The following is a 57,671-nucleotide window of genomic DNA, read 5'->3' as shown; positions in this document are numbered from 1 at the left end:
CTGTGTACGTATCGACTACAGCGTCTAATAACCGTGGCCTTTCAAGCGGACGTGTGGTAGTCTTGGAAGCCTTCTCAGACGATCTGGGGGGTACGTATTGTTTCGTGGCGAGAAACGTGGCTCACCGAACTAATCACTCTCACTCGAATCGCCACGTATGCCAATTCGGTCAGAAACGGCCTCTGATTCCACCGGTAGCGAGTCACCGGAATTCAACGTCAGCTTTTCTTGGGCCATTGCGTTCGTCGCCTTACTGTTTGTACACAACGAGTTACACGAGATCGCGCACACTGCGGTCGGCCGGTTGATCTGCGGAGCATGGGGCCCACGGAATTTCAACAGTTGGCAGCTTGCGTGTGAGAAAACGCCTGAAATCGTCTTCGCACCGATCGCGGGCCTCGTTTTTAGTTATGGCCTGATGTGGATCGGCTACTATTTAATCCAAGTAAGAAGCGCACCCTCGAAGAAATCCGTCGGACTGTGTCTCATCTTCGCGGCGATGCCCTTCGGTCGGATCTATACCGTCTCACGGTCCGGCGGCGATGAAATGGTCATCCTTCGGGGTGCCTTCCCGGAAATGGATCCGCTGCTCCGACTCGCCGTCGGAGTAACGACCGTGTTGCTTCTCGTAATCCCACCGTTGTATCGAGCGTTCTCTGCGTTGCCACAGCAACGGCGGGTGCCCATCTTTGCGGGACTGCTGTTGATACCGTATCTCTTGTTTGACATCCTCGTTTTGCGAGTAGCTAATCCACTGCTAGAGCAGGGTGTCTTGGCTGGTGAGGGAATACTGGGTTCACCGCTGTTCGTGAATGTCTGGACTGGCTTTTGGATACTCGTGTTGGTCTTATCGTGGCGGCACCTCCCCACGGTTCTCAAATTCAACAACAAGAAGGATCTTCCCTCTGACTGACTCGCAACATCGCAAGGACAGTCGGCCTCATTCACGCGTGCTCTACGGAACTGCGACGACTGCTTCTCGGCGAGAAACACGCCGCCTGCTGCTATTACTCTCGCCGCGTACCACCTGCGTATGTCACACCAACCGGGGCTCCTCCGGAGTCCGCTATTCCGTGTAGGCATGCCCGCGATGACGTCGCTGATCATCGCCGCAATCGCCCTCCTCATCGTTGACGATCGGTTGCTCCGGATACTCATGCTCGTGATAGCGGCACTCGATCTGCTCGTAACCCCGCAGATACTGAAGCGTGCCGCCCGCAACGCGTAGCGATTGAGGCACTCGCTCTGAGAGTACAACCCCGGTACTCGCCACCTTCGTCGCCCGAGCACAGGTCACTCACGCTGCCCCGTCCAGATCAACCTGTGACCAGAGCCCCGCTCGTGAGCTGTTCGTCAGCGATCGGCGGCGGCGACCGAGCGCGGGGAGTCGACGGCTTTGCTGTCGTACGGGACACGGCAGGGGAATCGGGCGCGTCGTGGCCGTTGAAGGTCGTATCGCGAGAACCGAGCGGCGTAAGCGACACGACGGTCCTGATGTCCGGCACACGTGTCGTTTCGCGGGGCGGCAGAGTACGGACATATTAGAAAATATGACTGCCCTCCCACCGGCAATGTCGGTCACCGCCGATGCCGTTATCGCCGCCATATTAGCGTCAGTCACAGGTCGTGCCCTGCGGGGTCGGTCGCCACCGAACGCGACCACGTTCGCAGCGGTTTCGGGCAAAACGGGCGTGAGGTTATTGTTGGACAAACTTCAACTCACGACGTAATGCCACAGGTCTTCCCGCAGCGATCCCCGACGATTGGCGTGGTGGGGCCAGCGTCGGTCGAAACAACGCTCCGAGATGCGCAGGGCGCACTCGACGTCGCGGTTTCCATCGGAGAGAGCGGACGCGACGCACGTGACTCGCTCGAGGAGTTCGACTGTGTAATTGCGGTAGACACTCCTGAATCAGCGGGTGCCGGTCGGACAGACGCCGGCGCGGTAGCGCCACCGAGTGACGTGAGAGACTGGGCAGTACAGCACGCTGCGAAGAACGCGACGCCACCACTGGTATTCGTGGCGCCGACAGAGGTATCGCTCGCCGAACCGCTCGAAGCCGGCGTAACGGAGTATCTCCCGTGGGAACTGCTCGCCCAGTCGCCGGCCACTGTCCTTCGGCGGGCGGTCGACGCGATACGAGGTGAAAGCCCCGGAGATTACCGAACGATCTACGATAACGTCTCTGAACCGCTCACACTTCACGACCCTCACTCGGGGGAGTTAGTCCATGCGAACCAACAGCTCTGTGAGCTGTTGAAATACAATCGGGCAGAACTCATTTCGATGCGTGTTGGCGACTACACCGCGAATATCGAGGGATACGACCAAACTGCTGCGATGGAAGTTATCACCTCCGCGACGGGGGGTGACACCGTCGGCCCGATCGAATGGCCACTTGAAACGGCTGACGGTGAACACGTTTGGGTCGAGGCGACGTTGACCACGGTCACGATAGACGGTCAGGAGTTGGTGTTGTCGACGGCCACGGACGTGACCGATCGGCGACGGCAACGCCGTCAGTTCCGCGAGATTTCGACGCATATCGACGAGGTCGTCTATCTGGCCCGGGCGGACCTCTCAGAGGTCCTATTTATCAACGAGGCGTACGCCGACCTGTTCGATCAACCGGTCGAACGCGTGTATGACGACCCGATGGCTGTCCTCGATGCTGTACACCCTGAGGACCGTGAGGCGTATCGCTCGGACCTACTCGCCATGAGCGAACACATCCGCGATACGGAGTCGGGGCCGTACACGTTCTCCCACCGCCTCCGCGTGGACGGTGAGACGCGCTGGGTAGAGGTAAGCGGGTACCCGAGCAGCGGTCCAGGCGGCGCCGTTGACCGAATCGTCGGCGTGATCCGGGATGTTACCGATGCGCGACGCCGTGAGCGTGAGTACGAGCAGATATTCAACGGCGTTACCACCGCGATCGCAGTCCACGACCCTGACACGGGTGAAATGCTCGACGTGAACGACAGCTATGTCGAACTGTTCGGATACGACTACGACGCGATTCTCCAACAAGGAATCGACGACCTCAGTGTTCCCGAGGAGGGGTACACCAACGAGCGCGCGAGACGGCTTATTACCGATGTCGGCGAAGACGAGGAGGACGAGACAGTTGAGTGGCGAATTGAGACTGCTCGGGGTGACCATCGTCTCATCGAAGCGAACCTCACAGTCGCGACCGTAGGCGGACAGCGACGCGTCCTCTCGCTGATGCGCGATATTACCGAACAGAAACGCCGCGAGCGAGAGTACGAGCAGATTTTCAACGGTGTCAATGACGCGATCGCCATCTTCGACCCAGAGACGACTTCCTTTGTCGACGTGAACGATTCATACCACGAACTCGTCGGGTGCGATGATCTCGATCGCATTCGTGAACTTGGCATCCAGGGGCTCAGCGCAACTGAAGACGGGTACACCGCAGAACACGGTACAGAACTGATCCGGACCGTCGCACACTCCGGTGAACCGAAGACCATCGAGTGGAAGCTCGCGCCGCCGGACGGGGAGCAGTCGTGGATCGAGGTCACGTTGGCGACGGCTGAGATCGGTGGTGAACAGCGAGTCCTGTCGATCCAGCGAGATATCACCGAGCGGAAGCGTCGGGAACGCGAGTTCGAACAGATATTTCACGGCGTGACCGACGTGATCGGCATCTACGATCCCCAGACTGCGGAGCTTCTCGACGTCAACGATACCATGTGTGACCTGCTCGGATATGACCGCGAAACCATCGTGAACATGGATCCCAACGAGGTGACTGCGACTGCGCTTGGGTTCGACGCGGACGCAATCGAGGAGGTTGTCCGCGGCGTTGCCGAATCCGGTGAGCCGGCGATGGACATCGAGTGGGCACTCCGAACCGCCAGCGGCGAAGTGGTGTGGCTTGAAGTTAACGCAACGCTGGCAGAGATTGGCGGTGAACAGCGTGTGGTCACCATCGCGCGAGATATCACACGGCGGCGTGACCGCGAAGAGCGGGTTCAAGTGCTGAATCGTGTGCTGAGACACAACGTGCGGAACGACATGGACGCGGTGTTGGGATATTCAGCAGCGATCCAGGAGACTACCGAACACGAGACTGTGCGAGAATACGCTGAACGCGTCCACGACATTGCGAACAGTCTCTTAGAGCTCAGCGGTAAGGCACGCGCCGCCGGGCAGATGCTTCAAGACAGCGACCAACCGGACAATCGCCAAGCCGGCACGGTACTGGACTCTGTCGTGGCTGATATCCGCGAGTCCGACGCCGATGCTACCGTTCAATTGTACTCCACAGATGCTCCCGTTCCAGTCGATACAGCTACTTTTCGGCTGGTGGTAAGCGAACTCATCGAGAACGCTGTCGAACACGGCGGTGACTCGCCGCAAGTCGAGATTACGACCACACCAGCTACGGACAGCGGCAAAACACGGATCACGGTGCGTGACGACGGTCCCGGGATCCCCGACAGAGTACTCACTCCGTTCCAAGCCGAGGGAGAGTCCCCGTTTCAGCACAACCACGGCATCGGCCTGTGGCTTGTCAACTGGGGTGTTCGGCGACTCGGCGGCGGGATTGAGTTTGAACGTCCCGCCGACGGCGGCACCGTTGTTCACCTCTCGTTACCGAACAGACTGCGCGAACAATCATAACCGAAACAGCTGGCTGCTGAACGGACACAGTAACAGAGCAAACGCAACGTCGCTTCGACCCCCACAATGGATCCGCAACTTGAGAACGCCCCGATTGGAGTCGTCACGGTCAGGGATGGGATTGTCGACGAATACAACGAACGCGCGGCAGAAATCGCTCCGTCTGTTGCCGTACGCGGCGAGGCAATCACAGACGTGTTTCCGGAGTCGGTCGAGGGATCCCTCTCAGACGTTTTCGGCGGCTCGTCCGTGTCTGAGACATCGTTCGAGGAGTATTACCCGTCAATCGACCGGTGGTTGTCGGTCTCGGTTGAACCGGATACACCTTCTGTGACGGTCTATATCTCCGACGTAACGGACCGCGTCACCCAGCGCAAGGAGCTTTCCACGCTCAAATCAGAATACGATCGCGCCACTGTCGTCGACCAACTTATCGCGGACGTGCTTCACGGGCTTGTTGATGCCCCTTCTCGTGAGGCTATCTTAGAAACGATCCGTGAACGGCTGGGCAAGTCGGACCAATATCGGTTCGTCTGGACCGCTGAACACGTCGTCGAATCTGAGGAACTCGTCGTCGACAGCGTATCAGGCAATCAGGGACAGGTGTTTCCGGCAATTCAAGAAACGATCGAGGACGACGGTAACACCCCGGAGCGTCTGGCTATCGACGAACAGCAGCCACAGTTCATCGCGTCGCTCGCGGAGGACGACTCGGTTTCTGAACGGCTCCGTGTTGCTGCGTTTGCTGACGGTGCCCAGTCTGTGCTTGCGCTTCCGCTCGCGTATGAGTCACGGGTCTACGGCGTGATTGGAATCTACGCTGAAACGCCGGACGCATTTAGCGATCACGTTCGGTCAAGCTTCGAGACATTGGGTAACCTCGCGGGGCTCGCGATCAACGCACGGCAGAACCGCAAACTCCTCTTTGCGGATACAATCACGGAAGTTACGTTTGGACTGAGATCTCACTCGCCGCTCGCAACCCTCACCGAACGCTGTGGGGTGTCACTGACGCTTGATGGTACCGTACCGCTCGATTCGGAGTCTCTCACCTGCTACGTGACCGTGACCGGCGGCGATGTGAACACCGTCGTCGACGAGGCGACCGGGCTACAAGCCGTGACAACCGGCCGTGTTATCCGGCAGTCGGACGCAGCTGGCGGCCGTATCGAGCTGACACTCGATGAGTCGGCGCCGCTCGTTGCTGCGCTCACCGGTGGTGCGAACGTCCGATCGGCATCCTTCGAAGACGGTACCGGTCAGGTAGTCGTTGAGGTGCCCCCGGATGCTAATGTTCGCCGACTGGCCGTAGAGCTCGGAGGCGACGAGCCCGCACCGGTCCTCGCACGTCAAGACACTACCGAGTCGCCAACGACCACACGAGAGTTCAGGAACGACCTCAAGGATAGATTGACCGACCGACAAGCAACGGTCCTCCGGACCGCGTATCTCGCTGGGTATTTCGAATCGCCCCGCGGGAGTACAGCTGAAGAGGTCGCGACCTCCCTCGATATCACCGGATCAACCCTGATCCATCACCTACGTCGAAGCCAACGGAAACTCTTGGACGTATTCTACGAGGAGGAACCTACAGACTGAGCTGAATGTCTGTATAGTTAGACTCACTCCTACCGCTGGGTCTGGATAGTGAGCATATTCTACCAAGGGGACTCCATCATACCATCTTTGTATGGCAGCACGGAAGCCAGTCCACAGAGGTCCCGACCGCGAAGATACGCCTTCACCGTCAGCCGCTGAGCTGCTCGATCTACTCGGCGATGAGTACACCCGCAGGGTGTTTGAGGCGGTCGCCGATGAGCCGCGTGGCGGCCGCGCCGTCGCTGAAGCGGCAGACGTCTCTCGACCGACTGCGTACCGGCGTCTCAACGCCCTCAAAGACGCTGGCTTGGTTACCAGCGAGTGCCAAGTTGCTATCGACGGCCACCACCGAGAACAGTTTGTCGCGTCTGCTGAGGAACTCTCTGTGTCGCTCGATGATGGCGACATCGAGGCAGTCGTGGAATTTAACTGATGGAGTCCCGACTCACGCAGTTCCGAACGACCCCGAGACATTCACCAGGATGTCTCAGTCCATCCGACAACTCGGACTTCAGTGTTCGAGCGACCCGATACAGGGTTACCTCCCCACTACCATACCAACACCACGCCCTCCAACGATGACCCAGAACACGCGTTCACCGTCCACGTCCGTTACTCGACGTCGAGCGATCACAATCGGTGCCAGCGCCGCGATCGCCTCGACTGCGGGCTGTACAGCAGTCCTTGATGCGGTTGGCAATCAAATTTTTGAGGAAGTGAATCTCCTCAATCAACTGAATCACGAGGTGAGCGGGACGATCCAGATTGTGGACCCGAATGGAGACACGGTTCTGGACACCTCATTCGACGTCCCGTCCACCGAGTCGGGTGGTGACAGTAACATCGTCGCCTATGCCGACGTGTGGACCACCGCCGGCGAGTATCGAGTCGATTTAGCGCTCGCGGATACGGAGATTGCGGGTACATCGCAACTTAATCGCTCGTTCACGATTACAAATCCCGCGGAGGAACTGGTTGCCATTTCGATCGGCTCCACTGATGAGGGTGAGCCCATCGCCCTTCGAGTCGGTGAATCGTTCTCCGATCTCGGTCAGACGAACGAAACCGGCTGACTGGCCTCACGTCAGGCCACCGAGCGATCACCGAACTATTGGGTTTCCCTGCCCGGAGCGGGGTTGAGTGCCTCGGGACTCGACCTCGGGGCGGTTCAGGCCGCATCGAGGACGGTTGACGCGAACCGTCCGGCCGTACGCGACTAACAGGGCGACACAGCCGAGTCCGATAATGGCACCTCCTGCGAGGCTTGACTCTTCACCACCGATCGCTGCCAGTGATCCAAACGCCAAAAACGGGATTGCCGCCACCCTACCTGCGATCGCAATCACGGAGAGTCCCCCTTTGATATAGGACCCAGTCCGTGAAAGCCAGGTGTAGACTCGACCTGCGTCGGAATTCGCGGGTGTCGTGGAACCCGACACGGCGATCTCCGGGCTCGATTCGCCTCGCGAGGCGTCGCTGGTCATGGATGGTGGTTCCTTGCTCCCCACATACGCCTCGTTCCGTGTCTCAGGGACAGAAACGCTGAAACCCCACTGTGACCGCGTTTCATGGCGTGAAACACTGCTGTTGGATTGATGTTGTAAGGGCTATATGATTCACGTAGCCGCCGGTCGGAGGCGGCCTGTAAGCAAGTATCCGACTGTTGAGCTCGTCCCATCGCCGTGGCCCAGTTGGTGGGATTTCTCATCACCTCCCCCCTCCCCCGCTTTGGCGCTTTGTTAGCCGCCACCCCGCTGCGCATCGGCCCTCCACCGCCAGCGGCCCTATTGTACTGTGGTTAGATCAAGGAAATCCCTGCTCCGCGATCATTCGTGCCGTCCACGCAGCGCCTGCCGAGCGGTCTTTCGTCCACTACCGAGCGACAACGAACCGCTCGCCTTCACAATCTCAGCTGTCACCCGATCTGGGCGTCACGGAGACGGACATATCCGACCGTAACAGGGACCAAGATCCAGGCCAACAGGACGAGAACCGGCAGCCAGACCGACGCGAACGGGTCCGTTCCGAAGAACTGCCCCTCAACAGTGCTCCGATAGGCGGCCCTCGCGGCGCGGTTTGGCGGGAACAACCCGACCAATTTTAACCATGCCGGCTCGCCGCCATCGGCTATCAGACCCAGTTCGACGGCGCCGTACTGGATGGCACTCTGGATGAGGTTCCACAGCGCGACCAAGATCATGTAGGCTCCGACGGCGACGGCGGTAGCACGACTGTCGCTCGAACTCCCCGCGGAGATCCCCACTCCGATAGCGACGAACGCCACACCCATGAGGCCGAGAAATCCGATAAATGCCGCCAGTAAACCGAACGTCCCGCCCAGCGTCGTGAGAACGACGAGCCCCGTCACGAACCCGCTGGTAAGCGTGGCGACGAGCATCAGGGCAGTCCGTCCGAGGAGTTTCCCGACGAGAACGTCCCGACGTGACGGCGGCAAGCCCAGCAAGACTCGCAGCGACCCCGACTCCCGCTCGGCAGTGATTGCCCCTTTGGCGAGTACGAGCGCAACGATTGGAAGCATCGTCACGGCGAGTTGAAATGAGAGGGAGAACACCTCACCGGCTGCCATGTCGCTGGTTACTGCGAGGAGTGCCGTGGTCCCGGCCGTTGACAAGAGGACGATTAAGGTGACCGCCCACAGGGCCTTCGATCGACTGGCATCAGCCAGATCTTTCCGGGCGATGGTGCGAACGCTCATTACGCGACACCACCCGGGACGACGGCTTCGGCCTCACCGTCCGTCCTGTCTTCACCGGTATAGCTTGCGAACAGATCCTCAAGTGATGACTCCTCGATCCGCACGTCGGTGACCGACGTCAGCTCTCGAACCCGGTCGATGAACTGGAGTTTCGCCGCCGGTTCAAGACAGGTTCCCCGAACGGTCCCGTCGCCTACGTCGATGTCGCGTACATTCGGGAGGCCACCCAGATTTTGCTCAGGCTCGCGGTCCACGTCGAGTATCACCTGTGCTCCAGTGTCGAGTTGGCGTCTGAGACGGCTGATACTGTCAATGGCGACGAGCTCTCCCTCGTTCATGATACCGACACGGTCGGCGACGGCTTCGACCTGTTCGAGAATATGGCTCGAAAAGAACACCGTCACGCCACGGTCGTTTTCCGCACGAATGATCTCTCTGAGTTCCCGGGCGCCGTTCGGATCGAGACCGCTGGTCGGTTCGTCGAGGATGAGCAGATCAGGCGCACCGACAAGCGCCATCGCTAAGGCGAGTCGCTGGCTCATTCCCGTCGAGTAGTCGCCGGCGGGCCGGTTCGCGTCTTCTCGTGAGAGGCCGACCCGATCGAGTAGCTCGTCGGGGTCGTCGTCAGCGTCTTTCAGTTCGGCCGCGAGTTCCACGTGTCGCCGACCGCTCAGTCTGTCGTACAGCCCGTAGTTCTCGGGAACGACACCGATCCGGCGGTGGAGCGTCTCCCGGTCCTTCGAAACGTCTAGTCCGAGCATTGAGGCAGCTCCACTCGTCGGTCTCACGAAGTCCAACAGCAGGTTGATCGTCGTGGACTTTCCGGCCCCGTTCGGGCCTAAAAAGCCGAAGATCTCACCCGATTCAACGGTCAGATCGATACTATCGACAGCGGTCACGTCACCGAACTGTTTGCTCAATCCGTCCATTTCGATCGCGGGACCTGTCATTGTCACAACCCTATCGAACACGGGCGACCTGTTAAATCGAGAGTCAGTGCTTCTAAGTCTGAAACTCTGCTTGTTGCTCTACCTGACGACGGCCGAGTTGCGTCTCTCAGCCACATCACAGAGGAGACGTGGGCCTCTCCAGTGTGGGCGGGCTTTGGCCGCCCTGAGACGTCTCGCGGCCGTCTCGCTCGGTGATAAGACGCTCTCGAAGATCGTGACGCCGTCGCGGTATAGCCGGGAGTTCCGGGCAATCCACCGCAGTAAGCCCGCTGTCGACCTCGGTGCGCGCCACCAACACCTACGCACTGGTACCACTCCTGATCAACCTCGCCGTCGCAGTCGGGGCCGCGTTGCCCGCGACTCTCCGCTCGCGGTCGCGCTGTTCTCCCTGATCGCCGAACGGGGTACCCCCTCCGACGGAGACATCGCGGGTGTGACGAAGCTCAAGGCCACGAGGGACCCGGTGAGTGGCGGGGATTTAGATGCCGTCGGTTCGACGAGGGACCATGTCAATTGGCGACCTCAGCCCGGAGCAGCAAAGCCAGGCGAAGCAGTTCCTGCTGTGGACCGCGCTCACGGTTGTCGCGGGATATGTTTTGTTCGTCGTTCTCTGACTGGCGGCGGGGAGTCCCTCTCGTCCCGTCGGACCCAACCGACAGCGGCCCGACCGCCGGAACTCGCCAGACCGAGGCTTCGAGGCGTTCTCGACTCCGATTCGGGCCGAATCCGACCGAGGACTTAATCGTCCGCAGCCATCATGTCATTATACACCATGTGTCACGGACATCATCCGGGAGAGTGGTCGCGAAAGGAGATGGACGAACCGACCGACGAGCCGGCGGAAGAGCCGTCGTTGTCCGAGCCCGAGGAGGCGACGGACGTGGAGATCCTCACGGACGGCGGCGACGAGTGAGCGCGGCGCCGGCGAGCATATCTCACGCCGTTTTCGTGGACACCGTAGGCGACTTCGACGCGCGCTGTTGAAGCGAGATCGACCGGCGGTCGTAGCGGAGCCTCGTCAAGACGGCGCTCCGCAGATGACCGACGCGAGTGTCTTGGGCCTGATTTCGAGACGGTTCACTGTTCGGCTATGGAGCAGCATCAGTTGAGGTCACCGGAGGGCGCGCTCTGGAATTTCGGCGGGTCGGTGACCCGAAGAACGTCCAGACAACGCTCGCGGAGCACATGGGTAGCGAAGCGTACACAATTCCCGGGTCTCGGGAGCAGTGGGAGTCTGTTCTCAGTCTTGGCCGCGAAATCCGCACAACGGTAGCACCCACTGGAGAGAGTGATGAGCCTGTGACTCGGAGTGACACACGTGGTCCGCGCTCGCATCCCGTTAGATCCGTGCGAGCATCGCATACAGAAGGACCCCGATCAGCATGAGAAAAAACGGTGCGATCAACACCAAACCTCCGGCCGCCTCTGCCCCACTCACCTGAGACGAGCCGAGTAGGAGCAGCGGCACTCCTGCGAAAAACAGTGCTAGCATGAGCGCGGCACCCACAACTGCGGGGTCCTGATCGGGGCGTCCATCATGTCTGACAGGCAACCCGAGCGTCTCGATCGCGCTGTCCAAATCAGCGACGGGACCAAATTGGACTGTGTTCGTTGGCGTCGCCTTGACGTCCGAGATGCGTAGCGTTCCGGTGTCAAACAGTCGGTCGGGAATTGCGTTCTTGATTTCGAACTGGGCTCGCGAGTGAACCGGAACGGTCCATTGCGGGGCTTCGAGAACAGTATCGTACGCGATTAATGTATCGCCACGCCGTTGGTACTCGATCGTCCCGTACCGGAGATAGTAGCTCCCGATCCGGACAGCAAAGACACACAACACCACGGCCAGGCCGACACCGCCCCATACGAGACGTCCGGTGAGCATTGCGGCACACACTCCGAGCAGAAGCAGCGCCACCCCACGATTGATCACAGTCAACAGTATGGTACTGATGCTTCCGAGCAGCACTGACTTCGGGCTCACAGTCACCCGCGACTGAACCTCCTCGTCTGGGAGGTCCGGCTCTGGCTGTGGACGGCTCAGTTCCCGGTCGTCGCTCAGGCGATCGAACCAGGCTTGGAGGGTTCTCGCAATCGGTCCAGTAGATTCCCACGACACAGAGAGGGCCGTCTTCACGACCACAAATCCGCCAAGCACAGCGACACCCGTCAACTGACTCGCAGTGAGCGCGAGTACGCCAAGTAGCATCACCCCCACGGTTAGTTGCGTCGGCCGCTGTAAGATTTCGCGAGCGGACACGTCTTCGTACCGTTTTGTCCCAAGGTAGTCGACGCTGAACTCGGCGGCCTGGGCTATCAAGAGCGCCCCGACGCTCAGGCCAACCTCCCACGACATCGCTACCGGCGTCTCGGTCGTTGCCCACGAGAGTACGGAAATTGGCAGGACAGTAGAGCCCCAGATACCGATCATTGAAAGCGCAAATGGCACATTTCGCGGGTACAGTGGTGGGAGCGACGGGAGTGGACGCCAACCGCCTCGCTTCTGTCGTAGTTCGTGGAGAGGTTCTCGTTGCCCGACGACATCAGGTGACCCCTGCTTTGCGAACAACGACTTCAGCGCGCCGAGGAGCACCGTACTAACTGCCTCTATCCAGTAGAGAAACAAGAGCGTCCAGACGTTCCAGTCGCCGATGAAGACGCCGATTAAGGGCAGGATATTCGCGACGATGATAATGAGGTCGGCGACTGACTGGTGCGGTACTGTGGAGGGCACACCGCGCATATGTGACCACAAGCGTACCGAAGATAATATCCTCTGCGTTGGTTCAGTGAACTCCGCCTCTGACGCTGGATTAGCTCACAGTGAGATCTCAATTCGTGCCCCGCCAGTACTCGAGGCGGTAAGTTCAATTTGCCACCCGTGAGCGTCGGCAATCTGTTCGACGATAGCCAGGCCGAGCCCAGTCCCCCCGGTTTGGGTGGAATACCCCGGTTCAAACGCTACGTCCCGGTTCTGCGACGGAATTCCCGGTCCGTCGTCTGCGATATAGAACCCGTCAGGTGAGCCGCCGACGGTGATGGTAGTAGTGACATCAGTGTCGGTGGGCTCTCCTGTCGAACGTTCGGTAGGCTGTTGATCGGCGGTCTCGGCGGCAGTCGTGTCAGTGCCAGAGCCGTGTTCCACGCTATTGCGAAAGAGGTTCTCGAAGAGCCGCTGGAGCCGGTCCGGATCGGCCGACACGGTCGGCAATGGCGTAGAGAGTTGAAGTGTAACGCCGTCGGTGTCAATCGACTTCCACGCCGCCGTCGCTGCGGTCTCTATCGACACCTGCTGTGACGGGTCGATAGCTCCACTGCCTCGCGTCAGTGTCAACACGTCGCGAATGATCTGCTCCATCCGGTCGTGCGCGTCGGCAACCGACTCGAAGTGAGTCTCATCCCCGGTTTCTTGAGCGGCCTGAAGGTGCGCTTTCGCAACATCGAGCGGATTACGGAGGTCGTGACTGACGACGCTACTGACATGGTTGATACCGAGCGGTTCGTCAGCCTCCGGACAGTACTGCAAATCAGAGAAGATGAGGTAACCGGCAGCCGGTTCTGACGGGGCAACACGAACGAAGAAAGGACCAGCGCTGCTGCTGTTATCCAGGTAGATTCCGACACGCTCGTTTCGAACTAAGTGAGTTAGCGGGTCACTATCGCCGGTCGTACGCTGCGTTGGGAACCGATCAAACAACTCGGAGACAGATACGTCAGATGCGAGATCCCCGAAGCGATCGTGAAATGCCTGATTCGTATTGGTGATACGGGCGTCCTGATTTTCGATCGAATAAGCGAGGGCGGGATCCGGGAAGGCATTCAGCGGAATTGCGTCGCCTGGCTCTTCGGTCATTGGCGGACAGACGTCGCTCCGTGAGCGGTTCTCGTCGGCATGAACGTAGACCTCAAGGCTAACTGACCCCGGCTCCAAGCGGGTCGGTCACGGTTCATACGTACCACTTCGTCGGGTGAAGGTTTAGTATTGCTCCTCGATTCTGAGTCAGAAACAGTTCATTGCGAACCCCGGGAGCGATCCGATACCGGACTACCCGACAGTCGGATTCCTCCCACGGCCAAAGCCGTGGGCTTCCTCCTTGTATTCGTGTGAACTGCCCGGGATTCAAGCCCCGAGGCATTCGGCCCGCTCGGCTCGTAGACTGCGTTTCCGACGCTGAAACGCGACGGTACCGCTTTGAATTGAACGCCATACTGTGTATACGAGATGTTGGGAGGGATACAAGCGAAAGAGCTAGCGCTTTTGGTATGGTTAGTGACGGCGTTCGCCGTTGGAACGGCGGTCTATTCGCCGTTAAATGGGCTCGCGCTCTCCGTACCGACGACGTGGGGGTTGTGGGCGCTCTTGACATTCCGTGAGAGAGGGTCGTACGACCGCAGCCGATAGGAGCGTTTGACGCGAACTCTCGAAACGAAACTGCCGACTCAATTCAGCTAAAGGGCGCGGTCAGTTCGTCTCTCCCCCTTCGACCTCGACATCAAATTTCGAACGCCAGTAGTATCGGCGACCTCCCCACACGAACGAGTCACGGAAAAACGAGTACGCGGCCAACGGGACACTGACAACGAAGGCCGGAACGGTGAGCAAAGCCGACAGTCGTCGAATCCCGAATAGCACGTAGACCCCTGCGACGGAGGCTGTGAGGAGAACTCCGAGTAGCGGATTCGTGACGCAACCGACAAGGATAGCGACCAGTAGACCGGCGGACACCATCGCTGCTGTCGGGTCGTGGGTAGCAAAAATTTGGTTAAAACGAACGTGCCGTTCGACGGTCTGACGGATGGTTCCGCCGATCGGAACCCTGCGGCCACGTCGAACCGGGGTGACGGAGACGTGCTCGCCGAGGAGTCCATCATCGCTGATCGTCTGGCGGAGATCGGAGAGCAACGCACTCTCGTCGAGGTCGTCACGGCGGAACATAACGGCACCGCCCCAAGCGTGGTCACCGAGATATGTGCCGAGCGTCCCGCCGAGCGCATAGATTGGTTCGAGGAGGACAGCGAGCGGATCTTGGCCGACAAAGACCGGGAGCTCAGTTGTCGGGCCGTGTTCTTCGTAGTCAGCGCAAAGCGTATCGAGCCAATCCGGCGGATGCGTGAAGTCGTCGTCCGTCCAGACGATGTGATCGCGGGACGCTGCGTCCATTCCCGCGGCGATCGCGTTCGCCTTTCCCGAGCATGCTGTCGGTGATCCGGCGGCTATCAGTTGGACGCACGCCGGGATATCATCGCGGCCGGCCACGGGGTCCGAACCGTTGTCATGGATGATCAGCAACTCGTCTTCCGGCGTCAGTTGAGCCGCGACGTCCTCGCACGCGTCAGTCCACCTGACCGTCGGGAGAAGAATACTCACTGGAGGGCGCGTGTCCATACGGGCTGACAGTTATGACGGCCAAATCAGTTGTTCGGTTGTATACGGGTATCGGACAGTGGAATCCGGTTGAATACGATATTCCGGGCCACGGATGTGCCACCCGTTCGTTCCAGCACGTGTCTCGATGAGCAACGGGTAAAGATTGGTGCCATGCGTTTCACTGACAGAATCCGACCAGAACCGTTAGACCGGCACAATCTATATCGGTCAATTACCGCACGGAGTAGTTATCGTGTCAGATGTACATGACCCCGAGGAACTCGCGGAGCTTCTGGGTGACGAGTGTGCACGCACGATCCTCATCGAGGCGAAGAAAGAGCCGCAGTCGGCCGCAGATCTCAGCGACTGCGCCGGTGTCTCTGAACCGACAGTATACCGACGACTCGAGCGGCTCCGCAAATACGACTTGATCACCGAAGATGTCCAGCCAGTCACCGACGGCAAGAACTACAAGCTCTATCGAACGGTACTCGACGGGATCGAACTCGACCTTGATGAAGAGGGATTCGAGGTCACCGTGTCACGCCGCAAACGGATGATCGACCGGTTCACGCAGTTCGTAGAGGGCTCCTGAGATGTTTGAGACACCGCTTCAGTTGGTCGACCTCGACACGCTACGAACGGTTCGGCGAGTGAGCGAAGCGATCCCGATGATACTCGGGTTGGGGATCAGCTATCTCGCGTACGCCGCATACCGGCAAAACCAGAGTCGTCCGATGTTGTATATCGCAGTCGGGTTCGTGCTGACGTTATTCGTACAGGCTCCGTTAGCGCTGACACTGACGTATTTCGGGGACTTGCCGCTCCAAGTGATCAACAGTCTTCTCCAGCTACCCGAGTTCGTTGGGTTGGGGCTGATCCTGTACGGGCTGTGGATCCCCCGTCGAGACTGATCGCAGCTCGATTCCGAACAGCCGGAATGAGGGTCTGAAGTAGTATCACCGCTCACGAGAAAGCGGTAGCTTCAGCCTGTGAAGCCAGGAAAATTCCTCTTTTTTGATGCGGTCGTATATTCAGCCGCAGATGACCGAAGCAGACAGCGAAGTCGACCGCGGACGAACCGCGTCCCGCTCGGGTGATGCCGACCGACGAGACATCCGTGACGGGATTAGTGGACGCATCGTCTCGGCACTCTGGAACAGAACGGAAGGGCGTCCTCGTGCCGTCTGGCGCGTGCTCATTGCGTGTAGCGTCATGTTCATCGGGGTGTACGTTCTGCCAGGCGTCCTGCTCGCAGGGGCTGAGCTCCCCGTCTCGGTCACGGGGGGCATCGTCAACCTAATTTCTGCGTTGGTCGTCCTGGCGATGGCCGTCGTCTTTGCGAAGCACGTCGACCAGCGACCGCTGGGCGAGTACGGATTCGACGTCGGTGCGGCATGGCTGACAGAGTTCACAGTCGGTAGTGTCGTAGCCCTCGTGGGGCTCTCGGTGGCGCCCCTCGTAAACTTGGCCGCGGGCTGGGCGACGATCGCGGAAGTGGCCTCCGGAGGGGTCGGGGCGAACGCGTTACCGTTCGCTCTTGGGTTCGGGGTGTTCACCATTCAGTGGGCCTTGACGGCCTTCTGGGAGGAGGTGATGTTTCGCGGCATCGTTCTGACCAACGCCGTCGAGGGGCTTCGCGGACGGTGGATCTCAGACCGCGGCGCGGTGATAGCCGGTGTTGTCGCTTCCTCGCTGATATTCACTGTGTTCCACCTTCCGGGCTCGATTAGTGCGTTCGGGTTCCGCATGATATTGGGGTTGCTCCTCGGTGCGGCATACGTGTGGACCAATTCGCTCGCGCTTCCGATAGGGCTCCATTTCATGACCAATTTCGCACTGAACAACATTTACGGTCTCTCGAACGTCGCCGAGGGAGGCGCCCGAGCAGCGATGCTCCTCCGGCCGGCGTTTACCGGCCCGTCGGAGTTCGTACAGCTGTATGGCATCGTGAACGCGGGTGCCGTGCTCTGCGTGGTCGCCTTGACCGTTGGCTACGTCCTGATACGGAACGGCGACCTCAGCACGCGGATGTCGTCGACGTCCTTCCCGGAAGGAAGTTCGGACTGACATCCTTTCACGCTAAAGATATTATGTAGGTATTCAACCCCAGCCGTGCCTACGAACGTGGATAGATTCCTAGTTGTCGGCTTCATCCCACCCGTGAACGGGTGACCTTCGCCTCGCTACCGCTGTAACTCGCGGCGAATCTCCGAAGGCACCTATCGCAGATTCGCGTAAACCCGCCGCGTCTGTGCGGCGACAACGACGAGGCCGACGCCGACGGCGGCGAAGGCGATGGGGACTCCCAACGCCGTGCCCCGAGCGGTGACGCCGGCGAAGTCAGCGACGAATCCGCCGTTGAGCGGACCGACGTACCACAGTCCGAGATACAAGGCTTCGAACAGCCGAGGCGACCCGGTCCACAGTCCGGCAGCGAGCGCGAGCGACGGCGGGAAGATGACGAGACCTGCCACGCCGATGAGTGCGGCGGGGCCACCCGTGGCCACGGCGACCGCAAACGCCCCGGCCCCGACGACGACGGTGACTAAACAGCCGGCAATCCATTCTGCGACGAGCTGACCGACCGGATAATCGGACGTAAGAATCTGGGGGCAGATCCCGTGGCGGGCGGTCTGTGATCCAATCTGTGACCAAACAAAGAGCGGCCAGACCGCGACCAGCGAAAGCAGTCCCCGGGCAGCCCCCTCGGTGCCACCCCCAGTGAGGGCGATTCCAGTTGGTACGACCGCTAATAGCCCCGCACCGAGGTACCACCAACGCGGTTGTCCGCGGAGAAGCCGTCGCAGTTCCATTGTGAGAACGCGTCGGAAGCCGCCGGCATCGCGACGGGGAACCGGAGGAATCGTGACATCCGCAACAACGGTCGAAGCGGACGAAGCCGAATCAGTCGCGTCCGTCGGAGTTTGCGGATTGGACGCTGTCTGTGCCGCAGTCTCTGAGGGAGTCTCGTCGAAGGGGAGGCGCTGACGTACCTTTGTCACCACCCCGTCGGTCCCTTGGAACCAGTCAAACGGCAGTGCCGCGACCAGCGTCACGGCAAGCCCGACGACGACCGTACCCAATCGCTGGGCGAAGAACCACGCCGGCCACGGGCCTCCCTCGTACCGGAACGTCTGCGCGTTGGATCCCCCCGTCCCGAAGTTCGCAAAGCTACTCTCGAATCCCGGTACCGCGGCCTGTATTGACTCGAAGGTGAGATCGTACGCGAGGGTGAGCCCCACAATATCGAGCGCTTTCACAGTCGTCGGGACAGCGGCCGGGACTGCGGTTTCCGGACGCGCCGACTGGGCGGAGAGCAAAAAAATGGCTCCGAAAAAGTACGCTATCCGACCGAGAGTTCCAGCGAGCGGACTGATCGTGCCAAACAGCATCGCGACCGCGCCAACAAACACGGTAAGTGGTACGACCATCACAAAGACCGGCCAGCTGATGGCAATTGGGTCGGTGGCGCCGACGCCGTAGATCGAATGATTGACGACCGCCGCGCCTGCGAGTACCGCCGCGGTGAGAACGCCGACGGCAATGTTGCTCAGTAGTTTGCCGAGGAGATACACCGGTTTACTGGTCTGTGAACTGGTTACGACCGGGAAGTGCCCGTGGCGGTCATCGCGTTCGAGCGACCCGCGAAGCACGTAGAACCCGGCCAGAAGCATGACCGCTGATCCGGCCATTCCCGCGTTGAGCCCGACGAGGTGAGAGGTCAGCGCGCCGTTGACGTTCGGCCCGTTGGAAACCATATAGAAGACTCCGAACGAACCCGAGTTGATCAGGTAGCCGACGTAGATGACAACGGCAAAAAAGATGAGTAGCTTTCGCGACCGAACGCGAGCGATAAGATCGGCCCGAGCAATCTGATAGGCTCGGCGGACGTCAGTTCGCATGAGTGACTGTTCGGAGATACGCGTCTTCGAGCGATGCGGCGACCTGCTCGGCGTCGGTGGTTGGCGGGTCCTCCGCGACAAGCCGAACGTCAACGCCGTCTGCCCGTCGGACAGTGTTACAGATGGGGAACTCTTGTCGGAGCTGCTCCAGCGTTGACCGAGAGACTCGGCACTCGTAGACCTCGCCGTCGACGGACTGGATCAACGACTCGGTCGGTGCGTGAGTGAGTAGCTGTCCGTCTTCCAGGACGGTAACCGTGTCAGCCGTCGCCTCGATGTCGGCGACGACGTGCGTCGAGAATATCACGACCCGATCGTCAGCGGTGTCGGCCAGCGCGTTCCGCATGCGAACGCGCTCCTCAGGGTCGAGGCCGACGGTCGGTTCGTCGACGACCAACAGCTCGGGGTCGTTCAGCAACGCTTGGGCGATTCCAGCTCGTTGGTGCATTCCACCGGAGAAGGCGTCCAGCCGCCTATCACGCACGTCGGTGAGGTTGACGAGCTCAAGTAACGCTTCGATCCGCGCGCTCGCCGTTTCGGAGTCGAGCCCCCGCAGCGCCGCCACATACTGGAGATATTCCTCAAGCGTTAACATGGGGTAGGTATCGAAATCCTGCGGAAGATACCCGAGCACGCTTCGGACGGTGTCCGGCGATTCGCTCACCCGGGTTCCGTCCCAGTAAATCGCTCCCTCTGTTGGCGCCGTCACTGTCGTGAGCATCCGCATGAGAGTGGACTTCCCGGCACCGTTCGGCCCGACAAGCCCGTGGACGCCAGCACCGAGTTGAAGCGTGACATCTCGGACCCCCCAGATGCCCTCAGAGTACTGCTTACCGAGCGATTCTGTCTCAAGTCGCATATTCACCACAGTGTGTTGAGGTGACATATACGTGGGTCCGGTGTTTCCGGGCCAGTGACAGCGTCGACACAGATCAGCGAAGTAGGAAAATCGGTGTTTCACGTCCCGTAACGGTGACTCAACTTATTACGGACTGGACTTCCACCGTCCGCACATGCCCGCAAGAGAGGCTCATCGCGCTGAACATCGCACAACCGACCACGCAGGAAACCCAGGTACACGTCGAGTTAGCGGTGAGAGTCTGGTACTCAGGAATTACGACGATAGTACGCACGACGTTCACGTCACAATCACCGACCACGACGGCGAGACCGCCTTCACTCGGACCGTCTCCGTCGGTCCACGAGACACCATCAGCATCCAGACCCGTCTCGACCGCGCGGTCTACCGGGTAGACGTCCGACTCGATAACGGTGTGGGCGACCGCGCAGACTGCCTTCTCGGCAGCGATCCGAACGAGTGTGCCAAGATCGAAGCTGGAAACGGCGTGGTTAGCGTCGTTGAAGGGTACTTTTGAACGGCTGGCGTGTGCTGGCGGACAGCGAGTGAGATTTGAGAGTTCGTCTCGGTCTGGGGAACAGTTGACGGCCCTGTATCGTCGCCAAAGCTGTCACTAACCAATACAAACGCGTCTCGAATGCGAAGATGACAGCCCACGGCGGAGTCCCTCCTTGGCCGCCCGAGTATCCCGTCGACCGGATTGACGCGGCCGCGGACAGATTCGACAAGGTTGTACAAGGCTCTTATTGGAATCGGTTAGCCGCGACTCACCCCGTTGGTTTCTCCGGACATCACGAACGGCATCGGCGGTTAGTCCTACGGGAGCGTTCGATCAAAAATTCACGCAGCGGCTGATGAACTGATACTAAGCCGTCGCGTTCTCCGGCGGCTCAGGCGGCGTCGGGCCACCGGGCGGCACACTCCCGCCTGGCGGAGTACCGCCGCCCGGTCCGGTCGGCGGTCCGAACGACACGTCAGGCGCGTCACCGCTCACGAGGAAGTCCGCGAGGTTCCCGATGAAGACGCCGTTATCGGCGCGACGGGCGTTTTCGGGCGCGAGGAAACTCGAGTCTCCGACCACAGCGAGTGACTCGCTCCGTACTGCGACCGTGTATGAGCCGGGCTCCCGAGTGGTGGAACGCCGCGACGTCTCCGCCGTCGTGAGCGCTGCCGAGTCGTCGGCGGAGCCCACAGACGCAGCACCGCGAAGGACGACCTGCTCAACCCCGTCAGTGAGCGGTGTCGACTCGGGTGGTTCAACGAGGACGCTGAGGTAGCTCGCGTCGTTGTGCTCCATGTCGTACACGTAGCCGGCGTCACCGTAGACACCGAACGGGGAGCCGAAGTCGGTCAATGCCCCGGCGCTGCCCGGGTCGCTTGCGACGAGGGTTCGACCACCCGCATCAACGAATGAGTTGACGGCATCAGCGTCCGGTCCCGAGAGTGCGCCGGGGGCGGTCGTCACGAACGCGTCCGCGTCAGCGAGCAGCGACTGGAGCCGCTCACCACTGCCGATGCCGCCGTAGAACCGAACCTCGTGGCCGTTCTCGATGAGTGCTGTGGTAAGCGGTGTGACGCCACGCCGTTCACCACCGAGCGTCCCGATATCTGCCTCCGTAGGGACGTTACCGTCCTCAACCGGCAGCACTGGTAGCCCGCCACCGGCGCCAGTCGTGCTGCTTCCAAGGTGGACGATGACCGTGTTCGACGGCTCGTTGCTCTCCATTTCGATCTCACCGCCCTCGCTGACGGTCTCCGGTTCGACGACGTCCAGTCGCCAGTGGTCGTCTGCGACGGGCTCAGTGTCTGGCGGGGCCGCATCTAAGAGGACGCCACCGGCTGCGGCGACGCCGACAACAGCCAGGAATACGAGCGCGAATACGCCGATTGCTGTTCGGAGATTCACGCTCATGCGGCCTCACCCCCGTTCGTCGCGTCGGGATCGTCGTGTTGCGCGCCGGTGTCGTCGGCGTTCGTCTCGCTAACGGGTTGGTCCGCGGTCAGTCGTCCGGTGTAGCTTGTCATAACTATCTCCTCGCCGACGGTCTCGTCCCACGTTTGCGGCGCCACCGCGAGAATGAGGTCGTCGTTGAGACCGCTTTCAGAGTCGTCGACAACGACGACGGTGCCGTCGTCCTGTTGTAACAGCGGAATGCTCCTCGGAACGCGAGTTTCGGTGCGACGCGTGTCGACCGCGTAGTCGTCGATACCGGCTTCGGCCGCGGCGTCGGCGACTGCTCCATCAACGAACCCGAACCGGTCCGCGAATCCGTTGGCAACGGCCTCGGTTCCGAGGTATGCGTCGGCATGTGCGATCGCTTCACGGTCGAGTTCGATCTCGTCGCCGCGCTGTTCGATCACGTTCTCGATGAAGAGGTTGGCGAGTGTTTGTCGGCGCTCACGTTGTGCGTCCGGATCGCTACCTCGTTTGTCCGGGCCGGTCGTACCCGCGTTCGGTCCGTTTGGAGCCGGCGCAGCCCCCGCAACACCGACGCTGCCGACCGCCTGCGCGGACGGAGCAACGTAGATGCGATCGGCGGGCGCAATCGCGAGATACGCGCCGGACGCACCGAGCGTATCTACCGCGGCGTACACCGGCATCACCGAGGCGGTTCGGTCAACCGCAGCGTACATCCGTTCGCTCTGTGCTGGCAGGCCGCCACCGCTGTCGACCTCCAGGACGACCGCCTGGATGGAGTCGTTCATGCGGGCGTCACGGAGGTTGTCCTCGACATGTTGTGCTGTCGACGAGTCTATCGCTCCGTCGATTTCGATCACGGCGACGGTGCCGTCCGGACCGGTTACGGCGCCGAACACGCTGGGAGCGACGAACAGTCCCGCAGCAAGCGCCAGCATCACTGCGACACCGACGGCGTGCCGAGTGGTGATTCGGTCGACGATCGACCCCGAGTCGGACCGAGGCGGAGCACGGTCCGGAGTCGGCGGCGAGCGCCGCTCGGGTCGCGTGTCGGTGTCGGAAGTCGAGTCACCCGGCGGTTCCGAGGAGTCCTTCTCAGAACTCATTGTGCGGTCCCCGATCGGTACTCTCCTCGTATCTGTGGTTTTTGTCGGTCTCGCATCGTCGCCTTGATAGCGCGGTGACCGAGTTTTGGGGTGGCTGCGTCGGAGCCACACTGGAAGCGATGCCGTGTGTCGGGAGTGGGTGCGATGTTGGAACTCATGAGTCTGACAGCGACTCGACGTCGCCAACGCTCACGCCAGTTACCGCCGCATGTGGCGCGAATACGTTGCCGTCCGCGGCAGCGTCGAGTATCACGGTTCGGCCGTGTCTGGAGATGGTTGCGTCACTAAATGAGGACTCGCCGTCGCGGGCGGCACGCGCGATCGCCTCAGCCGTTTCTCTGTCCAGTCGCTTCGGATCGGCTACTGCGCCGTAGCGAAACGTCGTCCTCGGAGCGTCGACGGCGTCGCGCTGGAGTGTCGCCGGCGCGGCCGACGGAGACCCCTCATGTCCTGAGGCGGTGGGGGGCACAGTACAGGCGACCCCGACCGCGCTTGCCGCATCAACCGCTGTCCGGAGGGCTTCCGGTGCGCCCGAGAGTGTGCGTCGCAGATACTCCCGCGTCTCTGTCCCCAGGTCGACACAGATCGTTGCGTCTCCGTGGAGTCGTGACGGGAGCGATCCGTAGTCCGTGTCTGTCGGTGAGTGTCCCGTGTCGCGACCGCTGATACCAGCGTCGCGGTGGGCCACCGCACCGCTAATCGATACGGCGTGCCCGATGACAACTTCGTCCGCGCGGACACCAAGCGCCGTGGTTGCGCGTTTCGATTCGAACCGCGTAAAGCCGGCCTCGGTGGCTGGCTCCCGGATGAGATCGGCGTCACTGGCAAGTTCTCTACGGAGTGTCCCTGCGTCGATATCACCGACGACGACAACACAGCCCTCGGGGCCCTCTGTCGTGAGTGCGGTTCCGCCAGCCACCTGCCGGAGTCGGTCAAGCGATACGCTGTCGTACCGAGAGAGGAGGTCACGGATCGGGGCCGCAACCCTCTGTGGGACCCCCGTCATCGTTACCAGGCTCGGGTCAAACCGCGCAGTAACCACGGTGTCAACTCCCCGTGATGTAACTGCGGCCGGCTTGTACACCCCGTTAGCAACCGCTGAGCGGAGTTGCTGCGGAGGGCCGTGATTGGCCGAGCCACCAGTCGCCGCTCCTGTTTCACCGGCCGCGTTGACTGCGAGCGTTCCAGCGGGCGGGGGTTCTGAAGTCAGTGCTCCAATGGGCCTACTAACACCGAGCCCAGTTGCCACGAGCGCACCGAAGCGCTTCGCGAACGTCCGTTTGGAGGGCATCATTTTAGAAGACGTGCGCTCAGTAATAATGCTCCGAGACGCGTTTCAGGTTCGGAAGCACATCCGTTGGACGAGTGCCCAGACAGCCAACGCAGAGAACTGTAGAATCGAGTTACTGGAGCCGTCTACAGTTACTTTTCGACATCTTCTAAGACCGAATCTTCTTCCAGATGCGATGGCGCGTCATCTCTGTCGGACTCGAGGAGCCGTTCGACTTTGTCTTCAAATTCCGCATCGCTGAGCTCTCCGCTTGCGTATCGCTCTTGGAGTGTTGACAACGCATCATCCGCAGAGTCGGTGTCGTGACTGTCGCCCGGAACGTCTCCCGAATCCGCGGCCGCCCACAGCGGGTACTGTTCCGGATCGTACTCGTCGGTATCGGGCGGTACCTCCTTGATTGCGAATTCAAGCACGCCAGACACGATCATTCCCGCGATCAACGCCGTGTACCACACTGCCGGAGTGAGTACATACACTCCGGCGACGGTCACAAATCCGACCACAAGTGAGACCGGATGATCGTCTAGTTGATCGAAGATGGAGGGCATAACCATGCCGACAATTACCAGTCGTGGCTCAAATAAATACGGATAAATGTTCTCGACCAGAAGCGTACTACCAGCGTACAAAACGCTGATGCCCCCTGTCCCTCCGGCCCTCAAAGGAGGTTCGTCCCCGTAATCTGCGGAGGGCATCAGCAACTACACGTATGCCACTGTTTCACAAAAATCGATCGACGCTCAGGCGCTTAGTGTAGACCCTGTGTAACTGAAGTACGCTAATACCGAAGATACGCTCCGCTACCGATACAGATCGTAGCGATGAGTAACAATCCACCACTAAGAACATTCCTCAGCGTGCCTGAAACCCCAGGATTTGCGACGATGTTGAAAGCCTGCTGAAACACAATTAGTTGGAATACTAGTAGAAGACTTCCTCCAGAAACCAACAACTGACTCTTCGAGCTTCTGTTCATAATTCAGCCAGTATCCGGTAATTGTATAGGTGTTATCTACGCTCTCTGGCTCGGAAACAGAAAAATAGTATCCGGTTCCCAGGCTGAATATTTCTGATGACCAACGTACTTAATCTGCCTCACGCCCAATTACTCATCCTCAGCGCAGTTTCAGCGTGTCAGAGTTTCCTTACGGCGGAAACTGTTGCGAAGAGGGTGAATACTCCGCCAAGCACAAACGCGATGATCGGTGCGTTCGACGTTTGATTTTTCAAAAACGCATCTCCCGGCTCGTCGGGAGAAACATATGCGGTTGTCTGTGTGCCCTGTTCGTACTCTTCAATGGCTGATTCGGCGCCTGACTGCGTTTCGTAGTTCTGTTCAATATCTGCTGGATAGATTTTTGTCCCAGTATATTCAGTTCCGTTATACGTGTACTCAAACTCGACCACCGGATCGAAATTCGCACCCGGGTTTGATGACGTTCCGCTGTCAGTCTCAATGTCGAGTTCGGTGATAGTTGCATCAACCTCAACCGACTCTCGAACTGCCTCCGTCTGTTGAACGTAATCGTATCCCCCGTAACTGATGATAGCAATCCCAATGAGGATGTACAGCAACGCACCTTTGAGGCTATCGGGGCCATTAATGTTCACACCTGAATCGTCGCTCATACTGTCAATCACCACCAGGCCGCTTACAGTTGAGAGACAGCCGGGCGTTGCTACGGGGTTCAGTTGACTGCGGACTGACCTGCTCACACCACCGAGAGCGGTATAGCAGGCGAAGCAGCAAGAGTTGCTGTAGCCGTCGTCCGAATGTCCAATCTTCTTGTTGGAGGGCTGAATACATCGCTCTAGCAATAATTCACCTAGCAACTAAAAATTGTATATCATCACTGTACACAACCTACCCGAACATGGTTTTCGATTCAATGGGATCGGCGGAGCCACGGAGGACCACCGCGTGTGGACACGTCGTGTCTGAGATTGTCATAGCCTTCGAAAGCTCCGATGTCAAGACGCCTATCACCTACTGTGATTGCCGTCTGAGTCTTGCGGCATCGACTCTCTATTCCGATGAAAACGAACGACTACGGTAGTGCCTGTGGTACCAGTAGATTGAAACTCAAGTTCAGCGCCCAGTTGGCTTACTGCCCAATTAACGAACCAGAGTCCAACACCAAGTCCGTGCTCGAGTTGCGTTTCACTCGATTCGGTCAACAATTCACGTTCTCGGTCCGGAATCCCGGGACCGTTGTCTGCGATCCGGAGCTGCGGGACATCATCAGCGGTCGTTTCGACCTCGATATCGACTCGTGCGGGGTCGTCTGAGTGAACGATAGCGTTCTCGACGAGTTCAGTCATGAGCCGACGCACAACGGTTCGGTAGGAGGTCAACTGTAGCCGCTCCGGTGCGGTGACCGAGATGCTGCTATCCGGATAATCATCGCGGGCCGTCGCGGCGACTTCGTGGGCGACAGCAGCAATGTCGACCGTTGACGGAGCGCTAACGCTATCGGTCATAACCGCTTCGGCCTCCCGCGCTTTCCGACTGACCGAGGCGAGCTCGCTGGCACTATCTCGAATGGCTGTCCGGTGCGTGTCATCTTCGACGTGATCCGCATGCGCCAAGATCACGTCGAGTTTGTTCCGGGCGTTGTGTCGGAGCACTCGATTGAGTACTGAGAGCCGCTGTTCACGGGTTCGCTGGTCAGTCACGTCTCGGAAGACAACTGTCCGTGCCACAGGCTCCTCATCGCTGTCGCTCGTATCGCGTTCGACGTCGGAGACCGTGTATTGAAATTGGCGTCGACCCTTCGTCGTTCGGAGCGAGACGACCTCAGTTGTACCGGCTGATAGATTTGTCGCGTCAAATCCGTCAACGGCCGCGTTGAGTGGCGTCCCGATCACGTCTCGTGTCGTCCAGCCAAACAAGCCCTCGGCTGTCTCATTAGCGTCGAGGATATTTGATTCCCAGTCGACAACGACGACCGCCTCCTGAAGCGATTCGACGACGCGTGACCGCGCGACATAATCCGCTTTCGGGAACCCCGTCAATACCGGATAGCGTTGAATCGCAACGGCAAGGAGCGCTCCCGAAACCAACAATCCGCCTGTGACTCCATCAATAACAGAACTCCCGTCGAGCCAGCCACCAATAACGTATGGTGCTGCGATTGCTCCCAGCTGGATCCCGACCTGTGTTCTTGAAACACGCCCGTGGTTCCAACCGTACCTGAGGAAGAGAAACGCTGCGTAGACGAAAATTATGAACATCAAGAATAATTCAGTGCCGACGAGCGACGCGAGTGAGCGACGAATCTCCTCTCTCGTCGGATCACCCTCAAACGTGGCTGCTGCTCCGATTAGCGGGAGCGCAAGGAGAACAAACAGCGCCCCTCGGAGGAGAGTAAATCCTGTCTCTCGGCCGATATACCCGAGCACGTAGACTAGCCATATCGCGGGAAGAAACACGACCGGGATGACCTGCGCGATAGCGGCCAAATTCGATCCGACCCCCCACGCGTTCGGAAATTCTGAAATCAGCGAAAGTAGCGCCCACAACGACAGACTGCCGGTCATTATCGCAAAGGGGACCGCATTTGGCGGAAACCGATCCTGCGCAGTTTTCCATGTTACCCACGTCAGGAGGCCAACAGCAACGACATCAACGGCAACTGAGGGTCCTAATGAGAGCATTAGTGGAGGGCGTTCGCTTTCGGATTGTTAAATGGAAGCGCGTTGAACCGCTGGCCAATATTCGACGTCATTGCGGTCACTCACGCTGGTTGTTCTAGTGATTCATCTATAATTTTATCATGTCTGTTACTGGCCCGGAAACACAAATACGTGCGTCGAGTTCCTCTCACGACCGAAGCTGTGGGCTTCCTCCTGTTACAGCGGTAGCGAGGCGAAAGCCAACCCCTGAAGGGGTGGGATGAAGCCGATAACTGGGAAGCGAACCACGGGTGTCGGCCTGTCCGATATTCCCACGTTTTAAACTTTCCAGACATACGTTACGGTTGTAACCGTGGTCACGACGACCATCACCACGACGTTTCACAACCCATCCCGCGAGCGCCGCAGGGAGTGGCAACGCGCCACTCACCTGTACCGCGACACCAAGCAGTTCTGTATCGACGGATGGGAAGCCGACGAGTTCGGAATGAGTGTGACCACGGCCAGCATCGACAACGACCTGTATTCGGCCATCCAGAATCAGGCCATCCGCGAAGCCAAGTTTGACTACAAGAAGGACGGCATCGTGGAGTACCACGCCAGCCAGCCGTTCGCGGTCAACAACCAGAACTGGGATATTGACCGCACCGAGAACGGGTCGGTCGTCGTCGGCTTCCCCTGTATCTCGGGGTGGTGGTACACACCTATCGACGTGTACGACGACATAGCCGACGACGTCGCCCGGCTCGTGGACGGCGAGGCTGACAAGTCCCGGTTACAGGTGTACCGCCAGGGCGACGACTGGTTCTGTACGTTCACCGTCGAGTACGACGCTGAAACTGGTGACGAGACGGCAATCGGCGTGGACATCGGCCACAACCACCTGCTCGCCGTCGACGCTGAAACGGGTGAGTCGATGCTGGTGTCCGGTCGTGAGGCGAAATACGTCCGGCGCAAATATCGTTCCCTACGCGAGTCGCTGTCGGAGGCGGGTGCGCTTCGCGCACGGAACCGCGTGGGTAACAAAGAGGGGCGCCAGATTCGTGACCTCAACCACAAAGCCTCCCGTCGCCTCATCGACTGGGCACAGCAGTTCGAGAATCCCGTGTTGAAAATCGAGGACTTGGAAGGTATCAGAGCCGGGAGTGACTGGCGTGGTGTCCACTCGTGGCATTTCTAACAGCTACAGGAATTCATCGTCTACAAGGCAGAGCAGGCCGGGATTCGCGTCGAGGAGATTGACCCGTTCCAGACGAGTCAACGCTGTTCGGCCTGCGGTGCTGAAGGCTCGCGTGACGGCGACCACTTCTCGTGTTCCGAGTGCGACCGTAGCCGCCACGCTGACCTGAACGCTGCTGAGAACATCCGACAACGGGAGGGAGAACCATGTACGGCGTAGCACTTCGGGTGCCGCGAACCGTGCGGCCTCGTGGATTGAACACTCTACCGTCTGCTTCGCAGACGCCCGGCGTGACCGGGGAGGAAGGCCGCGTTGACCCGGCTGTATGCGCTGGAAAGCACGTCCGGGGTCGTAACCGGGCGGCGACCGCTGACGCGGGACGCGAAAGCGTACCTCCCCACCGAGGAAACGCGCAACCTGAATATCCCCTTCGGGGAATCCCACCTCTTTAGGGGTGGGAGGAGGTCAACGAGGTAAGCACCGTACGTACCGGTGACGCGGTGCCGACCGCCGCGCAGGTTGTAGTCTATCTCGCTGACGGGTCAGTTGACTTCGATCTCGACGAAGACTGTCGCGTTCGGCGCTACGACGCGAGCGATACAGAACCGACACGGTGACCGCGACAGTCGTGCCGCTGAAAGCTTCACAGGAGTGTGACAAAGCCATTAATCCTCACCGTGTTTCTCCGCCCGAGACACGGAACAGGAAGTATACCGGAGACGACCGACCAGCCGGTATGACAGACGACGCCTCTACGGGCGGGCCCAGCTCCGAGGTTGACCGGAGTACGTCACACCCCGACACTTACTCGGATCGGGCGTACACGTGGCTGTCACGAAATGGGCTCTACGTCTGGGCCGGGATTTCTGTAGTGGCGATAGCGCTCGCAGCACTTGCCGTCCCGCTTTTGGCCTTCGGGTCATTGGCGGCGATCGGCGGAGAAGAGTCGATACTCGCCGGCGGAACCGCCATCGTTCTCCTCTGTACCGTCTTGCTACTCGGTTTGGCAGTCGGACTACTCAGTTACGCCTACTTAGAGGTAGATCGTCGGGGGATCCCGTTCGTCAGAGACGGCGGTGCGCGAACGCTAGCCTATGATAGCATCCGAACGATAGAGACGGTCGCGGCGGGAACGTTCATCGGCGGACTCCTCACAGTGCTCGGACTAGCGGTTTCAGTGGGTACTGTTCCGACGATACTCTCAGTTACCGTGCTAGCAGCCGCAATCGGACTCCCGGTGACAGTATTGGTACACGCAGTCGGGCGCTTTATGTTGTTTGTTGCTGACACGGGCTAGGAACCCACTATCGAACGAACACTCCCGAAACTCCTTGATACCGGTTAGCTGGTCTCGTTTGTCTGCCCGGGATCCGAGAACGACCCTCCGACTCGAAGCGCGATCGGTTCGCTTTCGTCGCTCGAGCCAATGGAAATAGCGACGAGTTCCCCTTCAGTATTAGTGAATCGGATTTCACGGTTCTGTTTGCTTTGCTGAAAGCCTATTTTCCAGACACATTATTGACTGAAACAGTTGGTCGGTGAAGAATGGGTGTTGGCTGAATGTGTCAGAACTAGGCCTTCGTCCTAAGATAGAGCATCGCAATTCCAAAAACGAAACCGCCGCCAGTTCCGCTGACGGCCGCACTAGTCAAATCACCGTCGAAGAGGACCGTTTCAATGGTACTAACGACGACGACCCAGACAACAACGTTCGTGAAGACGTATACCCACGGATTCTCCAAATCGAAACGGCGGACCGCATCCATACCTCAATTACTGACTTCAATAGGAAATACGTTCCCTGTACTGAGCGATCCGAGAGTTCCCTGTATTGACAACAGCCGCGGCGGAGTCTATAACCTGTTAAGGATTTCAACGGAGTCGTTCTGTTGTATGTCGATCGCGAGTCCCACGGGGTGACAACGTGTTTCGAGGCTCAACCGAGGAGATCACCGAACGCGTCCGCTGTTTCGGCGTAACGGGCCGGTCGCTCTGGTCGAACCCCCCGTAGGAAAGTTCCGCGACGTACACCTTCCCGTCGTAGCGCACCAGCCAAGTGCCGTCGTAGCGGTCAGCCTCAATCGCCGACTCCGCCGAGAACTGGTCCATTACGGACCGGAACGCTTCGTCGTCGGTATCCTCGGCGTAGTAGACGCTGTCGATCGCCTCGTTCACCACCGACCGCTCGGCCCCCGAGAGCCCCGACAGCCTGAATAGGTGCTCACCGCGGAGCTGCTGAGCGTACGCGGTGGGACTGTCGGCGACCTTGCTGACGGTGTAACGATAGCGGGTCAGCGTCACCTCCCTGCGCTCCTCCAGTACGAAGGGGTAGACGGTGCCGTTGTGCCGAACGGCGCTGTACTCGCCGGACAACAACACGCTCTCGTTGGTCTCCGCTATCGTGTACTCCTCCGAGATGGCGACATCGGGGCCAGGCCTGAGCCGGGACTCGCGCTCGCTCACGGCCGTGAGTAGATCACCCAGCAGCCGGCGGTCACGCTCGGAGAGTTCCTCGAAGCCGACTGTCTCGTCGGCTGGCGCCGTCCCGTTGAGGTCGACGCCGACGGCGAACGCGGTCCCGGGCTCGGTGCCGGTGACGTTCCAATCGATCTCGTAGTAGCTGCCCTCGTACGCGAGCGGCAACCCCCTCTGGACCGGCGGATCAGTGGCTCTGGCTGTCCCCGAGCCGTTCTCGATCGCCTCCCGAACCACCCCTCGGTCGTCGGGAGCCGGACTGTCCACGACGGCCGGCCGGCTGGCGGCTTCTGCTATCTCCGCGTCGTCCGCGGTGTTCAGTGACAACGATCCCGTTGCTGAGCAGCCTGCGAGCGCAACGAGCGCCAGCAGACTCAGCGCCGCGAGCGCTTTACGTTCCATATCGAAAGCCGGTCTCTCTCTGGAAAATATCCGGGGGCTGCGTTACACGTCCCGCAACAGCAGACATGAACAGCCGAGTTTCAGATAGCGAAACGCGTCAGTACAATGTATCAAGTCGACACGAGACGGATCTGGCGTGACACTCAACATTGGTTCATCGCTTGCTGGAGGAATCCGTCGTGTCGCGAATCGTAACGGCTTGGTGTTGCTGATCGCATATTTGATGATCGGGGCTGCGTGGCAGATTCCATTCTATAGCGCCGTCGTCACGGGGCTTGAGCGGTCAGGTACGCCGACAGAGAACGTGGCTCTCCCGGCAGTCGACGCCCCGCTTGCCGTTTCCGTGAGCGCAGCCATCCTCATGTTGCTAGGGCTTCAGTGGCTCACGGTTGTCACAATTCGAACGCTTGTCGGCGGTCATACACGGACAATTCCGTCAGAGTACTACACGCGAAACATTGTGTCGGTCCTCCTGAACTCACTCGTTGGTGGGCTCGTATACGTGGTTCTCATGTTAGTCGGATCAGTGCTTTTTGTTATTCCCGGGATCATCGCATACGTCGCGTTCATCTTCGTGCTCGTGTATGTCGCGGTAGAAGACAAGAACTTCATCGCCGGCTTTCGAGATAGCTGGCAGCTAACGCGCGGCCATTGGCTGCGACTGTCCGGATTATTATTGATAATTGTCGCTGGGATTGGGCTCATCTCAGGCGTGTTAACAGCCATGACATCGTTAGTGGTCGGTGCCACCGTCGGGCAAGGAATAGGAATCCTACTGTCAGGCGTTGTCGGACTCCCGTTTTCGCTACTCATGCTTGCGACCCTGGCAGAAGCATTCACCCAACTGCGAGAGAGTCAAAAAGGGATGGTGACATCGTAGGTTGTAGTGACTGGAATCGCGGTGGAATGTACACTTACTGCTCACGGGTATTTTTGTGGTCCTTGCGGCTGGTGCCTACGAGCGGACAAAAAATTTGACTGTGCCAAACATGGCGCACGCGGGCTACTGGCTCATGTTTACCACTATTTAGCTGGAGTTGGGGCGAAATCTTCCTTCTCGATCAGCAACGGCGGAAGCAAGGCGTTCGAATAGCCCAATATCGATTAATTAAGATGCTTGGTTGACACCGAAACCAGCGACAGTGTGTGCTGCCCAGCCACCAATCCGACCAAAAATCAGGCCGAACACCGGCGAGAGACACAGGAGCATCCCGGCGGCGATAAGGAAGAACACGATCGTGTTGAGTGACCACGCTACAGCCGTGGCTTCTGTAAGGACGAATCCAGATACGGCAACCACACCGCCCAGAAAGCCAGTACGGAGGCCAGCAGCACTCGGCTCTACCGACCGCTGAGCTGCGATGGCGCCAGCGATTATTGGTCCAACTATCATCACCCCGCCACCGGCGGTCGCTTCAGAGTTCGGGAGCCAATTTATTACGACAGATGCGGGTAGTGCGGCTATTGTTCCGAGAACCGCAACCCGCCAGACTTGAGAAGTTCGACGGCCTTGGGTAGTTGAGGGCATACACTGTCTTCTACAACTGTGTATATAATCCACTTTGTGGGTTGCTGACTCTGAAACGGAATAGACTGACACTGCTCTGTTGAATCCGCAGAAGGTGTCGAAGTCTGTGTATCCTGTCTCGGTTTATGATACCAATAGAATTCGGAGGCGGACTCTTCCCAAGAAGCGAGAGGGCCGAACTCACTGGGTGGATCGATCCCAGCTATCGACCGCAAAGAGCGGGATAAGTGGAATTCCGTAGTGGAATACCGAGCGTTCAAGTACAGAGGACATCGCTTTTCGCTGCACATTCTCGAATATAGTAGTGGGCTTCGCTCCGTGCTACAGATAGCACGCCTCGTGCTAACCGGACAAAGTTCCGACAGGATAATCCCATTTAGCGTGTGATACTCAGAGACAGAGATATTGATACACTCCCGGTGAATCAATTGTTTCGAGTGCTGACCAGATTGCTGAGCGAATCTCACCGAGCGTCCCGAAGTAGCGGTTTCCAAGAGCTTGTTTGAGTCGCTTCCAGTACTCTTCGGTCGGATTCAAATCCGGCGATCCTGTCGGGAAATACACTAACTCAATTGGTTCCTCGGCGGCGAAGTTCTTCACCGCCTCGGCGGTGAAGTACGTCGCTTGATCCAACAGCACGACCAGTTGCTCACCGAACTCTGCTTGGAGATGCTTCAGAAAGCGGATCGTCACCTCGCCGGTGAACGATCCGCCACACTCCAAGACCGTCGTGTCCCCGTGCTCGGTGACTGCCCCGAGGAGATTCACTCCTTTGCGAGAGGCCGACACGCCGACTGTCGGCCTCTCGCCAACCGGATACCACGCCCTGTAGAGGTCAGCACCAACTGCTTTCCGCGTTTGATCAATCGTGACGACGATTGCATCCTCGTCACGCCGTCCTACTTTTTTTCGACTGTTTCCTCGAACTCTTCGCGTTCGGCTTCGTCAGCAGAGGCTGGTTCTGGCCGGGGTCTCTTCGGCGAGACCCCGGCCTTGTGCATGAGTCTGCGGACGTGCCGGCGGGAGAATGCAACGTCGAACGTCCTGATGAGGTACTGTTGAGCGAGAGCCGTACTCCACGCTGGTGCATCGTAGCCAGCCTCTTCGGGTGGATCGTGGAGAACAGCGGCGAATTGGTCGAACTGGTCGTCACTGAGTTCAGAGGGACGACCGGGTCGAGAATCATCGTAGAGCGCGGCCTCGAAGCCGCGCTCTTCGAACCGATTCAACCAGTTGTAGACGGTCTGGCGATCCCACCCGTACTTGTTTTCGATCTCAGCTGGCGAGAGCCCTTCGAGATACTCGCGTGCGGCTGTGAGACGTTTGATCGCTTTCGGATCGGTCTCGTCCGCGAGTTGCTCGCGGACTCGACCTTTCGTCAGGTCGGGGATCTTGTTCCCTTCCTTCGTCACACCGGTGCCTGTTGCTCCAGAGTGTCAAGATTTCCGACCGGCAGTATATATATTCAGCTCCGATTATGGTGAATACAGAGTGCTTATTGACCTCTGACACTCCTACCAGCTCAAAGAAATATTGTGAAGGTTGTGCGAGATACAAAACGTGTATACCCCGGTACGAGGCTGTGAAATTCAATTTATCGAGTTGCTACGGACTATAATGGCGAGGATAAGAGTTAATTCACGTCCTGTTGAGCGCTCAGTATGGAAAACCGACGTAACCTGTATGTAGCCGCGTTTGTTGGGGCGTCGTTATCGTACATTTTCAACGTCCTTGCGTTTACAGGTACGTTCGATGCCTTTCGTTGGTTCGTGTTCGCCGTGATCTTTCTTGGATTCACGTACGGGTTCGAGAAGTTCATCCGCTGGCAAACTGACTCGGTTTGATTCCCTCTGCAGCCTGTATACTCTTCATCGACCAGATGTTTCAGTCGATAATATGTCTGATAAATAAGATTTCTACAGAGCCGGTGAGGAAGATATCACGGTGGATTTTCTGCGTCGTTGATCCCCTCGAATGTTCCATTCGTGTAGGCGTATCGCCACCGTTGGAGAATCGCTCGCGTCACAAGGCTGGTCTCAGACACAGCAATACAGGATGGGTCAACGGGACGGCTCGGAGCATCGGGAGGTGAATGGAAGTGTCGTCGCGGCGCGTCGGGTTTCGGATGACAGTCAAACCGAAAGTTTCGGTCTCGATCATCTGTGTAGTGTGCGGCGTAGTTTCCGGTGAGACTCCACCGGACATCTATCCGCGCTGTTGACGCCGCTCCGACGCCGTCGGATAGTTCAACGGAAAGTGCCTGTGGATTCAGGGGGTCGTCTAATGACGCCGCCTGGACCAGCGGCTCGAGGTCCACGAACAGGTCTCGGATTTCCCGTAGTGCCCCGGCGTCGATAGGACCAAATACCTCAGACTGCTCGTCTGGCTGAATATGGTGAGTGGGATCTCCGTCGTCGGTCATACGACGATGGATGTATCCTCGTCACCATCGTCGTCTGTGTCCGTGCCAGTGAGGTGACCAGTTTGACTCACTTCACCGATCGCGAGTGTTGCCTGTGCGAGCGCGAGGTTACGTCGCGTCGTTTGCCATTCTGTGAGGAGCGCACCGTGGTCGCTGTCGGCGTCGCCGATATCCAGTTCTCGGGCGAATTCCTCGGGTGAATCAACACCGTATTCCTCGCGCCACGCCTGTATTTGCGCCTTCATATCAGCGATGCCGGACGCGATCTCTTCGGGCGTCCGTTCCGCGAGGAGCGACTGGGCGTGTTCAGTGACGATAGCCGTTTCCGACCGTCGGTAGTGCGTCGTCTGACCGTCCTGAGACGTCGTTACCTCACCAGCGCTCTCGAGCGTTCGCAGGTGCTTTCGCGCCGTGGTCGGTGAGACGCGGGCACGCTCGGCGATCTGTGCTGCAGACAGCGGATCGTACACCCGAGAGATGACTTCATACACTCGTTCAAATGGCGTCGTCTCCTCGATCCATTCCTCTTCGACGACATCGTTCACGTCACGGTGTTCGGTGCCGCCGTCTGGGCTCATTCGATGGGACGGGGACAGATCTTCTGACATTATGTGCCAACCAACGAGAGAGCGGTATAATAATCTGTGGGGTAGTATATTAATCACCGTATTCAAGATATGGAGGACTGTTCACAGCAGTCTTAACCAACAGAGATCTGTAAGACGGTCGTTCTGTTGGTTAACACGCTACCGGATGTTCAGCTAACAAACCCGGAAACGATTCTGGAAGTGGGGTTGACAGAGCGAACCCACGAGAGTACGCTGTTTCTGTCAAGGCGATCTCCATTCCCCGAAATCCGGAACAGACACACCGGCGATTATGCGAGATTTCGGTGTATAGAATGGTAGGTGGGTGACTTACGCAAATGACGTTCACGATCGATTTCCTTGATGATGGTCGCGTCCTTGAATGGGAAGCGACCGACGATGGCGCCACCATGACCGAACGCGACGACTACACGCCCCGTTTCTTCGTCGCAGCACGTGATCCTGACACCGACATCGATCTTACACAACTTCATTCACTATACGAACGGCATCCTGACGTCGTCGCGACCGAATCCGTGCCGCGGCGCTCCGGCTTCAGGCGTGACGACGAGCGCGCTCTGGCTGTCGACGTCAACCATGTCGACCGCGTCACACCGCTTGCGCGACAGGCACACCAACTGTCAGCGTACCCCGTTGGAGATCTCGCCTGCTTCAACGTCGATTTCTCACGGGAGTTTCGCTACTGTCTGGAGACGAATCGCGATCCAACGCCGGCGGCAGAACTGTCGACGCTCCGGCTCGGTATTTCAGTGACCGAGACAGGCCAAGACACGTACAGCGAGCTCACAATTGCGGGCGAGACTGTAACCGGGTCAGCAGGAGACATCCTCACCACCGTTCAAGCGGCGATCGAGACACACGACCCAGACATTCTCGTCTGCTCGACGAGCGAGATCGTCCCGACCCTGTACGAGATGTCGACGGACGCCGGCGTCGACCACTTCTCGCTGAGTCGGTGGCCGGGCGTCGACTACCAGCAGCTCGCGAGCCGGTCGACGTACTCGAGCTACGGCCGCGTCGGTCACTCGCCGGCGCGGTACAACGTGCCCGGCCGGGCGATCATCGACGAGTCGAACACGTTCTTCTACGGAGAAACGAACCTCGACGGCGTCCTCGACCTCGTGTCGCGCTCGAAAAAGCCCGTCCAGGAGCTCGCGTGGGCGTCGATCGGGAACGGGCTCACCGCAATCCAAATCTGCGAGGCCCACGACCGCGGCGTCCTCGTCCCATGGAACTCCTGGCGCCACGAGTTCTACAAGCCGATGGGGACGCTCCATGACGCCGACCGTGGCGGCTTCATCTTCGCGCCCGAGGTCGGCCTCCACGAGAACGTCCACGAACTCGACTTCTCCTCATTGTATCCGAATATCATCTGTACGCGAAACGTCTCACCGGACATCATCCGGTGTGATTGTCACAGCGACCGCGACGACGTCCCCGGCCTCGAATACTCGATCTGCGATGACCGAGGCTACCTCGTTGACGTCCTCCAGCCGATCATCGACGCACGTGACGAAATCAAGACAGCCATCCGTCGCGAGACGGATCGAGACGACCCCGATGAGGACCGTCTGGCGGAGCTCGAAGGACGGTCAGGAGCGCTGAAGTGGATCCTCGTTGCCTGCTTCGGCTATCAGGGGTTCAGCAACGCGAAGTTCGGCCGGATTGAGTGCCACGAGGCAATCAACGCGTATGCGCGCGAAATTCTGCTGACGGCGAAACAGCGGCTTGAAGCGGGCGGCTGGCGTGTCGTCCACGGCATCGTTGACTCCGTCTGGGTGACCCCGGACCCCGACGTCGACGACGAGGACCGCGAAGAACTCCAGACGCTCGCGACGGCAATCACGGAAGAGGTCGAGATTCGGCTCGAACACGAGGCCCACTACGACTGGGTGGCGTTCGTCCCGCAGCGCGAGAGCGACGCCGGCGCGTTGACGAAGTACTTTGGAAAGGTCGCCGGCGACGACGACTTCAAGATCAGAGGCATTGAAGCCCGGCAGCGCTCAACCTCACCATTCATCGAGGCCGTCCAGCGGGATTGTCTTGATCGGCTCGACGCGACTCGGTCTCCGGATGCCGTCCTCGACTGTCTTCAGGATGCGATCAAGCGGCTCCACGCTGGAACGGTGTCGGTCGAGCAGCTCGTCGAACGGAATCGTGTCTCCAAGCCGCTGGAAGGCTACTCACAGAATACCCAAAACGTGGCCGCGTTGAAACGGGCTCGCGAGCAGGACCTCGCTATCCACCCGGGACAGGACATCGAGTACGTAGTCGTCGACGACGAGAAAAACTCGCGAGAGCGGGTCGCGTTAGCCCACGAGGAGATAGCGTCGTACGATGCGTCGTACTACGAGACGCTACTGGTCAGAGCTGTCGAAAGTGTGCTGGCACCGCTTGGCTGGGATCGGACGGAGATCCGACGTGAGATCGCGGGGATGCGGGTCCCAGAGTTGTCGGCGTACACGAACCCGGCGAAGAATTAACCAACAGAAGAGCCGTTCGGGGGAACTGTTGGTTAACGACAGCGACCACGACACGATATCGGCCAGACGCGAGCCGAAAGATACAGTGATCTGTCCACATCGCTACCAAGCGTGTAGCTCGATCTCGCAGACGGACACTAACCGAGCGAAATCGACTATCCCGCGTGATTGAGGTGGTTGTGTACCGCCCTGGTATCGCTATCGAATCAGCTGAGTCGGTCAATCCGCTGTGTCGCGATTGATGTACTGGTCTTCCCACTCAACTCGGGCTTCGATTTCTCTGGTCCCGCGTCGAGTGGTTGTGTACTCGTTGGTCCGCTTATCGCGTTGGCTTTTTTCGATGAGTCCTTTCTCAACGAGGGTGTCGAGATTCGGATAGAGCCGCCCGTGATGGATCTCTTGTTCGTAGTACTCTTCGAGCTCAGCTTTGATCGCGAGCCCGTGGGGGTCGTTGAGGCCGTCGACCAAGTACAGCAGGTCGCGCTGAAAACCGGTGAGGTCGTACAGAGATGCGGGTAATTTGTCGAGACTTGAAATACTACGCGTTCCAGAACGTCATATCTCGGTTACGAGACCAGTGTCCGATCATCCTCCACGATACTCGCAAATGCGACATTTTCCTGTACTTGGTCAATTTGAACCGTTGGTTCATCGCCTGGGAGCGCGTCAGGGACGATAACGACGTAGCCACGTTCGACTTTCGCGATCCCGTCTCCTTGATCGCCAACGGATTCAACGGTAACCTCCCGAATCTCTCCCTCATCAACAGGGGGCGCTGAGGGGGCAGCGGTTGGGGCGTCCTGCGATTGGGATGGCTCTTCGTGTGGGTTCGGTTCAACGGCGGTGTTGGAGCGGAGAACCGCTATTCGGTACGGGTCGCCGACATCGAGCGTGCCTTGATCAACCGCGCTGGCGGGGACCTCGATCAGATACGACCCGTTCTGTTCTTCGAGCTGACCAGTGTACAGCAACTGAAGCGAGTCGGGGAATTCGACCATTGGATGCGGTTCGTATGAACGGTCAATGGCAAGTAAGTGTATCTCCAGCCGGCTTCAATTCGGGATGAGATGAATGTACTCGGAGTATCGACGCCTCACGTTACGACAGCGATAGCAGTCCCCCTCCGGCAACACAGACGCCGGTCACGAAGCCGGTCCCGTGGGCTATGACGTTTGGAAATCGCCCACCCGAAATAGCTTCAACAGAAAACATCCCGGCGACGAGTGCGCTGATGACGACACCACAGCTCCCAGCAAGCACGATCGCGGGCCGATGAGCCGATAGCCAGCGGCGAACTGTGAGGTCTCGATCCCACCATCTGAGTGAGACGAATCCGATCGCGACCAGTATACCAGCGACCGGTACTGCGGTGCTTGGCCTCGCTAGGAGGGGTGACTGAGAGAGTGCGACACCCACCCCACTAGCGACAAACGCGACGGTCGTGGCGGCCGACACCGGCCACGTGTACCACTCAGCAATCACGCCGAACAGCCCGACAACGAGTAGCCCACCGAATGCGCTCACAACGCCAGAGAATCCGAACGCAATCGATTCAGGGCCAACAAGCCCCCACCGCTGATACAGGAGCCAATAGTCGGTAGCGACAGTCGTGAGTGGGGCGACGACAAGAAGCGCTCCATACAGCAGCCAGAACAGTCGACGTCGTCCCCACGTGACGTATACCAGGTAGGCTGCGCCGACCACAAGCCCGTACCAACCCAGATTCGCGGTGAGATGCGCGGGGCTATCGTGAATCGCCGCCGCCGTCCAAACAGTGGTTAGTGTTGGATCTCCGTAGGTAAACACCAGTCGCGAGGATACCCCAGCAGGGAGCCAAGCATGGATGCCGAAAAGAACGCTCGGGACAACAAGAAGGAGAACCGCATCAGCGCACCGGATTTGTTGTTTGGAGGCTGAGAGCTGTGTAACCGACCCCATCATCGCTACTCAGTTATCTGATTCGTAGTGGGTCATTCAAGAGACTACTGTATTTTATTGGACTGGAACATCGGTAGCGACGCAATATCGAACACCGCTGAGGAATGTCCGCTGAGCGTCGGAATTGATCACAAACCACCTGTCATAATTGTGAGCTGCCCACCATCTACCGACCACACAGCTGACCCAGAGGGATTTATTGCTAGAAAAGAGTTGTCTACTATGAGTTCAATCGGGAGTCGCGGTCGACTCCTCATTATCGTCGGGATCGTTCTCCTTGCGGGCTGTTCAGGAGCGGTTCCCGGCGACCCGTCCGTAGGTACCCCGGATACCGGAAATGAGTCGACAACCACGCCTGCGAACGGAACGCTCGAAGTCCATTACATCAACGTTGGGCAGTCAGTAAGTACGCTCATTGTGGGGCCCGAGGGTGAGACGATGCTCGTCGATACTGGCCACTACAACGATGACGGTGAATACGTCTTGGAGTATCTCCAAGCCCACGATATCACGCGAATCGATCACCTCATCACCTCCCACAACGACGCCGACCACATCGGCGGCAACGCCGCGATCATCGAGTATTACGAGACGGACGCCGACGGTATCGGCGCCGTCTACGATCCCGGGATCGCGGCGAGTACACAAACCTACGCGGAGTACCTCGACGCAATCGAGACCCACGACGTGACGCTGTACGAAACCCGAGAAGGTGACTCGGTTGAGTTCGGAAGTGTTGACGTCGACGTCTTAGGTCCACCAGAACCGTATCTCGAAAACGAAGCCCGCATCGAGAACAGCATCGTGCTCAAACTCACCCACGGCGAGACGAGTTTTCTCCTCTCGGGAGATGCCGAGGATGATCAAGAAGAATACCTCGTCGACACGTACGGAAGCCAGCTCGAATCGACGGTTCTCAAGGCGGGCCACCACGGCTCAGCCAGCTCCTCAAGTGGGGCGTTCCTTGATACCGTTCAGCCAGCAGCGGTGGTCATCTCAAGTGCGTACGACTCGCAGTACGGCCACCCGAACGACGAAGTCCTTGAGCGGCTTTCTGACCGTTCAATCCCCACGTACTGGACCGCCACACATGGGAATATCGTGCTGGTGAGCGATGGCGAGGCCGTCTCCATTCAGACACAACAGGCAGCCCCAACTGATCCGCTCGACATCCGTGATGGCGGTGCCGTCGAGCCCGGGACATCGGGAGACGTCACTGAACGCGTTCGGATCGGTGGTGAGGGCACTGGCGAAATCGACGCTGGTGGGGAGCCAGAAGAGACCAATTCCGGGTCTGATTCTGACGCAGATTCCAACACCAGTGCGCTCGCTGTCGCAGCGATCAACGCGGACGCTGAAGGCCGAGATGGTGACAACCTCAACGATGAATACGTCGTCTTCGAGAATACTGGTTCCGAGACGCTTGATCTCTCAGGCTGGACAGTCGCAGATGACGCCGACCACACGTACACGGTCCCGGATGGGTTCACGCTGGAGCCTGGTGAAACAGTAACGCTGTACACCGGGAGCGGCACCGCAACCGACAGCGAACTGTACTGGGGGTCGGGCTCGCCAATCTGGAATAATGACGGTGATACGGTGATCGTAACTACAACTGAGGGCGACCGAGTGCTGGAGGAGAGCTACTAATGACGACAATTGATCTTCCGGATGGCGAGTACACCGCCGTTGTCGATTCGATTGAGGACGGGCTCGCGACAGTGTTCTTCGAACAGGATGGTGACGAGGTCGGAAATGCGGTCATCAATCCCGACGAGCTGCCTTCGGATGGGCAGCACGCTGACGCGATTTTGGAGGTATTGATACGCAAGGGGTCTATCAGTTCCATAGAATATAAACCAGAGCGAACAACGGAACGCTCTGAGACCGCTCAAAGCCGATTCGATCGGTTATCGAATCGCCCGCCAGCCGATGAAGATACGTAATCAGGGAGTTACCGGTACTCCGCAACGGCCCTCTCGAAGGTCGCACCCATCAGCTGGATCAACTCCGGTTCGGTACAGACGAGGTCAACGAAGGCCTCGTTGAGGGCAGCGGTGTAGGCATCAAAATAGTTCTCGTGGCCGTCGACCGGGATGTCGTACGTCGCTTCGATCAACGTCAGTTTATTGCCCGTCACGAGGCCCTCTGTATCCGCTAGTAACTCCTCAAATTCGCTCCGGTGATTGTAGAACTGCTCCGCGTAGATATCACGAAATGCGGTCGGATTCGATCCCATATTTCGGAAATTGAATTTCAACGTGTGATCTCGGGTTGCGAGGTCTCGGTTCCGTTCCATCCGGTGGTAGAATCCGATACGGAGGTCGTTGCTACCGTCTGCGCGATCTGTGAGGTTCTCAAGCGATGTCTCGTGTTTGTACCAGCCGTACTTGAACACGTGTTGCCAGTCGCCGCCGTTCGCTCGGAAGATCCACCGCTCGTCATCGCGGTCAGTCCGAGAGACACGAACTTCCGGGAAGTGCTCTCCTTCTAACCGGGTGATCGCATCTTCAGTGGTTGCCAACACCTGGGCGACGTCGCGTCCCCAGCGTGTCGCGTACGAATCCCACGCATCGTCGAACGCGGCTTGGACGTCTTCGATTGCGTCTATATGTTCAAGATACAGTGCGATCTTCTCTTCGTCTGCGGCTGAGCGGGTGGTCATGTTTGTGATGGACTGGAGATCGTCTCGAAGGTCGTGAAGCTGCGTCGTAGTTCGTTGTGGGTACCGGAGTGCGTTCTCGGTGATGAACGGATCGAGTACCTCCCGCACGAATGACCGCCAACTTTGGTTTGCGAACGTGTCGCTGCTGGCTTGGGGGCGATCGTGTTGATGGAGGAAAAGGTAGTACTGGCCCGACGCATACCCGTCGACAGCGACGTCATCAACATGCGTCGCTTGACTGTAGAATTCCGTCCCAGTTTCGTCGGCCGAGAACTTCAACTCGACGAGGAGAAACCACTCGTTCGGGATGTCGAGCACGAGGTCAGCGTATCCGATGGACGCGTCTGGATCGCTTTCATCCTTGATTGGAACTTGTTCTGTGACCCGTACGTCTGATAGATCGAGAGTATCCTCATCGAACTCGGCCGTGTCCGGTAACTCCTGAAGGAACGCCGCGAGGAAGTCGGTCCCCATTCCGTGCGGCTCAGTTGGATCCAAAAGGTACCGCATGAGCCGATTCACGTATACCTCAGCGCGCCGCTGATCTCCAAGCCCGTACTCGATAACGTTCATTGTTGAGCGCGGCTCAGCAGGGCTAGAGATGATTGATCGCCACGTGCGGTCGAGGGTTTGGAGATCCGCTGCCAGACCTGGTCGGTCGTCGTGGGGCACTGCTACTGAACGACATTAGTGGCTTGGGTGTTAATTGTGTCCCGTCCGCGCTGGTACCGTTTGCTACCGGTTGGACATCGGTTTTCGACGGCCCCTCAACCGCGGGTCCGAATTCATACGACACGCGAAAAAGGCAGGTATCGTCTCTACGGAACTTAACCAACAATCAGGGAAATACAACCGGATCTATTGGTTAAGATCTGTCCTCTCAGCATATTGTCTCATAGTGATTGTAGTCGTCGAGGTTCGATAGGTCGGTAAAGGGACACCCCTCTATCGATGTGTTCCAGACCAGATTCCAATTTTTGCTGGCGTCGTCTCTCGTTGACTTTCAGCACCCGAATTAATATCCGATCTCGAAACGCGTTGGTCAATCTATCCGCTAACCGGATAGAGGACAGATAAGTCGTTGTCCGATGGTCGATGAGACATCCGTCGAGTGTCTCCACCCGGTCAGACACACACCCCTCTATCGATGTGTTCTACCTAAGTGAGCGATAGAGATCTGAGTGGTAATTTTAGTCGATGACGGTGATTCTGCCGCGATTTTGGGGATAGAACCGCTCTACATGCCGCTGTCAACTGTCGAGGTGTTATCTATCCTGCCCGAATTGAAACAATACAATCAACAGCTCGCAAAACACATCGAACACATCGATAGAGGGGTGTGTGTGTTTGTGTTAATAGAATAAGAGAAGAGAAGAGAAGCACTCGCTCTAAACGAACGGATAGCGGACGAGTAGGATGTCTTTTCGTCGTGTTGAGCGGATACGAGGACGTTCTCTCCGATATCGCTCAGACAATTCCGCCGATATCCCCCCTCCCGACGATCTCTTCGAACACATCGATAGAGGGGTGTGTGTGTTCGAGCGGGTGCTGGATAACACATCGTCAGCGGTTATCGTTGATTTACCGTTCTCAGAAGGCTCTCGCGATAAATCTGGCTTCTCGTGGTTTCACACGTCGAATCACACATCGATAGAGGTGGGGAACCTTTTTCAGATAGGGCAATATCAATTGTCGTATGGGTATCGACGACTCCGACGATTCATCAGACGAGCCGGGATCGCCGGAGGATGAGACGACGGCTCAAGCTGAGCTGTCGGGTGCGTCACAGTCGGAGCCATCGCGACAGTCGACAGCATCGCACGACCCCAACAGCGAGCCACAGCCCGAGGAGGAGACCGACTCCGAGGAGCCTTCCCAATCAATCGAAGACATGCTCCTCGAGTTCGACAATCAGAAAGGACTGATCCGAGAGCGGTCGCTGCTTGATCCCAATTATGTCGTTGAGGAGGACCGCATTGTGGGTCGTGATGAGCAGCTCCAGGAAATCACCAAGATGCTTCGCGTTGCGCTTGGAGACAACCGTCCGCCGAATTTGTTTCTCTATGGCCCGTCCGGAACGGGTAAATCCCTTATCACGAAGGCCGTCTGTCATAATATTAGTCGTATCTGTGAGGATCGAGATATTCAGTTCGGTACCGTCGAGGTGAATTGCCAGGATCTGGATACGCTCGGAATTGCTGTCTATGAACTCGTTCAGCAAGCTGCTGACGAGGCAGGCGTCGCCGTGGAGGTTCCCAAGCACGGCGTCGCAACGAAAGAGAAATGGGATGAGCTGTATCGCATCGTCAACGACCACTTCGATTCCGTCGTGTTTGTACTCGATGAACTGGATATGCTCGTTGGTCGGCGTGATAAACAGGAACCCGCGTATTCACGGCTCTTGTACCAGCTGTCTCGGGCTGGCACGAACGATGACCTCAACGCGTACATCTCGGTCGTTGCGATCTCGAACGACACGAAAATGATGGAGTCTGTGGGCAGCCGCGCTGTCAGCTCGTTCACGCCTGAAGACGTCCATTTCGATGATTACGACGCGAATCAACTCCAAGCAATTCTTCGACGCCGACAAGATGCGTTCAATGAAGATGTCGTCGATGACGATGTAATCCCACTCGCAGCGGCGTTCGCTGCGCAAACGCACGGGGACGCCCGGAAGGCGATCGACCTCATGCGTGTTGCCGGTGAGCTCGCCGAGCGTGAAGGGGACACGCGTGTTCGCGAAAAACACGTCCGCACCGCCCAGGAGAAAGTCGAGAAAAACCGGGTGTTAGAGGTTGTTCGCGGAATTAGCACACAGAAGAAGCTCTGTCTATACGCTACCGCAGCAGTCGCATCTCAAACCGATGGCGGGTCTGCTCGGAGTACGACCGGGTATCAAGTCTATCAGTATCTGACTGACGCCATTGGTGCTGATCAGTACCACCAGGAAACGTACGTGAACAAGATGAAAGAGCTCACGACCTATTCGCTGGTCGACTTCGAACGACGGAGTCACGGCCCCAGCTCCGGGATGTTTCTAGAGTTCCAGTTTGGAGAACGACCAGAGACAATTCTCGAGACACTTCGGGAAGATTCGCGTATTGAGGCTGTCTCCGAGGACGAGGTCACCTCCGTCGTTAAAGCCCAGATTCGGAACCAGACGTAGTAGGGGCTTCAGACATCTCGGAGCTGGCTGGTCTCCTTATGCTTTTTTAGATGGGTAGTCTTCGGGCACCTCACCACCCACCTTTATGACTGCTTTCCACTCGTTTCCGCACACCCCTCTGTCGATGTGTTCGCTGTGTCGGCTATCACGTTTACCACTTCCTCCCCCAATTGGCTGTTTTTTATTCGTTTTCGTACACCCCTCTATCGATGTGTATTGTCGATCTGTTATCGGATCACAATTGTTGTTTAACTCACCTATTTGAGGCCAATTAATGCGTTCCCACTCGCATTCGTGTACACCCCTCTATTGATGTGTGATTCATTGTTAGAGCTTTCGAAACGAATATTTTCGGTGGATAAGTACCAGACGCTAATCCGATCTCTCCAGGCTTGTTGCCCTAAGCGACCGACAGCCACCTGCTTGCTCAGAATCCCTATCGACGTGTTCATGACAATTAGGTCTTGTCGACACCCCTCTATCGATGTGTTCTGGAGATCGCATTCGGATACGGCCCATTATTGACATGTAACGCAGAATCGGCGGCTCTCAAGTATGTCTACCTTGACTTGTTACTCAATTCGTCGCTTATACAGAGCCCCCGGTAAACCTGTGTCATCCCGCGGGTTGTAGGTCTCCTTCAAAATACAAAATTAACTTAGTAGCACTTTCTCGCCGGAATATGGCATATTTACACTTTGTACACGGGGTGGGTGGTGAGCACTTATCTGCGAATACACTCGTGACTAGAGATGTGTAGTCACCACTGTTCCAAGTGGACCAAAATCAAATAGCACACGGGGTGTGAAATCTTTATATCCGGACGTACTGTCTGCTCATTCGTCCGGGTTGACTGGCCCTTTATATTGTGAACGGATACTGTCTCCATCCCTCCACTGCCAGTAGTAGTAGCGGTTATCGTTGATCTCCTTGATCGTGATTGTGGCCTTTGACGGGACGTCGTCCGGAAGGTCATCCGGCCGCTCGTCGACCTCGTCGTCATCCGGCTCTTTGTCAACGTGGCCACCGCTAGCTTTGTGCGCTGCCAACGCCTCGGCGTAGCGTGCGACGTACCGGAGCTGCTCGGGGGTGTAACTGTTGAGGGTGTCGACCATCTCCGTCGAGAGGTCGGCCGGCGGCGTCGGTGGCTTGTCGGACATCAGCGATCGCCTCGTGTTAACCAACAGAGCGCGTATTGGCATAGATTTGTTGGTTAATCAGATATCGAGCCGTCACGGGTACGAGGATATTGTAGAGGACTACCTACACGAAACAGGAATCGGTCAGTACAGGTGGTTCATCACCCATACGTATTTGCCCACGGATGTTCCACCATGTAATATGAACGCCCTCTCTATGCGCTGGTCTTCGGAGTTTCGCCAACTACTGTTCATCGGGGTCATGTTACTCACGGCGGTTGCTTTGTCGTATGATTACGTGACAACGGAGGGAATATCAGATGCGTTTTTCGTTATCATCGGAGCCGGTCTGTTGCTTGCAATACTGGTGATTGCTCCTGTAGTGCTAGTTAACCGTAAGCAAGATTCGGACTGATAGGTTCGCACACAGGCTCTCACGGCTGATCCACGCACAAGAACGCGAAACAAATCACCGAGCCGGGATTGCCACACCACTATTAGTGAATAGAAAACTATTCTCGAATAGAACGCACAATCAGATGCCGTCCGGACGGGGAGCGTTCTCGTATTTGACCATCTTCTCGGGCTTGTCAGTGATGGTGTCGTAGATCTGCTGGAGCGTGTCCTCTGCTGCGAGGAGGTTATGATCGTCGAGGAACGCCCGGCCGTCCTCCGTGAGCCCATAGAACTTTCTCGGGTAGCCCTGCCGGCGCTGGTCGTCGTCTAGGGTGACCTCCTTCACGATGCCCTTATCGATCAACTTCTGGATGTGTTTGTAGACGGTAGCGTCGCTCACGCTGGGGTTGAGCTCCTCGAGTTCGTACATCGAGGGGAGCTGGTCAGGATGCTGGAGGATGTTGTTAATCAGCGCGAACCGCGTCTGCTGGGTGACAAAGTGGACGAGTTCCCGTGATTCTGTCCCCTCAGCTGTCCCCGTTTCTGTGCTCATACAACACGATACACGTCCTAGCGACAAGTAGTTTACTCTTGGGTAAATCACTCTGGAGTAAATCGTACCCAACTAAGCTAGTGAATTACTCCGTAAATCATATCGCACGACGCTGAGGGGAGTCATATATGCCCGACGAGGAACCGCCGGTCCCTGAAGAAGTCCTCACTAGTGCGAAGGATCAACTCGACGACGAAGCGATCTCGCTGGCGGACAACGAGGAGATCCTCCACGCCCTTAGCGAACTGACCCCCGTCTACGAAAATGAGCGCTCGTACTTCGTGCTGGGCAACTACGACCGGGAGCCGATTCGACGGCTGAACCTCGTGGTCGACCGGCTCAACCGCAGACAAGACGCCTACGCCTTCCGGATGGTCGACATTCGCGGGGAGTGGGACAACAGCATCCAGAAGTTCTGCCTGATTGCCGACATTGTCACCTACCTCGTTGGCGTCGCTGAGAAGGAACCGAGTGACTTCCTCGTCGAGCAGGGCCTCCTCGTCGGTACGACGGAGTTCTTCGCGAAGAGCCACGTCCTCAAGCGGGTGTATGAGGACGAAGAACACCCCTTCGGCTGGATGTAGGACGGCGTCTTCGAGCTGTTCGAGCAGGAGGGGCGGCTGTATCGCTGGCAGATCGAGGAGGAACTCGTCGATGTGACAGACGACCTCCCGTGACGGCAGTAGAGTCGTAACTGTCTGCGTTAACCAACTCGAGGGATGAACAGGGTGGTCTAGTGGTTAATCGGAACCAGCCGCATCGGCCGGGAGTCTGCCATCCGGTCGCGGGACTCGCCCACGCTTGATTTCGTGATCGACGCGCCGGAGGTGCTTACATCCGCCGGCGGGGGAGCGCTGCTGCCAATCTGGACAGGTACAAGATTCGCCGACAACGTCGACTTCGTACCGGTTCCCGGACGCGGACTGTACCTCGTAGCGGCCACTTTTCGAGAGGAGTGAGACGTCCATCGCTTCGGCGACGGCACGCTTCGTACGGGGCTCGAGATCGTACTGTGACGCTGCGTTCTCGTTGACGACCAGTCGCTCGCGAGCGATGCGGAAGTCCCGCGAGCGTTAGTGAGCGGGACGTCGGTGAGCTTGATCACCGGAAGGGCCAGCGGCGGGTGGGGTGGGCCGGTGAGTACCACACCAATCGGCGATGGGGCTAGTTGTTCAGCAACTGTACTGATGTAGGGCTGAAAGCACCCCGGCACCCAACGCGTCTCGACGACACACGCTCCATGCGACCGACCCTATAGCGAATCGCGATCAATCAGCGTCAGGGAAACTCGTCGTCGTCACCTTCGTCGCACCGTCTTCATAGACACTCTTGCCGTGCCCAACTAGGATTCGCTCTGGGCGGTAGTCGGCGAGGCTCTCCGGCGCCTCGTCGAATTTCTCGCACGTCACGTCCATCCAGTCCGGAAGATGAACGACGATGTCGCCACGGGGCGGGATGTGCCAGAAGCAGCTGCCGAGTACTTGGAGACGATTTGGCAGATATACTTCACGGAAATAGAGCGCCCGGTCTGAATTTTGGGAATAAAACGCCTCATAATTAGTTTCTACGTGGATGAGAAAAGAGAAGCAGAGCGGTGACCATCGGAACAGATAGACCAATGATTGGAACTGTCTGTCCAAAGATAGCTGTCATGATGGCAGTGGCACCAACTATGACACAGCTGGTCAGAATCGAGAACTGACGCCAACGTGGCGTGATTTCGGCGGCATCTGAGAAGATATTTGCTGACCCCGCTCCAAGTATCACTGCGAGCCCGATATTGTAGCTCGCTGTCAAGACCGACAGCATCGAGAAGTACTCACCTGTAATGAATCTATGGCTAGCGACAGTCATCCCTGCGAGCCCAATTACTACCAATAGGAGCCCAAATCCGAACCACTGAGACCACCGACCAGCAGGTGGCTCCGGAACGCTTTCGGAAGGTATACTGCGAACAACCGGCTGGGCGGCGATAAGTAGCTGTAGCCAAACGAATGAGCCGATCCAAACGGCTGCGACGCCAGGTGACCTGAAAATCCCTCTGGTGACTAAACGGATGGGTGTGAGTGTCTCTTGTGGGGACTGGTGTGGGAGCGCGGTGCCGAGGGCAATGACAAAAATGAGTACTAACAGGCCTAAGGATACAGCATCGACAAATCGGGCGAGGGGTCGGCCGACGACACCTGTGACGGAAGCAACGGCCGCACCGAGTTTGGTTGGGCCGCCCCCAGTATGCTCACAGACAGATGAGCCTGTTTCGCCCCGGTGAATCTGTTTATGACATGTTTCGCAAAGAGTCAGAAGGTTCTCTAATTCGTGTGACCCGCCGATACGGCGCGGAAGTATGTGGTGACATTCGAGGCTGGCATCTCCGTACTGGCCGCCCTCTGCGCCACAGTGCTGACATTGAAACTCATCACGGACAAAGGCCGCACGCCTACGTGCGGACCAATCACCGGGAAGTTCAGTCACGGATAGAGCCCGAGTGAGCCGTGCTACAGATTCGGTCCATCCCTGTCCCCCTCAGATCCTCCTCCTCCAAACCCAAGGACTTCAGCGAGCTTAGAGACGACAGAGCCACTATCTGTCTCGTCCTGCTCATCAGCGCTTTCTCGGCCCACTGTTCTATCGATCTCTTCCATCAGCTGGTCAGCCCGCCGTTTCACCGTCTGATTTCCAGCCCGTTTGATTGAGGCCACTTCCTGTTCGAGTGTGGACTGGACACGCTCAACCACAGACCGTTGACGCCGTCGGTAGACAATCATCGTGGCGACACCGACGAGTATTCCACCCGCTGCGCTCCACCCGAGCAAAATGGACCACGTTGGCCGTGACGACGATTGGGCTCGATCCCATGGGTTATCGGCCAGTTCCACCTGCTCGGAGATCTGTGCGTCAAGCCGCTGACCGTTTTGACTGAACTCGATGTCCGCTACTGCCGAAGTCAACTCACGCTCTCCAAGTGTGGACGGAACCACGTTGAACGCGATCGTTACCTTCTCTCCTGGATCGAGCTCCGGTATTACGAACGCGTTCCTCCCTTCTGACCGGATCGAGACGTCGTGGTTACTAGGAGTGACCGTGCTAGCGTAACTACTGGTCTGGATCAGTGTCTTTGCCCCCGACCTGAAGTCGACCCTAATGTCGCTAAGCTTCGCATCGGTGGGCTCGATAGTCAGCCGAACGCGAATCTCCTGTGACGGAGTGGTCTCATCGTAGTCGGCACTCATGACGACAACATCCCTGACGGGTTCCTGAGCGCTGACCGACAACGGGGCACCCATGGCTGACCCGAGCACAAGCGCCACGATGAGGACCGTCGTTGCCTGGTACCTCATTCGTCTGCCACCCCGTCAATGGGTCTCTCACTCGAACTCTCGCCAACCTGGGATGCTGACTGTACTGCGGGAACGAGTTCAGGGAAGGCCGCATGGTGAGACAGGTCGATATCGCTCCCAATGAGCCTATCCAGACTTCCCTGTCGCCATCGTTCCTGAATCACCCTAAACTCGGAGGCATTCTCAAGGCTAACGTTCCCATACAGAACCACCAGTGTCAGCTCGAACGGACTGTCGACCCAGCAGTCACTCAGAACCGTCCCGATGTCGTGGCGGCTGTTGATCGCCTGTAGGTCACTTTCGACTTCCCCAGACATACTCAAGACGCCACTATTCCCCGCCGAAGTCATCGGGATCAGAGTCTTGTCTAACTTGCTGTTCGCCCGGAACGTCCTACTATTATCAAAGTTATCCTCAAGCGGCTCTGACACGATGTCGAGAGCGGTGCTGATCTGCCGGAGGATACTGTCCCTGTCGAGCAGCCCGTCGTCGATGAGATCGAAGAGACTCTCTGCTTCGGTGAGGCTCTTGCGGCTCAGATCTTCCATCGAGTCGATGTTGAGTGGGATGTCACCGACCGACCCGGAGAAATTATCTACCGGGGTGACCCTTTGGCGGCACGTCTCTCGACGCGTCTCGGCAGCGCGAATATCACTCTCCTTCTCACCGATGAGGTCCTCCGCAACCGTTTGACGAGTCCCAAGGAGCTCACAAACGTCCTCCAGCTCCGTCTCCAACTTCGACAGTTCGGTGTCGACGAGTCGTTCGCGGAGCGAAAGGAGGTGCTCGTACTCGTCGAACAACTCTGACAACTCCTCTCGAGTCTCTTGAATACTATCGAGGGTTGCTCGTAGGCGCCTCCGCTCGTTCCGCTCGTACCATGAGGTGTTAGCGATCTGTTCTTCAATCTCGGCCTCAGAGTTGCCTAAGTATGGGTCGATCCCCTGCTCGTATCGGCTCGTATAATCCTCCTCGCTCAGGCCTCGGACATTCGCATCGAGGTCCTCTTCGTTCTTCTCCCAGAGGTCGTCGATTCGCCGTTCGAAAGCGTGATCCTCTAGTTCTGCGTCAATCTGTGCTAAGACGAGATTCAAGAAGGTGTACTTTCCGAGGGCCCGATGGGGAATGAACTGCTCCGGGTCGAAGTCCTCAATACCGTTCTCCGCTGGACTGTCGCTGAAATCGTCGGCCGACACCAACCGCTCGGGGAGGTCGGTAACCACTCGACTCATCCCCTCCTGAATCTCGTCAACTCCGGCGAGCGTCACGTCTAGCACCGAGGTGGCGTCGATGAACTGTGAGCTCCGTCCCGATATCTCTGCGCTGATGTCGTCGATGGTCTCGGGAACTGATCCAGGCTCGAACTCTATCTTGCGAAGTGCGTTGATATTCGCTTCGAGCTGTCCGAGGGCGTCCCGATGTGACTCAAGCTGCTCCCTCTCACGCCGCTGCGCACGGATTTCCTCTCCTGACGTCAGCAAATCGAGCGCCGCCTGTACCGTAGCCCCGATATTGGCGACGTCGATTGTGTACATATCATAATCGAGCTGGTTGTACGTGTTACCAATGTCTCCGGCACTGACCGTCGCAAGCGACAGAATCGCTGAAGCCAGCTTAAAATTAACCCGAGAGAGGTAGCTCTCTCGCCTATCACTGTCGTGTTGTGAGGTGTCAACCCGCTGCTCTTCAATTGGGGCCACGAAGAGCTTGTCAAGTGGTGGCGTGGTGATGTCGACGTAATCCACCGTACTGGCCACAGGCGTTTGAATCGCCTCCGTCGACAGGCCGTCACCGTTCGCTCCTTCGTCTAACCTCTGTAGTGTGGCCAGCGCCTGTAACGTGTTGCTCGAGTTGACGTAGTACTCCGCTTCACCCTCTGGGTCGAGTGCTTGGCCGTCAGTCCGGAGTTCCGACACCGTGACCATCGCGTTCACCCTCACATCGAGGTCGAATTTACTCTCGATACCCTCAGCAGCTCGACGGACAATCGGTGCGAGCAGTGGCAGGATCCCGCTTCCAGTTCCTCCAGATCCTGTACCGACCAACCAGATTGACGCTGACGTGTCCTGCTTGTCGAGCGCAGATCGCATCTCGTTGCCGATACTCCGCTTGACACGCCCGTCGTGTCGCTCCAAGAGGAACCGACCCACGCACGGGTTCCGGGTCGCCCCTTGGATGTTCAGGCTATGGTTTGGACTCAGGTATGGAACTGACGGGTCGTTCTTCGCTTGGTCAAATTCCTTCTTGATCCGGTCGTTCGTGTTGAGCCGAATTCCCTTGAACTCATTCGGAACGGCAGCGCTGTCGATAGTTGCCGACTCGATGGGGATGTACTCGATATCTAAGTCGGGCTCCAAGTGCTCCTCCAGGGAGTGGATCCGCTGTGCGGTTCGGAGCCCACCCGTTCCAACCGGAATGACGAAGAGCTTGTTCCGGGTTGGCTCATTGATCTGCTGTCCATCCGACTCTGTGGCATCGTCGGCACCTTGGTCCGGGTCACCGGCTGCGGTCTGTGGCTTGTGTTCGCTCATATGTGTTAGCCGCCGGGAACGGCCCTGAAACAGGGCACCACGTCTCCGACGTATGTACACGTATGCTGCCTTTCCCCATCACTCCGTTATCCACTATTCGAGGCTCGGTTTGGAAATCCAGGTCTCATCTGGAGTTCTGGAATTACCCCGACTGCTTTCTGGGTGTGCGCATCGTCCTGACTCTGCTCGTCTTGAACAGTTGGACCAGGGACCGTTCCAGCAGGCTGAGGCGTCCGGTCAGAACTCAAACGCTCTGTCAGAACCATTGTTGAGTCGGTCTACTATTGTGTCTCTCATCTACTCGGTCAGTGGTGCTGATAATTGCATTCTTGAATATCGGCAGGGTAGAATTGAAAACGCCTTTTCTCAGAACAACAAATTTTGCGGATCACTTCTCCGTGTATAAGACAATCTCTTAGTCTGAAGACCACTATCGGCATTCATTATAGTATAAAAAATTTTCCCAGACAATCCGTCTTCGGATCAGCCAGTATATCCGCGGCACATAGAAGTAATTGCGATGGCAGTGAACGACTCCGATCCGGCCGACGACGCACAGGCACAAGATGATCTCAATCCGTTCGCGATCAAGGCAGTGAAGGCGGAAGTCGCTGAACAGGCCGAGCACCAGGAGAACTTCCAGACCTCCATGCGCGTTGTGTTCGATCCTGACCCCGAGGCGACCCAAGAGTTCCAGGAAGAACTCATTGGGCTCATCAAGCACCACCTCTCGGAGGAAGATGTTTCTCTGGCAGAAGTCGCGATTGGTCTCTGGGATGAGATTGTCCGCATGGAGGAGATGTTCCGGGAATCTGACGAAGAGGAGTCCTCCTCCAACACCTCCGATGAAGATGATTCAGGTGTCGCGGGGGGCGGATCTTCGGACATCTCGGATACTCTTGAGAAGCTAGCAGATGGAGAGGACGATTCGGAGGCTGGCAATGAGACTGAAGCGGACAGCCCCGACGATCCGGCCTTTCACTGAATCTGCTAAATTCTTTTTTGAGAAGGGAGTGACGACCAGTCATGTGGAGTGTAGATCCGGCGGTGTTCAGATAAGGATCAAGGATGAGGCGGTGCGATTTTTGAGTGGTCAATGCTCGAAATCGCACGCCTCAATAGTGGTAGCGACCGCTTCGAGTTAGGATTTGTGGAGCGAGAGTCGACACCCGAGCCAGTGATGAAGCTCGGTATTCGACTCCATTTGGCTGGACTATCACTTTCGAATACCATCTCTATTCTTGATAGTTTGGGTGTCGAGCGCTGTCGATCCACCGTTCACAATTGGGTGCAGAAGGCTGATTTACAGCCCACAGGTGGTGCCGACCCGGATCACGTTGCGGTTGACGAGACCGTGATCCAACTCAATGACGAACGGTTCTGGCTGTACGCTGCGGTCGATTCCGCACGAACCGCTTGCTGCACGTTAAGCTCTCTCCGACGAGAAATCAAGCGATCACCGAGATGTTTATCGCTGAACTCCGTGAAAAACATCTCGTCGATGACGCGCTCTTTCTCGTCGATTCTGCACCGTGGCTGCAAGCGGCACCTCATCGACACGGCCTCGATTACAGATACGAAAAACATGGTAATCGGAATGCCGTCGAACGTGTCTTTCGAGAACTAAAGTGTCGAACTAACCAGTTCTCAAACTGTTTCAGCCACGCCGAAGCAGACACCGTCGAAAATTGGCTTCAAGCATTCGCTTTCGCATGGAACCAGCTTATCTGAACACTACCCTCTCCGGCAGCCGCTAAATTGAATATGTCCCACCTGTCCCTGTACACGACGCACGGAGCCAAGGCGCTTGGTCGAGTAGCAGACGTCCATCCGGAGGCAGTCCACGAAGCGGTTATAGATGATGATGATGAGCGGTTAATAGAGATATACAATGAGATTCCAGAGACACAGGAAAATTTCCTAGGATTACTCAAAGAACTGAGTTTTGCGTTACCCGAGTTGTTTGGTGAGGAAAATGAGCAGCTACAGGAACTGTTCGAGGGGGTTGACTCCACTGATCGGGAAGATATCGCCGAGATCTATTCAATACTGGCTACATCTAATGTCGATGCAGTCGTCAATAACGTTCCAGAACTTATGGATGCATTAAGTGAAGGGCTTACACCTATGACTATGAAGAAGCTGCTCAGATCCGTTGCTACGATCGTCGACAATCAGCAAGTGGATCTCACTTCCTACCGGGGGATGATGCGTGACTTGTTCAATGATGACTCACTCGATATGGTGGGAGAGGTAATACTGATAGATCTCCTTGCGCGTACACGGTCTACCGTTGATCTGGATCTAAGGGTATCATGATGTCTTCCATGGCGTGAACGCCACAAGTCTCTTCTTGATTTATGGGGTATCTGCTTCGTCACTGCCTTTACGATCTACTCGACCGAACATCACAATGTGGTCCTGATCGAAGAAAATGAACGACAGACTCGAATCCGGATATGATTGTTGTTGCTTCTACGAGAGCAATTTAAAAATTCTTCCCTGAACCGACATTCGCGATAATACAATCCTCAGATAGAACAAATGATGAGATATGCTGGAAAGCATGCTCGGAATGGTCGTAACACAGTCGGGCGGCTTCGGTGGTATGACGATGGTCATGATCATCGGCGTGCTGCTGACCGTCGTGTGGATTGCTGCTGGGTCATCGGACGACAGTACCAGTGACAAAGAGGACGAGGAGGGGGGCCGCGTGGTCCGAGTCCGTCGGGTTCGAGTCCGTCGGCGGCGACGCAAGCGCTGACCGCGCTCACTGCTTTTTTGAAGTAACAGATGTGCTCTGTTGAATCCGCAGAAGGCGGCGGGATAGCGTCGCTCTGAAGGTAGTAGC

At 57.8% G+C, this 57,671-nt stretch carries 45 protein-coding genes and 4 pseudogenes; 21 read left to right on the top strand and 28 right to left on the bottom strand.

Features of this window, described 5'->3' with window-relative positions; all coding sequences use genetic code 11:
• Positions 1–157: 157 nt before the first annotated feature.
• The 6 genes from EXE45_RS11100 to EXE45_RS11075 all read left to right on the top strand — a co-directional run bounded on the left by EXE45_RS11100 (position 158) and on the right by EXE45_RS11075 (position 7,323).
• Positions 158–913, top strand: a complete 756-nt coding sequence (locus tag EXE45_RS11100) for a hypothetical protein (protein ID WP_137694379.1) — start codon at positions 158–160, stop codon at positions 911–913.
• Between the two features lie 177 nt (positions 914–1,090).
• Positions 1,091–1,228, top strand: a complete 138-nt coding sequence (locus EXE45_RS11095; RefSeq protein ID WP_241989472.1) for a hypothetical protein — start codon at positions 1,091–1,093, stop codon at positions 1,226–1,228.
• Positions 1,229–1,729: 501 nt separating this feature from the next.
• Entirely contained in the window at positions 1,730–4,651 is a 2,922-nt protein-coding gene (locus EXE45_RS11090) for a PAS domain S-box protein (protein ID WP_137694377.1), read from the top strand.
• Positions 4,652–4,717: 66 nt separating this feature from the next.
• Positions 4,718–6,250, top strand: a complete 1,533-nt coding sequence (locus EXE45_RS11085; RefSeq protein WP_137694376.1) for a bacterio-opsin activator domain-containing protein — start codon at positions 4,718–4,720, stop codon at positions 6,248–6,250.
• A gap of 91 nt (positions 6,251–6,341) precedes the next feature.
• The gene (locus EXE45_RS11080) at positions 6,342–6,683 is read left to right on the top strand and encodes a winged helix-turn-helix domain-containing protein (protein ID WP_137694375.1); all 342 of its coding nucleotides are present in this window, start codon (positions 6,342–6,344) and stop codon (positions 6,681–6,683) included.
• A 145-nt stretch (positions 6,684–6,828) separates the two neighbouring features.
• Positions 6,829–7,323, top strand: a complete 495-nt coding sequence (locus EXE45_RS11075) for a hypothetical protein (protein WP_137694374.1) — start codon at positions 6,829–6,831, stop codon at positions 7,321–7,323.
• Positions 7,324–8,165: 842 nt separating this feature from the next.
• Here EXE45_RS11075 and EXE45_RS11070 read toward each other — a convergent pair.
• The 5 genes from EXE45_RS11070 to EXE45_RS11050 form a co-directional block, all read right to left on the bottom strand.
• Positions 8,166–8,966, bottom strand: a complete 801-nt coding sequence (locus tag EXE45_RS11070) for an ABC transporter permease subunit (RefSeq protein WP_137694373.1) — start codon at positions 8,964–8,966, stop codon at positions 8,166–8,168.
• Complete coding sequence (locus EXE45_RS11065; protein ID WP_137694372.1) at positions 8,966–9,916, bottom strand: ABC transporter ATP-binding protein; 951 nt, start codon at positions 9,914–9,916, stop codon at positions 8,966–8,968. Before EXE45_RS11065 ends, EXE45_RS11070 begins: the two co-directional genes overlap by 1 nt.
• 1,339 nt (positions 9,917–11,255) lie before the next feature.
• Complete coding sequence (locus tag EXE45_RS21325; protein WP_241989470.1) at positions 11,256–12,656, bottom strand: DUF6498-containing protein; 1,401 nt, start codon at positions 12,654–12,656, stop codon at positions 11,256–11,258.
• Positions 12,657–12,731: 75 nt separating this feature from the next.
• Entirely contained in the window at positions 12,732–13,766 is a 1,035-nt protein-coding gene (locus EXE45_RS11055) for a HAMP domain-containing sensor histidine kinase (RefSeq protein ID WP_137694371.1), read from the bottom strand.
• A 609-nt stretch (positions 13,767–14,375) separates the two neighbouring features.
• A complete protein-coding gene (locus EXE45_RS11050) occupies positions 14,376–15,299 on the bottom strand; it encodes a glycosyltransferase (protein WP_137694370.1) in 924 nt (307 codons plus the stop codon).
• Between the two features lie 235 nt (positions 15,300–15,534).
• Between EXE45_RS11050 and EXE45_RS11045 the strand changes: the two genes are divergently transcribed.
• Positions 15,535–15,876 (top strand): winged helix-turn-helix domain-containing protein, encoded by a 342-nt coding sequence (locus EXE45_RS11045; RefSeq protein WP_199233617.1) that lies wholly within the window; start codon positions 15,535–15,537, stop codon positions 15,874–15,876.
• 449 nt (positions 15,877–16,325) lie between these two features.
• Complete coding sequence (locus EXE45_RS11035) at positions 16,326–17,351, top strand: CPBP family intramembrane glutamic endopeptidase (protein ID WP_137694367.1); 1,026 nt, start codon at positions 16,326–16,328, stop codon at positions 17,349–17,351.
• A gap of 152 nt (positions 17,352–17,503) precedes the next feature.
• Here EXE45_RS11035 and EXE45_RS11030 read toward each other — a convergent pair whose 3' ends face one another.
• Entirely contained in the window at positions 17,504–19,186 is a 1,683-nt protein-coding gene (locus tag EXE45_RS11030; RefSeq protein ID WP_137694366.1) for a hypothetical protein, read from the bottom strand.
• The gene (locus tag EXE45_RS11025) at positions 19,176–20,045 is read right to left on the bottom strand and encodes an ABC transporter ATP-binding protein (protein ID WP_137694365.1); all 870 of its coding nucleotides are present in this window, start codon (positions 20,043–20,045) and stop codon (positions 19,176–19,178) included. The genes EXE45_RS11030 and EXE45_RS11025 overlap by 11 nt, the downstream gene beginning before the upstream one ends.
• A gap of 154 nt (positions 20,046–20,199) precedes the next feature.
• On the opposite strand from EXE45_RS11025, the gene EXE45_RS11020 reads away from it, so the two are divergent.
• A complete protein-coding gene (locus tag EXE45_RS11020; protein ID WP_137694364.1) occupies positions 20,200–20,562 on the top strand; it encodes a hypothetical protein in 363 nt (120 codons plus the stop codon).
• A 348-nt stretch (positions 20,563–20,910) separates the two neighbouring features.
• Here the strand turns inward: EXE45_RS11020 and EXE45_RS11015 are convergent, their stop codons facing one another.
• The 6 genes from EXE45_RS11015 to EXE45_RS10985 form a co-directional block, all read right to left on the bottom strand.
• A complete protein-coding gene (locus EXE45_RS11015) occupies positions 20,911–21,957 on the bottom strand; it encodes a hypothetical protein (RefSeq protein ID WP_137694363.1) in 1,047 nt (348 codons plus the stop codon).
• On the bottom strand, positions 21,954–23,069 hold the full coding sequence (locus tag EXE45_RS11010) for a S49 family peptidase (RefSeq protein WP_137694362.1): 1,116 nt from the start codon (positions 23,067–23,069) through the stop codon (positions 21,954–21,956). Before EXE45_RS11010 ends, EXE45_RS11015 begins: the two co-directional genes overlap by 4 nt.
• Positions 23,070–23,223: 154 nt before the next feature.
• Positions 23,224–24,111 (bottom strand): hypothetical protein, encoded by an 888-nt coding sequence (locus EXE45_RS11005; protein WP_321167815.1) that lies wholly within the window; start codon positions 24,109–24,111, stop codon positions 23,224–23,226.
• 380 nt (positions 24,112–24,491) lie between these two features.
• Complete coding sequence (locus EXE45_RS21750) at positions 24,492–25,055, bottom strand: SHOCT domain-containing protein (RefSeq protein WP_321167814.1); 564 nt, start codon at positions 25,053–25,055, stop codon at positions 24,492–24,494.
• A gap of 439 nt (positions 25,056–25,494) precedes the next feature.
• The gene (locus tag EXE45_RS10990) at positions 25,495–25,989 is read right to left on the bottom strand and encodes a DUF3592 domain-containing protein (protein WP_137694359.1); all 495 of its coding nucleotides are present in this window, start codon (positions 25,987–25,989) and stop codon (positions 25,495–25,497) included.
• Positions 25,990–26,343: 354 nt separating this feature from the next.
• Entirely contained in the window at positions 26,344–28,017 is a 1,674-nt protein-coding gene (locus EXE45_RS10985) for an ATP-binding protein (protein ID WP_137694358.1), read from the bottom strand.
• Between the two features lie 331 nt (positions 28,018–28,348).
• Between EXE45_RS10985 and EXE45_RS10980 the strand changes: the two are divergent.
• Positions 28,349–29,395 (top strand): annotated as a pseudogene (locus EXE45_RS10980) (RNA-guided endonuclease InsQ/TnpB family protein).
• Positions 29,396–29,912: 517 nt separating this feature from the next.
• On the top strand, positions 29,913–30,473 hold the full coding sequence (locus tag EXE45_RS10975; protein WP_137694357.1) for a hypothetical protein: 561 nt from the start codon (positions 29,913–29,915) through the stop codon (positions 30,471–30,473).
• Positions 30,474–30,747: 274 nt separating this feature from the next.
• Here the strand turns inward: EXE45_RS10975 and EXE45_RS10970 are convergent, their stop codons facing one another.
• Positions 30,748–30,942, bottom strand: coding sequence for a hypothetical protein (locus EXE45_RS10970; protein WP_137694356.1), 195 nt, complete (start codon positions 30,940–30,942; stop codon positions 30,748–30,750).
• A 106-nt stretch (positions 30,943–31,048) separates the two neighbouring features.
• On the bottom strand, positions 31,049–32,053 hold the full coding sequence (locus EXE45_RS10965; RefSeq protein ID WP_241989468.1) for a hypothetical protein: 1,005 nt from the start codon (positions 32,051–32,053) through the stop codon (positions 31,049–31,051).
• Positions 32,054–32,189: 136 nt separating this feature from the next.
• On the opposite strand from EXE45_RS10965, the gene EXE45_RS10960 reads away from it, so the two are divergent.
• Positions 32,190–32,933 (top strand): hypothetical protein, encoded by a 744-nt coding sequence (locus EXE45_RS10960; RefSeq protein WP_241989467.1) that lies wholly within the window; start codon positions 32,190–32,192, stop codon positions 32,931–32,933.
• A gap of 228 nt (positions 32,934–33,161) precedes the next feature.
• Here the strand turns inward: EXE45_RS10960 and EXE45_RS10950 are convergent, their stop codons facing one another.
• The 3 genes from EXE45_RS10950 to EXE45_RS10930 all read right to left on the bottom strand — a co-directional run bounded on the left by EXE45_RS10950 (position 33,162) and on the right by EXE45_RS10930 (position 36,548).
• Positions 33,162–33,581 carry a DUF5518 domain-containing protein gene (locus tag EXE45_RS10950; protein WP_137694355.1) on the bottom strand — a complete coding sequence of 140 codons (420 nt, stop codon included), beginning with the start codon at positions 33,579–33,581 and terminating at the stop codon, positions 33,162–33,164.
• A gap of 390 nt (positions 33,582–33,971) precedes the next feature.
• A protein-coding gene (locus EXE45_RS10945) for an IS630 family transposase (RefSeq protein WP_137694354.1) occupies positions 33,972–34,993 on the bottom strand; the annotation gives its coding sequence in 2 pieces (ribosomal slippage) (positions 33,972–34,490 and positions 34,493–34,993; 1,020 coding nt in all).
• A gap of 1,006 nt (positions 34,994–35,999) precedes the next feature.
• Positions 36,000–36,548, bottom strand: coding sequence for a winged helix-turn-helix domain-containing protein (locus tag EXE45_RS10930; RefSeq protein WP_137694384.1), 549 nt, complete (start codon positions 36,546–36,548; stop codon positions 36,000–36,002).
• Positions 36,549–36,928: 380 nt separating this feature from the next.
• On the opposite strand from EXE45_RS10930, the gene EXE45_RS10925 reads away from it, so the two are divergent.
• The gene (locus EXE45_RS10925) at positions 36,929–39,094 is read left to right on the top strand and encodes a type B DNA-directed DNA polymerase (RefSeq protein WP_137694352.1); all 2,166 of its coding nucleotides are present in this window, start codon (positions 36,929–36,931) and stop codon (positions 39,092–39,094) included.
• Positions 39,095–39,313: 219 nt separating this feature from the next.
• On the opposite strand, the gene EXE45_RS10920 is transcribed toward EXE45_RS10925, so the two are convergent.
• The 3 genes from EXE45_RS10920 to EXE45_RS10910 all read right to left on the bottom strand — a co-directional run bounded on the left by EXE45_RS10920 (position 39,314) and on the right by EXE45_RS10910 (position 41,035).
• Entirely contained in the window at positions 39,314–39,601 is a 288-nt protein-coding gene (locus tag EXE45_RS10920; RefSeq protein WP_137694351.1) for a helix-turn-helix transcriptional regulator, read from the bottom strand.
• Positions 39,602–39,660: 59 nt separating this feature from the next.
• Positions 39,661–40,092, bottom strand: coding sequence for a TRAM domain-containing protein (locus EXE45_RS10915; RefSeq protein WP_137694350.1), 432 nt, complete (start codon positions 40,090–40,092; stop codon positions 39,661–39,663).
• A gap of 100 nt (positions 40,093–40,192) precedes the next feature.
• On the bottom strand, positions 40,193–41,035 hold the full coding sequence (locus tag EXE45_RS10910; protein ID WP_137694349.1) for a hypothetical protein: 843 nt from the start codon (positions 41,033–41,035) through the stop codon (positions 40,193–40,195).
• 219 nt (positions 41,036–41,254) lie between these two features.
• On the opposite strand from EXE45_RS10910, the gene EXE45_RS10905 reads away from it, so the two are divergent.
• On the top strand, positions 41,255–42,682 hold the full coding sequence (locus EXE45_RS10905) for a lamin tail domain-containing protein (protein ID WP_137694348.1): 1,428 nt from the start codon (positions 41,255–41,257) through the stop codon (positions 42,680–42,682).
• On the top strand, positions 42,682–42,978 hold the full coding sequence (locus EXE45_RS10900; RefSeq protein WP_137694347.1) for a DUF3006 family protein: 297 nt from the start codon (positions 42,682–42,684) through the stop codon (positions 42,976–42,978). The genes EXE45_RS10905 and EXE45_RS10900 overlap by 1 nt, the downstream gene beginning before the upstream one ends.
• Positions 42,979–42,986: 8 nt before the next feature.
• Here the strand turns inward: EXE45_RS10900 and EXE45_RS10895 are convergent, their stop codons facing one another.
• Positions 42,987–44,369, bottom strand: a complete 1,383-nt coding sequence (locus EXE45_RS10895; RefSeq protein ID WP_241989465.1) for a PD-(D/E)XK nuclease family protein — start codon at positions 44,367–44,369, stop codon at positions 42,987–42,989.
• Positions 44,370–45,393: 1,024 nt separating this feature from the next.
• Here EXE45_RS10895 and EXE45_RS10890 point away from each other — a divergent pair.
• A complete protein-coding gene (locus EXE45_RS10890; RefSeq protein WP_369333751.1) occupies positions 45,394–46,863 on the top strand; it encodes an orc1/cdc6 family replication initiation protein in 1,470 nt (489 codons plus the stop codon).
• Positions 46,864–47,699: 836 nt separating this feature from the next.
• On the opposite strand, the gene EXE45_RS10885 is transcribed toward EXE45_RS10890, so the two are convergent.
• The gene (locus tag EXE45_RS10885; RefSeq protein ID WP_137694346.1) at positions 47,700–48,023 is read right to left on the bottom strand and encodes a hypothetical protein; all 324 of its coding nucleotides are present in this window, start codon (positions 48,021–48,023) and stop codon (positions 47,700–47,702) included.
• Between the two features lie 181 nt (positions 48,024–48,204).
• Between EXE45_RS10885 and EXE45_RS10880 the strand changes: the two genes are divergently transcribed.
• A complete protein-coding gene (locus EXE45_RS10880; RefSeq protein ID WP_137694345.1) occupies positions 48,205–48,417 on the top strand; it encodes a hypothetical protein in 213 nt (70 codons plus the stop codon).
• Positions 48,418–48,537: 120 nt separating this feature from the next.
• On the opposite strand, the gene EXE45_RS10875 is transcribed toward EXE45_RS10880, so the two are convergent.
• Entirely contained in the window at positions 48,538–48,951 is a 414-nt protein-coding gene (locus tag EXE45_RS10875; protein ID WP_137694344.1) for a PadR family transcriptional regulator, read from the bottom strand.
• A 128-nt stretch (positions 48,952–49,079) separates the two neighbouring features.
• Between EXE45_RS10875 and EXE45_RS10870 the strand changes: the two are divergent.
• Positions 49,080–49,628 (top strand): annotated as a pseudogene (locus EXE45_RS10870) (hypothetical protein).
• A 63-nt stretch (positions 49,629–49,691) separates the two neighbouring features.
• On the opposite strand, the pseudogene EXE45_RS21310 reads toward EXE45_RS10870, so the two are convergent.
• The 4 genes and pseudogenes from EXE45_RS21310 to EXE45_RS10850 form a co-directional block, all read right to left on the bottom strand.
• A pseudogene (locus EXE45_RS21310) lies at positions 49,692–50,000 on the bottom strand (hypothetical protein); the annotation flags it as partial.
• Positions 50,001–50,508: 508 nt separating this feature from the next.
• A complete protein-coding gene (locus EXE45_RS10860; protein ID WP_137694343.1) occupies positions 50,509–51,423 on the bottom strand; it encodes an HNH endonuclease in 915 nt (304 codons plus the stop codon).
• 23 nt (positions 51,424–51,446) lie between these two features.
• On the bottom strand, positions 51,447–52,289 hold the full coding sequence (locus EXE45_RS10855) for a hypothetical protein (RefSeq protein WP_137694342.1): 843 nt from the start codon (positions 52,287–52,289) through the stop codon (positions 51,447–51,449).
• Positions 52,286–54,820 (bottom strand): tubulin-like doman-containing protein, encoded by a 2,535-nt coding sequence (locus EXE45_RS10850; RefSeq protein ID WP_137694341.1) that lies wholly within the window; start codon positions 54,818–54,820, stop codon positions 52,286–52,288. Before EXE45_RS10850 ends, EXE45_RS10855 begins: the two co-directional genes overlap by 4 nt.
• Positions 54,821–55,340: 520 nt before the next feature.
• On the opposite strand from EXE45_RS10850, the gene EXE45_RS10845 reads away from it, so the two are divergent.
• The 3 genes and pseudogenes from EXE45_RS10845 (at position 55,341) to EXE45_RS10835 (ending at position 57,139) form a co-directional block, all read left to right on the top strand.
• Entirely contained in the window at positions 55,341–55,805 is a 465-nt protein-coding gene (locus EXE45_RS10845) for a hypothetical protein (protein ID WP_137694340.1), read from the top strand.
• A 111-nt stretch (positions 55,806–55,916) separates the two neighbouring features.
• A pseudogene (locus EXE45_RS10840) lies at positions 55,917–56,551 on the top strand (IS6 family transposase).
• A gap of 33 nt (positions 56,552–56,584) precedes the next feature.
• A complete protein-coding gene (locus tag EXE45_RS10835) occupies positions 56,585–57,139 on the top strand; it encodes a hypothetical protein (protein WP_137694339.1) in 555 nt (184 codons plus the stop codon).
• Positions 57,140–57,671: the final 532 nt, after the last annotated feature.

It is taken from the genome of Halorubrum sp. SP9 (genome assembly GCF_005435015.1).
Classification (GTDB): Archaea; Halobacteriota; Halobacteria; order Halobacteriales; family Haloferacaceae; genus Halorubrum; species Halorubrum sodomense.
Note: the sequence above shows the minus strand (reverse complement) of the source record. Positions and strands in the feature narration are given on the sequence as shown.

Coding starts and splice junctions, on each gene's coding strand:
- EXE45_RS11100 (WP_137694379.1), top strand. CDS start 158: ATGCCAATTCGGTCAGAAACGGCCTCTGATTCCACCGGTAGCGAGTCA.
- EXE45_RS11095 (WP_241989472.1), top strand. CDS start 1,091: ATGACGTCGCTGATCATCGCCGCAATCGCCCTCCTCATCGTTGACGAT.
- EXE45_RS11090 (WP_137694377.1), top strand. CDS start 1,730: ATGCCACAGGTCTTCCCGCAGCGATCCCCGACGATTGGCGTGGTGGGG.
- EXE45_RS11085 (WP_137694376.1), top strand. CDS start 4,718: ATGGATCCGCAACTTGAGAACGCCCCGATTGGAGTCGTCACGGTCAGG.
- EXE45_RS11080 (WP_137694375.1), top strand. CDS start 6,342: ATGGCAGCACGGAAGCCAGTCCACAGAGGTCCCGACCGCGAAGATACG.
- EXE45_RS11075 (WP_137694374.1), top strand. CDS start 6,829: ATGACCCAGAACACGCGTTCACCGTCCACGTCCGTTACTCGACGTCGA.
- EXE45_RS11070 (WP_137694373.1), bottom strand. CDS start 8,966: ATGAGCGTTCGCACCATCGCCCGGAAAGATCTGGCTGATGCCAGTCGA.
- EXE45_RS11065 (WP_137694372.1), bottom strand. CDS start 9,916: ATGACAGGTCCCGCGATCGAAATGGACGGATTGAGCAAACAGTTCGGT.
- EXE45_RS21325 (WP_241989470.1), bottom strand. CDS start 12,656: ATGCGCGGTGTGCCCTCCACAGTACCGCACCAGTCAGTCGCCGACCTC.
- EXE45_RS11055 (WP_137694371.1), bottom strand. CDS start 13,766: ATGACCGAAGAGCCAGGCGACGCAATTCCGCTGAATGCCTTCCCGGAT.
- EXE45_RS11050 (WP_137694370.1), bottom strand. CDS start 15,299: ATGGACACGCGCCCTCCAGTGAGTATTCTTCTCCCGACGGTCAGGTGG.
- EXE45_RS11035 (WP_137694367.1), top strand. CDS start 16,326: ATGACCGAAGCAGACAGCGAAGTCGACCGCGGACGAACCGCGTCCCGC.
- EXE45_RS11030 (WP_137694366.1), bottom strand. CDS start 19,186: ATGCGAACTGACGTCCGCCGAGCCTATCAGATTGCTCGGGCCGATCTT.
- EXE45_RS11025 (WP_137694365.1), bottom strand. CDS start 20,045: ATGCGACTTGAGACAGAATCGCTCGGTAAGCAGTACTCTGAGGGCATC.
- EXE45_RS11020 (WP_137694364.1), top strand. CDS start 20,200: ATGCCCGCAAGAGAGGCTCATCGCGCTGAACATCGCACAACCGACCAC.
- EXE45_RS11015 (WP_137694363.1), bottom strand. CDS start 21,957: ATGAGCGTGAATCTCCGAACAGCAATCGGCGTATTCGCGCTCGTATTC.
- EXE45_RS11010 (WP_137694362.1), bottom strand. CDS start 23,069: ATGAGTTCTGAGAAGGACTCCTCGGAACCGCCGGGTGACTCGACTTCC.
- EXE45_RS21750 (WP_321167814.1), bottom strand. CDS start 25,055: ATGCCCTCCGCAGATTACGGGGACGAACCTCCTTTGAGGGCCGGAGGG.
- EXE45_RS10990 (WP_137694359.1), bottom strand. CDS start 25,989: ATGAGCGACGATTCAGGTGTGAACATTAATGGCCCCGATAGCCTCAAA.
- EXE45_RS10985 (WP_137694358.1), bottom strand. CDS start 28,017: ATGCTCTCATTAGGACCCTCAGTTGCCGTTGATGTCGTTGCTGTTGGC.
- EXE45_RS10975 (WP_137694357.1), top strand. CDS start 29,913: ATGACAGACGACGCCTCTACGGGCGGGCCCAGCTCCGAGGTTGACCGG.
- EXE45_RS10970 (WP_137694356.1), bottom strand. CDS start 30,942: ATGGATGCGGTCCGCCGTTTCGATTTGGAGAATCCGTGGGTATACGTC.
- EXE45_RS10965 (WP_241989468.1), bottom strand. CDS start 32,053: ATGGAACGTAAAGCGCTCGCGGCGCTGAGTCTGCTGGCGCTCGTTGCG.
- EXE45_RS10950 (WP_137694355.1), bottom strand. CDS start 33,581: ATGCCCTCAACTACCCAAGGCCGTCGAACTTCTCAAGTCTGGCGGGTT.
- EXE45_RS10925 (WP_137694352.1), top strand. CDS start 36,929: ATGACGTTCACGATCGATTTCCTTGATGATGGTCGCGTCCTTGAATGG.
- EXE45_RS10915 (WP_137694350.1), bottom strand. CDS start 40,092: ATGGTCGAATTCCCCGACTCGCTTCAGTTGCTGTACACTGGTCAGCTC.
- EXE45_RS10910 (WP_137694349.1), bottom strand. CDS start 41,035: ATGATGGGGTCGGTTACACAGCTCTCAGCCTCCAAACAACAAATCCGG.
- EXE45_RS10905 (WP_137694348.1), top strand. CDS start 41,255: ATGAGTTCAATCGGGAGTCGCGGTCGACTCCTCATTATCGTCGGGATC.
- EXE45_RS10900 (WP_137694347.1), top strand. CDS start 42,682: ATGACGACAATTGATCTTCCGGATGGCGAGTACACCGCCGTTGTCGAT.
- EXE45_RS10890 (WP_369333751.1), top strand. CDS start 45,394: ATGGGTATCGACGACTCCGACGATTCATCAGACGAGCCGGGATCGCCG.
- EXE45_RS10885 (WP_137694346.1), bottom strand. CDS start 48,023: ATGTCCGACAAGCCACCGACGCCGCCGGCCGACCTCTCGACGGAGATG.
- EXE45_RS10880 (WP_137694345.1), top strand. CDS start 48,205: ATGAACGCCCTCTCTATGCGCTGGTCTTCGGAGTTTCGCCAACTACTG.
- EXE45_RS10875 (WP_137694344.1), bottom strand. CDS start 48,951: ATGAGCACAGAAACGGGGACAGCTGAGGGGACAGAATCACGGGAACTC.
- EXE45_RS10855 (WP_137694342.1), bottom strand. CDS start 52,289: ATGAGGTACCAGGCAACGACGGTCCTCATCGTGGCGCTTGTGCTCGGG.
- EXE45_RS10850 (WP_137694341.1), bottom strand. CDS start 54,820: ATGAGCGAACACAAGCCACAGACCGCAGCCGGTGACCCGGACCAAGGT.
- EXE45_RS10845 (WP_137694340.1), top strand. CDS start 55,341: ATGGCAGTGAACGACTCCGATCCGGCCGACGACGCACAGGCACAAGAT.
- EXE45_RS10835 (WP_137694339.1), top strand. CDS start 56,585: ATGTCCCACCTGTCCCTGTACACGACGCACGGAGCCAAGGCGCTTGGT.